Genomic DNA, 57,671 nt, shown 5'->3' on the forward strand with positions numbered 1-57,671 from the left:
CTCCGCCTGGTCTTCGTGCCCGTTCATGTGGTCGGGCGCTGTCTGCGGGACTACTGGCACGCCACGCAGACAGCAGTACGGACAGGGGCGCCGGTGTGTTCACCGCCCGCCTGGATTCGCGGCAGTCCTGGATTCGCGGGAATCGCTGGATTCGCGGGAATCGCTGGATTCGCGGGAGTCCTGGATTCGCGGGAATCGCTGGATTCGCGGGAGTCCTGGATTCGAGGACGGTGGCGGGCGCGGTCCAGCGCCTCAGCCGCCATGCGCCGACGACGTGCCCGCCAGGTGCCCGCTATGTGCCGGCTTCCGCCCGGCTGTGACGGGTGCGTTGGGTGCGTTGGGTGCGGCGGGTGTGGCGGGTACGGGTGCCGGCCCCGTGCCAGTCCAGGCACAGCGCCGCGGCATCGTCCTGGAGCCGTCCGTCGCAGGCGTGGGACACCGCTTCGGTCAGGGCCCGCACGACCTCCCGCGGGTGCTCCGAGGCGGTGTCCAGGACGAGTCCGGGCAGGTCGACGCTCTGCGCCCGGCGTTCCTGCATGCCGTCCGTGTAGAGCAGGAGGCGGTCGCCCGGGCGCAGGTCCAGGTCCTGCGCCCGGTACGGGTCGGGTGTCGGCACCCCGAACGGCAGATGGGCGTCGAGCCGGACTTCGCCGACCCGGCCGTCGCGGAGCCGCAGCGGCCACAGATGGCCCGCGTTGACCACGCGCGCTCCGGATCCGTCCAGGGCGACGCGCAGAAGGAGCCCGGTGGCCAGGGCGTCGCGGCCGTGGTCGAGGACGGCCTGGTGGATCCGGTGCGCCTGCTCGGTCAGGTCGCCCCCGTCCCGGCGGGCGCCCCGTGACGCGTTGACCAGCAGAGTCGCCAGCAGGGCGGAGTTGACGTCATGGCCCATGGCATCGGTGACCGACAGATGCAGTGTGTCGTGGTCGAGGGTGTAGTCGTAGGTGTCGCCGGAGATGGCGTCGGCGGGGACCAGCGCCGCGGCGAACGTGAACTGCGCCGCCTCGCAGCAGGACGCCGAGGGCAGGAGCTGCCGTTGGATCTCGGCGGCCAGGCTGACCGGGGTGGTGCGCTGGCCCCAGTGGTAGAGGTCCGTGAAGCGGCGGTCCGTGACGATCATGTACGCAAGCGCGCGGGCGGTCTCCTCGACCTGCTCCACCACCTCGTCACCGGCATCGGGCAGGGTCAGTTCGAGCAGGCCGATGGTGTCGCCCCGGTTGGTGACGGGCACGATCACCCGCTCGCCCCGCTCGCCCCGCTCGCCCCGCTCGCCCTCGCGCAGCCGCGCCGGCCGCTGGGTGCGCAGGACCTCGTCGTAGCGGCTGCCGGTCAGTTCGATCTGTTCCGCGTGGCGGCCCTTCCGGGTGGCGATGTCCTCGCCGACCCGTACCAGTCTCCGGCCGACGATGTCGACGATCAGGAACGACACATGCCGCGCGCCGAGCCGCTCCCGCAGATCGCGGGCGACGACTTCGACGGACTCCACCGGTGCGGCGTCCTCGGCGGCGGCGAGCGTCTCCGCCAGCCCGTTCCGGTGCTGCATCCCGGTCTCCCCGCTGTCCGTGCCTCGTCCCGTAGAACCTGCATCCGCGGGAAACCTATCCGGCGAAGAGTTCCGTACCAACCGCGACGCGTTCCGCGTTCGCCGGGTCGGGCGCATCGTCGCCGGCACCCGCCGACCGACTTCCGCCGCCTGCCGACTGCCGCATGTCGCCTGTCCGATACGCGCAGGGGCGCAGGTCACGCGGAGGGTCGCGGCACGGTACGCTGCCTCGTATTTTGTCGTACGACAACGATTCCCGGATCGACGGTGCGGCGGAGTACGGGGGTTGGCCCTCCGCCGGAGGGCCGCTGCGCTCCACCCGTCGCACACGGGCGGAGCAGGGTCGGGCTAACGAGGGCGGTCATGGCTGAGACGACGGTGGAGAAGACGCGTCCGGTGCTGCGGACGGGGTCGCACGACGGGGGCGCCGTGGGTGAGCCCGAACTCCGGCAGCTGCTGGCGGGGCTGACGGCCGTGCGCGACGGGGACTTCGGCACCCGGCTGCCGGACGACGCCGACGGTCTGCTCGGTGAGATCGCCGGTGTGTTCAACGGCATGGTCGACCAGCTCTCCCTGTTCACCTCCGAGGTGACCCGGGTCGCCCGGGAGGTCGGCACCGAAGGGACGCTCGGGGGACAGGCCGTGGTCCCCGGCGTCTCGGGCACATGGGCCGACCTGACCGACTCGGTGAACGCGATGGCGGGCAACCTCACCACGCAGGTGCGGGACATCGCCCAGGTGGCGACCGCGGTGGCGCGCGGTGACCTGTCGCAGAAGATCGACGTGGATGCGCGGGGGGAGATCCTGGAGCTGAAGGAGACCATCAACACGATGGTCGACCAGCTGTCCGCCTTCGCCGACGAGGTCACGCGCGTCGCGCGGGAGGTGGGCACCGAGGGGATCCTCGGCGGCCAGGCGGACGTCAAGGGCGTCTCCGGCACCTGGCAGGACCTCACCGACTCCGTGAACTTCATGGCGGGCAACCTCACCGCGCAGGTGCGCTCGATCGCCCAGGTGGCCACCGCGGTGGCGCGCGGTGACCTGTCGCAGAAGATCGACGTGGATGCGCGGGGGGAGATCCTGGAGCTGAAGGAGACCATCAACACGATGGTCGACCAGCTGTCCGCCTTCGCCGACGAGGTCACGCGCGTCGCGCGGGAGGTGGGCACCGAGGGGATCCTCGGCGGCCAGGCGGACGTCAAGGGCGTCTCCGGCACCTGGCAGGACCTCACCGACTCCGTGAACTTCATGGCGGGCAACCTCACCGCGCAGGTGCGCTCGATCGCCCAGGTGGCCACCGCGGTGGCGCGCGGTGACCTGTCGCAGAAGATCGACGTGGATGCGCGGGGGGAGATCCTGGAGCTGAAGGAGACCATCAACACGATGGTCGACCAGCTGTCCGCCTTCGCCGCCGAAGTGACCCGCGTCGCGCGGGAGGTGGGCACCGAGGGCGACCTCGGCGGCCAGGCGACGGTACGCGGCGCCTCCGGCACCTGGAAGGACCTCACCGACAACGTCAACGTGATGGCGTCCAACCTGACCGGGCAGGTCCGCTCGATCGCCCAGGTGGCCACCGCCGTGGCCCGCGGCGACCTCTCCCGGAAGATCACGGTCGAGGCCGAGGGCGAGGTCGCCGCGCTGGCCGAGGTGATCAACACGATGGTGGACACCCTTTCCGCGTTCGCCGACGAGGTCACCCGGGTGGCCCGCGAGGTGGGCACCGAGGGGCGGCTCGGCGGCCAGGCCCGGGTGCCTAACGTGGCCGGCACCTGGAAGGACCTCACCGACCACGTCAACTCCATGGCCACCAACCTGACCAACCAGGTGCGGAACATCGCGCAGGTCACCACCGCGGTCGCCCGGGGCGATCTCACCCGCAAGATAGACGTGGACGCGCGGGGGGAGATCCTGGAGCTGAAGACGACCATCAACACGATGGTCGACCAGCTGTCGTCGTTCGCCGCGGAGGTGACCCGGGTGGCCCGGGAGGTCGGCAGCGAGGGCCGGCTCGGCGGCCAGGCCGAGGTCGAGGGCGTCTCCGGCACCTGGAAGCGGCTCACCGAGAACGTCAACGAGCTGGCCGGGAACCTCACCCGCCAGGTCCGCGCCATCGCCGGGGTCACCAGCGCCGTCGCCGAGGGGGACCTGACCCGCTCCATCACCGTGGAGGCGCCGGGCGAGGTCGGAGACCTCAAGGACAACATCAACGCGATGGTGGAGTCGCTGCGCGCCACCACCCGCGCCAACCAGGAGCAGGACTGGCTCAAGACCAACCTCGCCCGGATCTCCGGGCTGATGCAGGGCCATCGCGATCTGGCGGTGGTGGCCGAGCTGGTGATGGACGAGCTGACCCCGCTCGTCTCCGCCCAGTACGGCGCGTTCTACCTCGCCGAGGAGACCGGGGACGGCACCCGGCTGCGGCTTGTCGGCTCCTACGGCCGGCCGGCCGGCACGCCCGGTCAGGACCGATTCGGACTGGGCGAGTCCCTCGTCGGACAGGCGGCGCGCAGCCGCCGCACGATCGCCGCGGACAACGTGCCCGGGGACTACGTCATCTCCTCCGGCCTCGGCCGTACGACGCCGGGAAGCCTGATCGTGCTGCCCGTCGTGGTGGACGAACAGGTCCTCGGCGTCATCGAACTGGCCTCGTTCACGCCCTTCACCCCCGTCCACCGGGACTTCCTCGGGCAGCTCATGGAGATGATCGGCGTCAACGTCAACACCATCGTCGCCAACGCCCGCACCGACGAACTGCTGGACGAGTCGCAGCGCCTGGCCACCGAACTCCAGTCGCGCTCCGAGGAACTCCAGGTACAGCAGGACGAGTTGCAGCGGTCCAACGCCGAACTGGAGGAGAAGGCCGCCCTGCTGGCGGACCGCAACAGCGCCATCGAGGGCAAGAACCTCGAGATCGAGCAGGCGCGGCAGGAGCTGGAGGACCGCGCACAGCAGCTGGCGCTCGCGTCCCGGTACAAGTCGGAGTTCCTGGCCAACATGAGCCATGAGCTGCGCACCCCGCTCAACAGCCTGCTGATCCTGGCCCAGCTGCTGGCCCAGAACCCGACCCGGAACCTCACCCCGAAGCAGGTGGAGTACGCGGGCATCATCCACTCCGCCGGATCCGACCTGCTCCAGCTCATCAACGACATCCTCGACCTGTCCAAGGTCGAGGCGGGCAAGATGGACATCAACCCGGAGCGCGTCGCGCTGCGTCCGCTCCTCGACTACGTCGAGGCGACGTTCCGGCCGGTCACCACGCAGAAGAGCCTCGACTTCACCATCACCACCGCCCCCGGAGCCCCGGCCGGCCTGGTGACCGACGACTCCCGGCTCCGCCAGGTGCTGCGCAACCTGATCTCCAACGCGGTCAAGTTCACCGAGCGCGGCAGCGTGGAACTGCGCATCGAGCAGGCGGCCGAACACGAACTGCCCGGCCCGGTCCACCGAGGCGGCGCCGTCGTGGCCTTCCGCGTCAAGGACACCGGCATCGGCATCGCCGAGCAGCAACTGGACGTCATCTTCGGCGCCTTCCAGCAGGCGGACGGGACCACCAGCCGCAAGTACGGCGGCACCGGCCTGGGACTCTCCATCAGCCGGGAGATCGCGCATCTGCTCGGCGGCGCGGTGACCGCCGAGAGCACACTCGGCCGCGGCAGCACCTTCACCCTCTACCTCCCGGTCGAACGCGCCGACTTCCAGGGCCGGGCCGACGACCCGGCCCGTCCACCGGCGCGGACCGAGGAGGCCGCGCAGGGGGCCGCCGGCGGTGAGCGGCCCACCGCGGCCTTCGGACCCGGACGGACCCGCCCCCGGCGGCTGCTGGTGATCGAGGAACGCCCCCGGGGACTGCTGTCGCTGGTGGCCGAGAGCGCGGTCGGCGAACTCGCCGGAGGCGATCTGCCCGACCGCGACGACATCGAGGTCGTCGCCTCGGTCGGACCGGAGGAGGCGGCCGCCGCCCTCGCCACCGACCCGTTCCACTGCGTGGTCCTCGAACTAGACATGGCCGACGGGCGGGCGCTGCGCTTCCTCGACGCGATGGACGGGGACGCCGCGCTGCGCACGGTGCCGGTACTCGCCCACAACAACCGCCGGCTGGACGCGGCGGACGAGCGGGCCCTCCAGTCCCGCGTACACGAGCGGCCGCTGGAGCTGCTGTCCAGCCTGGACGAACTCCGCGAGCGCATCGCGCTGTACCTGTCGGCCGAGCAGCCGGGAGACGTCGTGCCGCTGGTCCGGGTGGAGGAGAGCCACCAGCAGCCGCCGAGCGCGGCCGGGGGACTCCAGGGCCGCACGGTCCTGGTCGTCGACGACGACGCCCGCAACCTGTACGCGCTCAGCGGCATCCTCGAACTCCACGGAGTCCGCGTGCTGCACGCCGAGAACGGCCGGCAGGGCATCGAGAAGCTGACCGAGCACCCCGAGACCGACCTGATCCTGATGGACGTGATGATGCCGGAGATGGACGGCTACGCGGCCACCTCCAGGATCCGCCAGATGCCCGAGCACACCGCGCTGCCGATCATCACCGTGACGGCCAAGGCGATGCCCGGCGACCGGGAGAAGAGCCTCGCCGCCGGAGCCAGCGACTACGTCACCAAGCCCGTCAACGCCGACGATCTCCTCGCCTGCCTCCGCAGGTGGCTGAGTGCCCCGTGACGCATGCGCGCGCCGCGGCGAAGACCCACCGCCCGATGACGCACCGCCCTGCTCACCGCCCGCACCCCGAGGAGTCCGCAGCGCCATGAGCCGAACCGAGCCCGCCGGGAACCCGCCCGGTGACGAAGCGCTGCTCACCGCCGGGTGCGAGCCGGCGACCGGCTCCGGCTCGCACCCCGCGCCCCGACCGGGGACGGGCCCGGCATACGCCCCCGCACCCGGGCCGAGCCCGCTGCCCCCGGCGGCGGCCCCCGGCACGCCGCTCCTTCCCACCGCCTCGCCGGACGCCTCGCCGGACGGCGCACCGGACCGCACCTCCAGCGCCGGCCGGCTGGCGGCCACCGTGGAACGGCTCCGCAAGGAGGTCCGCGCCGCACACGCGGCCGCCGACGGACGGGCCCTGATCGAACTCGCCAAGGGCGTCCTGATCGAGCGGCTCAGCTGCGGCCCCGCGCAGGCGGCGGCCCAGCTCGCCGAACTCGCCGGCCAGGCGGGCCTGTCGCAGCTCGAACTCGCGGCCGACATCGTCAACCAGGCCGCCCGCGACGAGGTCGCCGACATCGCGAGCGAGTTCGTCCGGCGCGCCCACGGCGACCCCGACGAGGACGGACCCGACCGCTCCGTCTCCGTGCGGCTGCGCACGGCCGAGAGCGCCGCGCTGGCCTCCGGCGACACCCAGGCGGTCGCCGAGTCGCTGCTCCAGCACGCCCTCGCCCCGCTCGGTGCCACCGCCGTCGCCGTGTGGACCGCTGCCACGGACGGTTCCCTCTCGCTCAGCGGCCACGCCGGCTTCAGCGCGGAGGAGGCCACCCGCTGGCGGTATGTGCCGCCCGGCGTGGCCACCGTCGCCCGTCAGGCGCTCGGCGCCCGGCGCCCGGTGCACATCCCGTCGCTCACGGAGGCGGGCGTTCCGTCCATCGGCCACAGCCGTACGGCGGACGGCGGCCGGGTCGCCCTCCCGGCCGGAACCGGCGGCAGGATCCATGGGGTCCTGGAGATCTGCTGGCCCCGTCTACTCCCGCCCCGGTCGCCCGCCGTCGAGCGCCAGCTCGACGCCCTGGCCGAACTGTGCGCCCACACCCTGGAGAGCGCCCCCGCCGCGGGGCCGCAGGCGCCGCCGGAGCGCACCGACGTGTCCGAACTCGTGGAACTCACCGAAGGACTGCACGACCCGGCGCTCGTCCTCACCCCGCACCTCGACGGCGAGGGCCGTCTCACCGACTTCCGGGTCCGCCACGCCAACAGCCGCTTCCTCGACCCGGCCGGCCGGCCCCGCAGCGCCGTCAGCGGTGCCCTGCTGCTCGAGGCGTACCCCATGGCCGCCGCGGACAGCGACCTCTTCGACAAGGTCGAACGCGTCTACGCGACAGGTGAGCCGTTCCGGGCCAGGCGGATGACCCTCACCGCCCTGGTCGACCAGGTTCCCCTCGACACCCTCGCCGACCTCAGCATCAGCCGCCACGGCCACGCCGTGCTGCTCATCTGGCGCATCGAGGACGAGACCGCGCGCCTGGCCAGTCTGCTTCAGCACGCCCAGCGCCTGGGCCGCATCGGCGGCTTCGAGGAGAACCTGGTCAGCGGCGAGGTGACCTGGAACGGGCAGCTGTTCGCCCTCTACGGCCGCGCGGTCACCGACGGCCCCGTCCACCTGGAGGACCTCTCCTCCCACGCCCACCCCGACGACGCGGTCACCATCGGCCGCTTCCTCCAGGCCGTGCTGCACCACCGGCGGCCGGCGTCCACCGCGTTCCGCCTTCAGCGCCCCGACGGCGTGACCCGCCACATCCGGGTCATCGCCGAGCCCGTCCTGGACGCCGAGCACCGGCTCGTCGCCGTACGAGGGGCCTACCAGGACATCTCCTCGCAGCACTGGACCGAGGTCGCGCTGGCCGCCACCCGCGACCAACTGGCGCACACCGAGAAGGAGTCGGCCGAACGCAACCGGCTCGCACTGCAACTCCAGCACGCCATCATGCCGCCGAGCCGCGCGCCCCTCGACGCCCCCGGGCTCGAGGTCGCCGTCCGCTACCGGCCGGCGGAGTCGGAGTCCCTGGTCGGCGGTGACTGGTACGACGCCGTCGTGCTGCCGTCCAAGCGCATCCTGCTGTGTGTCGGCGACGTCGCGGGCCACGGCATCGAGGCGGCCACCGGCATGGTCGTCCTGCGCAACGCGGTACGCGGCCTCGCGGTCACCGGAGCGGGCCCGGCCCAGCTGCTGTCCTGGCTGAACATAGTGGCGCACCACCTGACGGAGCACGTCACCGCCACCGCCGTCTGCGGACTGTACGACCCGGAGACCCGTATGCTGCGCTGGGCCAGGGCGGGACACCTTCCCCCGGTCCTCGTCCGGGGTGACGACGCCGGCATCCTCCCCATGCCGGGAGGGCTGCTCCTCGGCGCCCTCGGGGACGCCCGGTACCAGGAGTCCGACGTCCAACTGGAGCCGGGCGACACGCTGCTGATGTACACCGACGGCCTCGTCGAGCGCCGGGACACCTCGGTCCACGACTCCCTGACGCAGCTGCTGGGCACGGCCGGGGTCGCGTCGGCGACCCTCGACCGGCGGCTGGACCACATGCTCACCCACAGCAAGTCCGACACCGACGACGACACCTGCCTCATCGGCGTACGGGTCCTCTGAGCCGGTGCGCCGCCGGCGGCGCACCGGCCAACGGGGCGGTCGTGGCCGATGCCGTGAGCGGTGCCGTCGCCGTTGCCGGTGCCGTGAGCGCGACAGGGCCAGACAGGCCGGGGGCGCCGGTCGGTCCCGGCGCCGGTCAGTCCCTGCCGGACCTGTCGCCACTGGGCCAGACGCCCGTCGCCCGGTGCACGGCCTTGGCCCCTGACCGGTCGACGACACTGCGTACGACGGCGAAGATGGCACCCTGGACCGCTGCCGCGAGCAGGATCTCGCCCCACTCGCGGTCGGGGTCCAGGGCGTCGGGAGCGTCGTCCTCGTGGCGCAGCACCTTCCACGCCTTCTGGAACGCCATCCCGGCGAGCGCGCCGCCGGCCCAGCCCAGGGCGAAGCCGACCGGCTTGTAGACGAGCGGAACCCTGCCTTTCCGTTTCAGTTTCATCTTGCTCATGCGTCCCCCTTCACCGTTGCCTTCTCACCGTTGCCTTGAGCACACGTGCCGTCGTTGTGTGTGAGGCCGCACACCGTATCCCGTACCTCACGGGCGTTTCGTGTGGCGCGTGCCCCCTGCGGCAGTGTGTACACCTGACGGCCCCCCCGTGCAGTCGCGGTTTCGCTCGCCCCGGGCCAGGCAACGACCGCGTCGGGTGCGTCGGGTGCGTCGGGTGCGTCGGGTGCGTCGGGTGCGTCGGGTGCGTCGGGTGCGTCCGGTGCGTCCGGTGGATCGGGTGGGGGCGGTGCCCTGCGAACGGCAAGCCACCCGCAGACCGAAGGCCGGGGTGAAGGCCGGGGTGAAGGCCCGGGCCGCCGTCGAGCGGGCGCAGCGGGGGACCGACGGCCGCGCCTCGGGCAACGGCGGCATGTGCGCTCCATGACCCGGGGGCGGTCGGACGGCGCGGGAACGCGCCCGGACGGAGCTTGGCCCGCGCGCGGTCGGCGCGGGAATGCGCCCGGACGGAGCACAGGTTGACACCCGTTCATCTGGAAGTCGGCCGATGAGTTTGCTAGACGTGGGGGATGCATGAACGCGACCGCACCCCATCGGCCCCGGGTACCGCGCTCGGCGTCCTCAGTTGCAGCCGGCGAGGCAACGCCTGGGTCATCACGCTGGGCGGCGACCTCGGTCCGGACGCGCTGGCCGGTGTGTCCCGCCGACTCGACCGCGCACTCGACGAGGGTCGCGCCATCGTGATGGACACCAAGTCGGTCACCTCCGCCGATCCGGCCATGCTCACCCTCCTCATGAAGCTCCAGGAGGAGGCTTCGCTCTATGTGGCCGCACCCTCGCCTCCCGTGCGGGAGCTTCTTGCGAGGCCCGGCCCCCACACCTCGGTCCGTACCGTCACCTCGCTCGGAGAGGCCCTGGACGCGATCGGCGCCGGGGCCGCCTGACGGCCTGACGGTGCGACATGGCCTCACAGCCCTCACAGCCCTCACAGCCCTCACAGCCCTCACAGCCCTCACAGCCCTCATGGCTTGACGGGCTCATGGCCTGGCGGTCCGACCGCCTCCCGGCTTGACCGCCTCCCGGCCCTCCATGAAGGACCGTCGGGTCCTGCCGAGCGTCTGCCCTCCGCCCGGTCATGGAGGCCTTCCCCGGGGTGGGGCCCGGCGAGCGAGCCTCAGGCACAAATGTCCGTGGCATATGACTAGCGCCCGAGTCGAGCCCGTCTCCTCGCGCCTCCTTGAGTCTTCTTGATCCTCTTCGGCTCTCTTCGACCCTCCTTGGCCCTCCTTGGCCCTCCTTGGCCCTCCTTGGCCATCTTGGTTCTCCGTGGCCCTCCTCGGGTTCCCTGCGGGTTTCCCCCGCCTCGCCCCGCGCTGCCTCGCCCCGCCCCGCCTCGTTGCCTCTCGCCCTGGCGGAGGCCTTCCGGGCCGCCGGGGCGGGTCGCCGCCCTCTCCGGCTTTCGCGATGGGGCGGCCCGGGAGTTTCCCGGCCCCGGCCACGGGCAACCCGGCAATATGGTGCAAATCGGATATGTGATGCTGGCCGAGCAGGCCGGCCCACGACAGCTCGTCGATCACGCGATGCACGCGGAGGACGTCGGGTTCGACTTCTCCATGACCTCCGACCAGGCATCTCCCCGGCTGCGCGCCCAGGGGCACTCACCGTATGCCTGGAGCGTGCTGGGCGCGGTGGCGCAGGCCACGACCGAGATTCCGCTGATGACCTTCGCGACTTGCCCGACGATGAGATACCACCCAGCCGTCGTCGCGCAGAAGGCGGCGACGCTCCAGATCCTCTCCGAGGGGAGGTTCCGGCTCGGCCTGGGACCGGGGGAGAACCTCAACGAGCACATCGTCGGGGACTGGCCGTCCGCCGCCGATGTGCGTCTCGAGATGCTCGGTGAGGCGGCCGGCATCATCCGGGAGCTGTTCCGGGGGGAGCACGTCAGCAGGCGGGGAGGGCACTTCACCGTGGACTCCGCCAAGCTGTGGGACCTGCCGGACCAGCCGCCGCCGATCGGCTTCGCCGTCTCGGACGAGCGTTCGTGCGGACTCGCCGGCCGGCTGGCCGATTTCATGATCGCGGTCAGGCCGGAGCGCTCGCTCACGGAGTCCTTCGAGCGGGCCGGGGGATCGGGCAAGCCCCGCGTCGGGCAGCTGGTCGTCTGCTACGACACCGACCGCGAGGCCGCGGTCCGGCGGGCGCACGAGCAGTTCAGGTGGTTCGGCATGGGCGGGAAGGCGAAAGCGGAACTTGTGAACCCCGACTCGTTCGAGGCGGCCACCCGGTTTGTACGGCCCGAGGACGTGGCGGAGGCCATCCCCTGCGGAGACGACCCGGAGGCGGTCGTGGACGCGGTGCGGGGCTTCGTCGGCGCGGGCTTCACCGAGGTGGCCCTCGTGCAGATCGGCGGCCGCGCACAGCACGACTTCCTGACATGGGCCGAGGAGAAGCTCCTGTCCGAGTTGCACACGCTCGGCGGGGGCGGCGCCGTCGCGGCCTGAGGAGGCGTACTCCCGGACGTGCGTGGGCCGGCGGCTGAAGGCCGTGGTGGCGCCCCGGCAGGCGGCGTGCTCCCGGACGTGCGTGGGGCCTGCGCGCGGGGCACCGGCCCGGTCGTCGACGTGGAGGGTGTTCCCGGACGTGCGTGGGGCCTGCCCTCGGGCGGGGGGTGGCACGGTGGCGCGGGAGCGGGTCGGGGGCGAGGCGGACCCCTCGCCCCCCGTCGCCGCCTCTTCGGCACCGGTCGCCGGGGCAGACGAGCGGACACCCGGGGCACCGGCGGGTGCGCCACCGGTGCGGGCGGGCCCGCGTCAGGAGGGGCAGCCGGAATCGGCGATCACGAAGTAGCCGGGGGAGGTCTCCTGGAGGGTGCGGGTGACATGGACGTTGTAGAGACCCATGTTCTGACCGGAGCCGTTGGCGTATACCGTGCCCTGGACCTGGTGGGCACGGCCCGCCGCCACATGGTTGTACGTGTTGTCGGTGTGGCAGGCGTTCGGTGTCCCCGTCGTCGTCGCCTGCACCGCTGCCGAGTGCGCACCGGCGGCACCGGAGCCGTCCACGGCCGAGACCGTGTATGCGTAGGTGGTACCGGGGGAGAGGCCCGAGTCGGTGAACGAGGTCGACGGTGATGTGCCGGCCACGGCCCCGTCGCGGAGGACCCGGTAGGACGCCGCACCCTCGACGGCGCCCCACGTCAGGGAGACCGACGAGTCCCCGACCGAGGTGACCGCCGGAGCGGACGGCGCGGGAAGCGTGCCTCCGCCGTCCGGAGTGCCGAGTCCCCAGGTGCGGCCGATCCAGTAGGAGCCGCAGATGTTCGCGTCCAGCGCATACGGGCCTGCGGTCCCGCACTGGGATTCCCCGCTGCCCGGGTCGACGGGCTGCCCGTGTCCCATGCCGGTCAGGCTGTACGACTCCACCACGGCCCGGCCGCCGCTGTCCCGGTACACCTTGTGCGGATGGCCCGCCACCGTGTCCTCGTCGTCCGCGACCGCGTCGGTCCGGTGCACGTCGGTCCACTGCTCGACGAGCTCGGTCATGTTCACGGGAGCCACGGTGCCGTCGGCGGTGCCGTGCCACACCGCCATCACCGGATAGGGACCGGGATAGGACGGGTACGCCGCCCGGACCCTGTCGCCCCACTGCCGTGCGCCGAGGTCGGATCCCGGGCTCATACAGCCGAACGCAGCGGCGAGGGTGCGGGCGCAGTCGAAGGGGACGCCGGCGACGACCGCCGCCCCGGCGAAGACGTCCGGGTACGAGGCGGCCATGGCCGCGGTCATCGCGCCACCGGCCGACAGCCCCGTCACATACACCCGGGAGCGGTCCGTGCCGTGGTCGGCGGCCATCCGGTCGACCATCTGCCTCACGGACAGGGCTTCGCCCTGTCCGCGTGAGGCGTCGGTCCGCTGGAACCAGTTGAAGCAGGAGCCGGCGTTGTTGGCGGACCGCTGCTGTGGCAGCACGAGTGCGAAGCCCCATGCGTCGGCCCATCGCGTCCAGCCCGTCTCGTCGTCGTACGCGGCGGCCGACTGGGTGCAGCCGTGCAGCGCGACCACGAGCGGTCGGCCGCCGGGCAGCCCGTCGGGTACGTAGCGGAACATCCGCAGACCGCCTGGGTTGGAGCCGAAGCCGGTCACCTCCGTCAGGCTCGCGGCCTGCGCCGGGGCGGGGAGCAGGCCGAAGAGGAGGGCGAGAAGTGGCAGCAGCAGGCCCCGGGCTACCCGGGGGACCGGACGGAGCGGACGGAGCGGACGGGCCGACGGGGCCGGAAGGGCCGGATGCGGCGGACGGGGTGGACGGGGTGGACGGGGTGGACGGATCGGCTGGGCCGGACGGGCCGGACGGGCCGGACGGGGTGAACGGGCGGGAAGGGCGGGAAGGGCGGGAAGGGCGGGAAGGGCGGGACCCCCGCGGGCGGGCCGGAGCCGGACCTTGGGGGAGCCTGCGGGATGCGGATCCATGGCGATGCCTCCGTCGTTCGGCCGGACCGGAGCGGCGGCCGCGTCTCGGCGGCCGGGTACGGGAACCGGGTGCCGTGGTGCGACGCCCGGGCTGCGCGGAACGTACGACCGGGGAAACGGGCGGGTAATGGCGGCGCGCCCCACCCCGCGACGTCCCGCGATGTGAGCCGTCACCGTTGCCGCGGACGCCCTGACCGGCGCCCTGATCCGCGTACCGCAACCGGGCCGCGCCTCCGCTCACCCGTCGACACCGTGTTCGAGTCCAGTGGAGGGGATGGCAGCATGGCACCTCGCCGCGTGTGCCGGGCGACCGGCCGGTGCCGCGGTATGTACATCAGTCCGCAAGACCAGAGGGGATGGGCCGTGCCTGCCTCACGGATGAGCACCACGCCGCTGCCCGGCATCGGTGTCCAGTACGACCTCAGCACACGTGAACACCGCCATCTGTCGGTGATCGCCCACCGGGACGGCACCAGGACGGTGAACGTCTACCGTGCCGACGACCCCGACGCCTGCGCCCAGTCCCTCCATCTCTCACCGACGGAGACGGCGTCGCTCATCGACGCGCTGATGCCGGACCACCACAGCCCCAATGTGCTCCACACCACAGACCTCGGCCTGGTCGCCGAGCGCATCGAGCTGTCCGCGCACTCGCACTGGAACGGCCGGGTACTCGGGGACATGCGGATGCGGACCGACACGGGTGCGTCCGTGGTCGCCGTGCTGCGCAGGGCGGAGGCGATCCCGTCGCCGACGCCCGACTTCCGGCTCGCCGGCGGCGACACGCTCATCGTCATCGGCACCCGTGAGGGCGTCGAGGCGGCGGCGGCGATTCTCGGACGGGAGTGACCCGCGTGCACTCCGCCCTCTTCCTGATCGAGTTCGGTGCGATCATCCTCGGCCTCGGCCTCCTGGGCCGTGTCGCCGGCCGTTTCCGGTTCTCCCCGATCCCGCTGTATCTGCTCGCCGGTCTGGCCTTCGGCGAGGGCGGGCTCCTGCCGCTCGGTGCGAGCGAGGAGTTCGTCGCGATCGGCGCCGAGATCGGCGTCATCCTGCTGCTGCTGATGCTGGGCCTGGAGTACACGGCCAGTGATCTGGTGTCCAACCTCAAGACCCAGTACCCGGCCGGTCTGGTCGACTTCGTCCTCAACGCCGTGCCCGGTGCCGTCGTGGCGCTGCTGCTCGGATGGGGGCCGGTGGCGGCGGTGGTCCTGGCCGGTGTGACCTGGATCTCGTCCTCCGGGGTCATCGCCAAGGTGATGGGCGACCTCGGGCGGATCGGCAACCGCGAGACGCCGGTGATCCTGAGCATCCTCGTCCTCGAGGACCTGGCGATGGCGGTCTATCTGCCGATCGTCACGGCCCTGCTGGCGGGGGTGGGCCTCGCCGCGGGCAGCATCACGCTCGCGATCGCCCTGGGCGTGGCCGGAGCGGTGCTCTTCGTGGCCCTGCGCTACGGCAGGGTCATCTCGCGCTTCGTCTCCAGCGACGACCCGGAGAAGCTGCTGCTGGTCGTTCTGGGGCTGACGCTGCTGGTCGCGGGCATCGCCCAGCAGTTGCAGGTCTCCGCCGCGGTCGGCGCGTTCCTCGTGGGCATCGCCCTTTCCGGCGAGGTGGCCGAGGGCGCCCACACGCTGCTGAGTCCGCTGCGGGATCTGTTCGCGGCCGTCTTCTTCGTCTTCTTCGGACTGCACACCGATCCGGCCAGCATCCCCCCGGTCATCCTGCCGGCGTTCGCCCTGGCCGTCGTCACGGCCTGCACCAAGGTCGCGACGGGCTACTGGGCCGCCAGACGGGCCGGGGTCGGTGTCAAGGGGCGCTGGCGCGCCGGCGGCACACTGGTGGCCCGCGGCGAGTTCTCGATCGTCATCGCCGGCCTGGCCGTCACCGCCGGCATCCAACCGGCGCTGGGCCCGCTCGCCACCGCGTACGTCCTCATCCTCGTCGTCGTCGGCCCCCTCACCGCCCGCTACACCGAACCCCTCGCGACCCGCCTGACCCGCCTGACCCGCCTGACCCGCCGCACCGGGCTCGGCACACCGACGGGGGCCGCACCGGGGGTGCCGCGGACCCCGGAACCTGCCGTGAACGGTCCGTCCGGCGGCCCCGCGACGGCCCGCGACACGGTGCCGGACGGGGCGGCGCTGCGGGACGCGGCGGAGGCACCGGACTCGCTGCCGGACCATGACCCGATGGACCGGGGCGCGGTGGACCGCGCCTGAGAGGCCCGCGGCCCGCGGCCCGCGGAGACCCCGGCGGCCCCCGCCGGACGCAGGGGCCACCGGGGCCGCGGGAACCGCTGCCGCGGGGCCGGCCGGGGGCCCGAGAGCGCTGCCGCGGGGCCGGCGGGGGTGCCGTGCCCGTACCGCTCGGGTTCCGTACGCGTACCGCTCCGGTTCCGTACGCGTACCGCTCGGGTTCCGTACGCGTACCGCTCCGGTTCCGTACGCGTACCGCTCGGGTTCCGTACGCGTACCGCTCGGGTTCCGTACGCGTACCGCTCGGGTTCCGTACGCGTAGCGCTCCGGTTCCGTACGCGTACCGCTCGGGTTCCGTACGCGTAGCGCTCGATCGCGGACCCGGCGCCGGCCGGGGTCACCGTTCCGGCATGGGCCCGGCAGGCGGAAGCGCCGCGCCGGGCCCATGCCGGGCCCCCGGGAGCCGCAGGCCGGGACCGGGACCGACCGGGACCGGGCGCGGGGCGGGGTGGCCGGGCGCCCGGGCGCGCGGGTCACACCGGCGGCGTCGGGTTCACCGGCGTGGTCATCGCGTCAGTGGCGACGCGCGGACCGGGGATCGGGATCTCGGGCTGCGGGATCTCGGGCTGTGTGACCTCGGTCTGGTGTACGGAGACGATGCGCCGGGGCGCGGGCACACTGATGCCCTCGGAGCGGTAGCGCCGGTGCAGCCGCTTGATGAACTCGTGCCTGATCCGGTACTGGTCGCTGAACTCGCCGACGCCGAGGATCACGGTGAACCCGATGCGGGAGTCGCCGAACGTGTGGAAGCGGATGAGGGGTTCATGGTCGGGCAGTCCCCCTTCCACATCGGCCATGACGCTCTTCACGACCTCGGTCGTGACCCGTTCGACATGGTCGAGGTCGCTGTCGTACCCGACCCCCACCTGGACGTTGAGTGACATGTGCTGTTCGGGACGGTGGTAGTTGGTCATGTTGGTGCCGGACAGCTTTATGTTGGGGATGATCACAAGGTTGTCCGAGAGGGTGCGCACGACGGTGTTGCGCCAGTTGATGTCGACGACGTACCCCTCCTCGCCGCTGCTGAGCTTGATGTAGTGGCCGGGCTGCACCGTGCGGGACGCGAGGATGTGGACGCCCGCGAAGAGATTGGCCAGGGTGTCCTGCAGGGCCAGCGCCACCGCCAGACCGCCCACGCCCAGCGCCGTGAGAAGTGGCGCTATGGAGACGCCCAGAGTCTCCAGCATGACCAGGAAGCCCATGGCCAGCACGACGACGCGGGTGATGTTGACGAAGATCGTGGCCGAGCCGGCGACCCCCGACCTGGACTGCGCGAGGGCTCTCACCATTCCGGCCACGACCCGTCCGGCCGTGACCGTCGCCGCCAGGATCAGCACCGCGGTCAGGGTCATGGTGACGTTGCGCCCGACCCGGGCGGTGAGCGGAAGCGCCGAGGTGGCGATCGCCGCTCCCCCGGTCAGCGCGGCCCAGGGGACGATCGTCCGCAGGCCGTCGACGATGATGTCGTCGCCGCTCCACTTCGTCCTCCCGGCCCGTACTCCGAGCCATCTCAGGATCACCCGGAGCAGCAGGGCTGCCGCCGTACCGGCCGCCAGCGCGATACCGGCGACGATCAGGTCGTGCAGTGTGAGGGCCCGGGTCACCGCGTACCTCCCGGGGTGGGAGAGGGGGTGCGGACGGGTGCGCCCGCAGGTCTGAAGCGGATGTGAAGTGTCGTCACGAGCCACCTGTGAGTGTCGGGGAATGCCGCTGTATGCCGCGCCGGGCCGTTCGGATCCGTCGGGCGCGATGCTTCATCCTGCCGTATCTGTCGCACCGTCATATAATCAGGCCCCGGTGTGCCGCCCCAGCCCGCAGAGCAGCCCATGAGCGTGCCGCGGCCCGGCCCGTGGCGTCGATCCCGGCCCGGCCCGCTCGGCCCGGTCTGCTGCTTCGGTCAGTACTTCGGTCAGTACTTCGGTCAGTACTTCGGTCAGGCCTTTGGCCAGGCCTTCGGGTGGTACCCCGGCGGGCCGGGCGGTGCCATGCCGGGCAGCCGTCTCTCCGGTGGCGGGGTGTTCCTGCTGCCCGACCGGCCCACCGGGCCGCGCGCGAGGGCGGTGCGCGGCGGGCGGTGCGCGGCGATCGACGCCGGGTATGTCCGCGAACACCCGAGGTGACGGCGCATGCCGGACGTGCCGCCCCCGGTGTGATGCCGGACATAGGAGGTGGGTCACGTCCTAAGCCCGGTAGTGGCGAAGAGCGCCGGGCGCCCCCTGGACGGCGACCCCCTGCCGAGAAAACGGACATTTCTCCGTAAGGCGGTAGTACGTCACATCTTTGCGTCGTGGTGGGGAGGCCCTCCACGATGACTGGCGTCCCGGGGAGTGAGTGCCGGGCCGAGCGGGCCGCCATCCCGCGCCGACCGCTCGGCTCCGCCGAACCGTCCGTCGGTTCCTCCCCACGCAGTCCATCACCGGAGTCCCCCGCATGACCGTTCGCACGCAGTCCACCGCCGGCCGCATCGCCCGCCTCCGCAAGCTCTCCGTCGCCGGCATCGCCACCGCCGCTGCCGCGGCGGCGGCCCTCACGCTGGCCCCGTCGCCGGCGCACGCCGCCGAACAGGGTTCGGCCGCCGTCGGGGCCGTCGGGGCTGCGGCGGCCGAGGCTCCGGCGAAGAAGGCGAAACAGGACCAGAAGCAGTACAAGAACAATCTCGACGGGTGGATCCGTGAGGCCCTGGACGTCATGAAGTCCGAAGGCATCCCGGGCAGTTACGAGGGCCTGCACCGCAACATCATGCGCGAGTCCGGCGGCAACCCGAACGCGCAGAACAACTGGGACGTCAACGCCAGGAACGGCATCCCGTCCAAGGGCCTGCTCCAGGTCATCCAGCCCACCTTCGACGCCTACCACGTCAACGGCACCGAGCGCGATGTGACGGACCCGGTCGCCAACCTCACCGCCGCCGCCAACTACGCCGCCGACCGCTACGGCTCCATCGACAACGTCGACTCCGCATACTGAGCCGCGTCCCGTCCGCCGCACACCTTCCCTGAGCGCCTCGCGTCCGGGTCCGCGGCCATGAGCCTCGCGTCCGGGTCCGCGGCCCTCGCCCCGGGCCCCGCCGGGCCCGGCGGCCTGCCGCGGGCCCTCCACGGCGAGTCCACGCCTCTGTTCCGCGCCGCCGCTTCGGGTGCCGAACGGCAGCTCGAACCGGTAGGCGTCGATCTGCGCTGTTCCCCGACGCCGCGTCGGGTGTCGGGTGGTTCCTGCGGTTCCGGCTCACCCCGTCCCCGCCGCCGGCCCGTGTCGCTCCGTTCGCTCGTGATATCCCTGCCCGTCCGTGCCGTTTCCGCTCGTTTCCGCTCGTTCCCGCTCGCTCCCGTGCGTTCGTTCGCCGGCCCCCTCGCCGCTCGTCCCCCCGAGGCGCGCCCCGGGGCGGCCGCACCCTTCCCGGTAACCGGCGGGGACCGCGGCCCCCGTCACCATCGACGTCCGGCAGGGCAGGGCACCGGCGGCGCCCGCGAGGTGCCGGCCAGCCTTCCGACGAGTACCGACTGGAGCGGTTCGCCGTACATGTACGTCGGCGATCCGGCCCGCGCGAAACCGTGGCACGTCGCGGCGTACGACCCCTCGACGGGCCGTCTCACCGGACTGCGCTCCGGGACGGCCGTACTCGCGGTGACCGTGACGGTGACGGTGGCGGTGAACGGGACGCGGGCCGAGTCCGGGTCAGCGTGACCGCCTCGTCTGACTCGTCTGCCCTGTTTGCTCCGATTGCCCCGCCTGGCTCCGCTACCTGGTCTGGCTTGCCCGCGTCCTCCGCCTGGTTCGCCCGGTCCGTTCATGGGCGTGCCCGGGTGGCGGCCCGGTGACGAGACCGCAACGGCCCACCGCCTCGCGACACCGGGCGGGTCCGACTTCACCGGCCGGACGGGGCGGCGGGTGGGACGGATCCCGGCAGCGCGGGCGCGACGTGGCGAGGCCCCGCCGTGCGGATGCGGGCGGGGTCTCGCGGCGGTGCGCAAGGGGGGAGGTGCACCGCGGATCCCCGGCGGACGGGTGCCGGGGATCCGCACAGTACGCGCCACTCTGGCGGAAAAGGAACCCTCGTGCACGGCTTCGCGCGCCTGGTGCCCGCACGGCTCGTGTAACGGCCCCCGGCCCCCGGCCCCCGGCGCCCGGCGCCCGGCGCCCGGCTCCCGGCTCCCGGCCTCCGGCTCCCGGCTCCCGCCCGCGTCCGGCGTCCACAGGTCCCCGTGTGCCATGGCCGTCAAGACCGTGCCCCGCGGAAGGGCTCCCGCCCCGGACATGGCCCGGGGCGGTGCACACCACGTGGTGGCGTGGTCGGGGGCCTACGGGAGCCTACGGGGGCCGTGGTCCACCGCCGGTCCCGTGTCCGTGTCCGTGCCCGGGTGCGGGTGCGGGTGCGGGTGTGGGTGCGGTTCGGGAGACCCGCTGCGGCGAGCCCGTCCCACGGCTTCCGCAGCGGAACCGCCCCGTCACCCCGAAGGGGGTGCATGCCCTGACCGGCAGTCAGCCCGGAGGGTGGTCGCCCTGACCGGTCGGCGCCCTGCCGAGCCGACCGGCCGGGCCCTGCGCGGGCGCCGCCGGTGCCATCGGGGATGCCGGTGACGGGAGGGACCCGCGGCGACGGCGGGGCTCCGCCCCCGCCGCCGTCCGCTCCCTTCGGGCGGCGTATGACCGCTCATGTCGTTGAGTAGGCTGCGCACGGTCGGGAACGGGACACGAGACGGAGCGGGAGGCGGAGACATGGCGCTGCGCCATGCGGTGCTCGCGGCCCTGCTGGACGGGGAGTCCAGCGGCTACCAGCTCGCCAAGGCCTTCGACCTCGGGGTGGCGAACTTCTGGCACGCACTGCCGCAGCAGCTCTATCTGGAACTCGCGAAACTGGAGAGGGCCGGACTCGTCGAGGGCCGCCATGTGGTCCAGCGATCCCGTCCGCCGAAGCGGCTGTTCACCATCACCGCAGAAGGGCTGGGGGAGCTGGCGCGTTTCGCCGAGGCCGCGGCGAAACCGTCCTTCATCCGTGACGACCTCATGGTCAAGGTGCAGGCCGCGGACAGCGCGCCCGTCGGGCCGGTGGTCGAGCAACTCGACGAACGGGCCGCGATGGCCGCCGCCAAGACCGACATCTTCGAGCGCTTCCTGCGGCGGCTGCGCGGCGACCTCGACGAAGAGACCTTTCTCGCCACCGCGGACCGTGTCGGGCCCTATCTGACCTGTCTGCGGGGACTGCGCTTCGAGCAGGAGACTGCCGACTGGTGCGCACGGACGGCCGCGGTCCTCCGCGCGCGGCAGGCCAGGCCCGCGGAGGGCGGCCCCCGGCGCCGGGACCTCTGAGGGGCGCCCCGCCGGACCGCCGCCGCCCCGCCGGAATGCCGGCCGCGGGACCGCCTGCCACCGAGTCACCGAGTCACCGAGCAACCGAACCGCCGGAATGCGAGGCCCCCCAACCGTCGGGCCGCCGGACCGCAGGAAGGACGCCGGGGCGTTCGCCGCTCCGGCGCAGGCCCGTCCGCCGCCCTTCCCCGGCCTCGTGCCGAACCGGCGGGCGGAATCGACCTCCGCGCGCCGGGGGCCGCCTCCGCCTCGGAGCCACCGGGTTCCACCAGGTCCAGCGGATCCACCGAAGATCCACGGGATCCACCAGGTCCACCGAAGATCCACCGGATCCACCGGATCCACCAGGTCCGGGGGCCAACCGGCCTCCGCGCGCCGGGTCCTCCCGGGGCGCCCCGACCCCGCTGCCCGCGCCGTCCCGGACCACCCGCACCGCGCTGTGCATCGGCATCTCCAGCCGCGCCCGCTCGTGCTCCGCCCGGCCCATGTCGTACCGCAGCGGCCCCGCCGAACAGCTCCCGCTCGCTGTCGGGGACCGCGGCCCCGGCCGCCCTCACCCGTCCGAACCGAACACCCTCATGGCGCCCGTCCCGTGAGGGCATGGACACCCCCTTTGAACGGCGGCGCGCCGGGCCGCGTATAGACGGTGGGGCCGGGGCCGCTTCCCGGGCCGGGCCCCGCACACCTGGTGACACCGTGTCGGTACGACCTTGGGGCCGCGGATGAGGCACGCACGACGGAACCTTCAGCGGATCGCCCGGCTGGCGGCGGTCGGCGGGCTGGTCTGCGGCTCGCTGATGGTCTCCAGCGCCATGGCGGGGGAGACCCGGGCGCCGGTGGCAGGCACGGCCCCCGCCCAACCGGCCGCCGCGCCCGGAGGTGCGGTGGTCGAACGGCTCGGGACGTCGCGGACCGCGGGGAGCTGGGTCGGCGACGACGGCCGCCCCGTGGTCGCCGTGACCGACCAGGGCGCCGCCGCCGAGGTGCGCAGGGCGGGCGCGAACCCCAAGGTCGTTGACCACAGCACGGACGAACTGCGCTCGGCCACCGAGACCCTGCGCGGCGCGCCGCGGGTGACGGGCACCGCGTGGGCGGTGAACTACCGCACCAACGAGGTCGTGGTGCGCGCCGACCGCACCGTGTCCGCCTCCGACTGGTCGCGGCTCACCGAACTCGCCGAGGGCATCGGCGGCTTCGTCCGCATGGAACGGAGCCAGGGCACCTTCACCACCCGGCTGAACGGCGGCGCACCGATTTTCGGCGGGGCCAGCCGGTGCTCCGCCGGCTTCAACGTCACCGACGGGCAGCGGTCGTTCGTCCTCACGGCGGGCCACTGCGGGCCCGTCGGTACCACCTGGTTCGGCGACCGCGGACGCAACGACCGGGTCGGCAGCACGGTCGCCGGCAGCTTCCCGGGCGGTGACTACTCCCTGGTGCGCTACGACGAGAACGCCGTGCCCGATCCGGCCGCCGCCGGCGTCGTGGCCATCGGGGAGGGCCGCGGGGTACGGATCGTCGGGGCGGCCGATCCCGCCGTCGGCCAGGAGGTCTTCCGCAGCGGAAGCACCACCGGACTCCGTTCCGGGCGGGTGACCGCGCTCAACGCGACCGTCAACTACCCCGAGGGCACCGTCGGCGGGCTGATCGAGACCACCGTCTGCGCCGAGTCCGGGGACAGTGGCGGTCCGCTGTTCGCCCAGGGCATCGCGCTCGGTGTCACCTCGGGTGGCACCGGCGACTGCGACAGCGGCGGCACCACCTACTTCCAGCCGGTCACCAGCGCCATGGCGTCGCTCGGGGTGGCGCTCAGCGGGCCTCCCCCCGCCCCGCCCGGCAGCGTGGACGGACAACCCGCCGCTCCCGCGGACCCGTCGGCGCCCGCCGCCGGCGGCACGGGGCCCGGCGCGGGTACGGGGAGCGGTGCCGTGCCGCCGTGGGGCGGCACGTCCGGCCCCGGGATCGTCACCGACATCGCCGCCGGGCTCGGCCCCCTGGGTGCGGTCGCCCCCGGTGTCGGCGTCATCGGCGCGAGCCTGCTCCTGCTGGTCGTCAGCCGCTGGATCCAGACGGCGCAGGGCCGCCGCAACTACCGGGAGTACTACTCGCAGACCTGGGCCTGAGGGGCGCGGCCCCGGGGGCCCGGGTCCCCAGGGGAACACCCGATGTGACGAGCGTCACGCACCGGGTGCGCTTCTGCGGCCGCGGCGCCGGCGGGTAGCTTCCCCGCCATGACGGACGATCTTGCGTATGCGGGCGTCGCCGGACAGGCCGCGGCCGTCCGCTCCGGCGAGGTGTCGGCCCGGGAACTCACCGGGCTGCTCCTCACCCGCATCGAGCGCCACGACGTCAGCCTCAACGCCTTCACCGCCGTCATGGCCGAGGAGGCGCTGGCCGAGGCCGGACGCAGGGACGCCACCGCCCCCGAGCAGCGCGGCCCGCTGCACGGCGTACCGGTGGCGATCAAGGAGGAGAACGACGTCGCGGGCCGGGTGACGACGTTCGGCACCGCCGCCCGCACCCGCCCCGCGAAGGCGGACTCGGAGGTGGTGCGCCGACTGCGCGCCGCGGGCGCGGTCATCGTCGGCAAGACGAACATGCCCGAGTTCGGCCTGTTCCCGTTCACCGAGTCGTCAGCGCACGGGAGCACCCGCAACCCCTGGGCACCGGACCGCTCACCCGGCGGCTCCAGCGGCGGCTCGGCGAGCGCGGTCGCGGCCGGGCTGGTTCCGGCCGCCATCGGTGGCGACGGCGGCGGCTCCATCCGCATTCCGGCCGCCTGCTGCGGCCTGTTCGGCCTGAAGCCCACCCGGGGCCGGGTCAGCACCGCGCCGCATCCGCATCTGTGGTGGGCGCTCGGGGTGCTCGGACCGCTGACGCGCTCGGTGCTGGACTCCGGCCTCGTCCACGACGCGATCCGCGGCTCCCTGCCCGGTGACATGTTCCGTGCCGGCACACCCGCCGGCTCCTTCGCGGCCGCCGCGACCGCCGAAGGCCCCCGGCTGCGGATCGGCTGGTCCACCCGGCCCGCCGCACGAGGCGTGCGGCCCGCGCCGGAGGTCGTCGAGGCCGTCACCGGGACGGCCGCCCTGCTGGCCGGACTGGGGCACCGGGTGGAGGAGATCGATCCCGGCTACCCCGACTCCACCGCCGCGTTCGTGCCGCAGTTCTTCGCCGGACTGCGCACGGAGGCGTTCGCGGTCGACGACTACGCCCGGCTGGAGCGGCGCACCCGTGAGTCCGTCCGCCTCGGTGCCTGGGCCGGACCCGCCGTCACCCGGTGGGCGATGGACCGGGGGGAGCGGGCGGCCGTCCGGGCGAACCGGGTGTTCGACCGGGTCGACGTGCTGCTCACCCCGACGATCGCCGGCCTTCCGCCCACGGCGGGCCGCCTGGAGGGCACCGGCACGGTGCGAGCTGCCCTGCGGTCCCTGCCGATGATCGCGTACTGCGCGCTGTGGAACGTCACCGGCAACCCCGCGGCATCGGTCCCGGCCGGATTCACTGCCTGCGGACTGCCCCTCGCCGTACAGCTCGTCGGCCGCCGCGACGACGAGACGACGCTGCTGTCCCTGGCCGCAGAGCTGGAGCGGGCCCGCCCCTGGTCCGATCGCAGGCCGCTGCCGGCCTGAGCCGGGGCCCTTGCGGGCCGGGTGCCACCGGTGTGGGTGGCTGTGCGGGGCGGACGGGGCCCCGCGGGCGCTCCGCCGGAAGGCGCGCGGGGGAGCCGGGGCCGTCAGATGATGCCATTTCGGCCCGGATGGTCTTGCCGTTCTCCGTGTGGCGCGGTGCCCCCGCGCCCGGGGCACCGCGCCACCAGCAGCAGGCCCCGGCCGCCCTCGCCCGTAGTAGGGGCATGGCACCGCCGGGGCGGGGTCGCTGTCGCCGTCGGACACTTCGCAGGTCCGGACGTGCGGTGCTGTTGTCGTCGGACGCTTCGCAGGTCCGGACGTGCGGTGCTGTTGTCGTCGGACGCTTCGCAGGTCCGGACGCGGTCGCGGATCAGACGCGGCCGCGCCGGCGAACCCGCGTACCGGATCGTGTTGGTGACCAGCTCGCTCGCGATCGGTTCGGTGGCGAACGCGGCGTCGCCGAGCGCCCGGGGCAGCTGGCGGGTGACGGGGGAGCGGGCGGTCGGGACGGCGGCCGGATCGCTGGTGGCGCGGTCCCGCCGGCCCGGCGCCCGGCGCCCGGGGAGCGCACCGGTGCACTCCCGGCGGCCGGGCCGTGGTAACCGGGTATGTGCACTGGCCCGGGCCGCCGGGGGATGGAAAGCTTGCGGCCCACAGACTGTCGCCGCTCACCGACGGGTGGAGGCCCGACGGGTGGAGGCCCCTTGACGACTCTCCGACGACTGGTCGTCCTCAGGCACGCGAAGTCCGCCCGGCCGCCCGGCGTGGCCGATGCCGAGCGGCCACTGGCCGAGCGCGGGCTGCGCGACGCGCCCGCCGCGGGCCGCTGGCTGCGGGACGCAGGCTGTGTCCCGGACCTCGTGGTGTGCTCGACCGCCGTCCGTGCCCGCCAGACCTGGGACCTCGCCGCCCGGGAGCTACCCGCCGGCCCGGCGGCCCGCCATGACCCGCGGCTCTACGGCGCGGACGCCATGGACCTGCTCGCCGTCGTGCGGGAGACCCCGGACGAGGTGGCGACCCTGCTGCTCGTCGGCCACAATCCGGCGCTCGAGGAGTTCGTGCTGCTGCTGGCGCCGGAAGGCCTCGGCGACACCCTCCAGCGGGTCGAGGAGAAGTTCCCGACCTCGGCCATCGCGGTGCTGACCCAGCAGACGTCATGGCCCGAGGCCGCCCCCGGGGGCTCCCTGCTCACCGATGTCGCCGTCCCCCGCGGCGCCGCGGACTGAACTCGGTACGGCCCCCACCGCCCGGCTCGGCGACCCGGGGCGTGAAGCGGGTGGGCGCGAGAGCACGAGGCGGACTGCCCCGGGGCTGGAGGCGGGCGGTGGGGTCCCGGCTCCCGTCGCAGGCCGGGCCTGTGCCCGGAGAGCGCGGGACGGGTTCCGGCGCGCTGCGGCGGTGCGCCCGAGACGGGCCGGACGCGCTTGGGAGGTACGCCTGCCCTGCGCCTGCCTGGTGTCTGCTCTACGCCCGACATGCGCCCGATATGCCTCTGTCCTGCCTCTGTCCTGCGTCTGCCCTGGGCCTGGCGTGTTCCTGCCCGGTGTCCGACGCGCCTTGGGCGTGCGCGCGAGTGTGCCGGAGACGCGCCCGAGGTGCGCGGGACGTGCTCCGGGGCGTTTCGGATGTGCGCCTGAGATGCGCCTCAGACAGGCCTGAGATGCGGCGGAGATGCGGCCGAGACACGCCTGAGATGCGGCGGAGTAGCGCCGGGTCCGCGCCGAACGGCCGGTACGTCGTGCCGTACGGGCCGGGCGCCGCGGCCCTGCACCGTGCACCACACCCCGCCGTACGGCCGGCACACCCCGCCGTACGGCCGCCGTCCGCCGCCGGGCCGCGCAGGGTACCCCGAGCGGCCCAACCCCCGCGCTGCGCCTCGGCCGGACACGGCACCGGCCCCTACGGTGTGCCATCGGAAAGGGCCGGTGAGACATGGCGGCATCGGGACGGCAGGGCCCGGGGGCGGCGGTCCCGGAGGCGTCGCACGGCGCCCCGAAGGCGGGCGAGACCGCGGCGGCCCGGCTGAAGGAGCGCATCTACGCGACCATCACGATCACCGCCGTCACGGTCGCCCTGTCCGAGACGGCGCACCCCGCGCACCTGGAGTCCGCCCTCACGGTGGCCGTGACCGCACTCGGGGTCTGGCTGGCCACCCTCGTCGCCGACGAGCAGTCGCACCGGGCGCTGACGGGGCGCGGCGCGACCCTCGGGGAGATCCGCGCCGCGCTGTACGTCTCCAGTCCGCTGCTGCTCTCCGCCGTGGGACCGCTCGTTCTGATCGGCGTCTCGGCGCTGGGGGTGCTGGAGCTTGACGCCGCCCTGCTGCTGAGCGCGGTGCTCGCCGCGGCGAGCCTGTTCGTGTGGGGCTGGCGCACCGGGCTGCGGATGGGCAACGGACCGCTGAGTGCCGTGGTCTCCGGGATTGTCGACACCCTCATCGGAATGGCCGTGATCGCCGTGAAACTGCTCGTGGGCCCTTGACGCCGTGTCGCGCACCTTGGCCGGCGGGGCGCCGGAGGCGGTACGGGCGGTGGGCACACCGGACATCCCGCCCTTGTCGGGCAGTCGATGCGGCACCGAGTGCCAAATCAGCGAGCAAGGTCACAGCCGTCTCCTATCCTGCTCATCCGTAACCCTGCCCTAGCATCCGAGCATGACGGTTCTGCCTGATGACGGGCTCACGCTCGCCTCCGAGTTCCCCGACGCCACCCATGAGCAGTGGCAGCGCCTCGTCGAGGGTGTGCTGCGCAAATCGGGCAAGGACGTGTCGGGTGCGGCGGCGGAAGAGGCGCTGGCGACAGCCCTGGACGACGGGCTCGTGGCGAGCCCCCTCTACACCGCGCGGGACACCGCGCCCGACGCCGGCTATCCCGGCTTCGCGCCGTATCTGCGCGGCGGCCGGCCGGTCGGCGGCTGGGACGTGCGCCAGCGCCACGGGCGCCCGGAGGCGGACCGCGCCAACGAGGCGGTCCTCGCGGACCTCGAGAACGGCGTCACCTCCCTCTGGCTCACCGTCGGGGACGCCGGATTGCCGGTGACCGGCCTCGCCCGGGCCCTGGACGGCGTCTACCTCGACCTCGCCCCGGTCGTCCTCGACGCCGGCCCGGACACCGCGGCCGCCGCCGGTGAACTGCTGCGCCTCTACGAGGAGCGCGGCGTCCCCCGCGAGGAGGCGAGGGGCAACCTGGGCGCCGACCCGCTCGGAGCGTCCGCCCGCACCGGGGAGCCCGTGGACACCGAGGCGGCGGTGGAACTCGCCCGCCGCACCGGCGACCGGTACCCGGCGCTCCGCGCACTGACCGTCGACGCGCTGCCCTACCACGAGGCCGGCGCCTCCGCCGGACAGGAGCTGGGCGTGTCGATCGCGACCGGAGTCGCCTACCTCCGGGCCCTCACCGCCGCCGGACTGGCGACCGGGGACGCCCTGCGGCAGCTGGAGTTCCGCTACGCCGCGACCGCCGACCAGTTCCTCACCGTCGCCAAACTGCGCGCCGCCCGCCGGCTGTGGGCGCGCGTCGCGGAGGTGTCCGGTGCCGCCGGGGACGCGGGCGCGGCCCAGCGGCAGCACGCGGTGACCTCGCCGGTGATGATGACCCGCCGCGACCCGTACGTGAACATGCTGCGCACCACCATCGCCTGCCTCGGCGCGGGCGTCGGCGGCGCGGACGCCGTGACCGTGCTGCCCTTCGACCACGAACTGGGCCTGCCGGACGCCTTCGCCCGCCGCATCGCCCGCAACACCTCCTCCATCCTGCTGGAGGAGTCGCACCTCGGCCGGGTCGCCGACCCCGCGGGCGGCTCCTGGTACGTGGAACGGCTCACCGACGAACTCGCCCACGCGGCCTGGGCGTTCTTCCAGGAAGTGGAGCGGGCCGGGGGCCAGGGCGAGGCGCTGCGCTCCGGACTGGTCGGCGAGCGCATCGCCACCACCTGGGCGGAGCGCAAGCGCGGGCTCGCCAAGCGCCGTGAACCCGTCACCGGGGTCAGCGAGTTCCCGTTCCTCGGCGAGAAGCCCGTCGAGCGCGAGCCCGCGCCCGCAGCCGTCCGCCCGGCAGCCGTCAGCCCCGGGGGCGGGCTGCCCCGGGTGCGCCGCGACGAGGACTACGAGGCCCTGCGCGCCCGCTCCGACGCCCATCTGGCCGCGACCGGCGCCCGCCCCCGCGTCTTCCTCGCCGCGCTCGGCCCCGCCTCCGCGCACACCGCGCGGGTGGCGTTCGCCTCGAACCTGTTCCAGGCGGGCGGTGTCGAACCGGTCCACGACCCGGTGACGGTCGACGCCGCCACGGCCGCCGGCGCCTTCGCCCGCAGCGGCGCCTCGGTCGCCTGCCTCTGCTCCGGCGACGCGCTGTACGAGGAGCAGGCCGGGGAGGTCGCCGAGGCCCTCAGGTCGGCCGGCGCCCGCCAGGTGTTCCTGGCCGGCCGCCCCGCCGAGTACCCGGGCGTCGACGCCTACGTCTTCGCGGGCTGCGACGCCGTCGGCGTGCTGTCCTCCGTTCTCGACCGCATGGGAGTGGCCCGGTGAAAGGCCCGGCGAACGGCCCGGTGAGTGGCCCCGTGAAAGGCCCGGTGAAAGGCCCGGTGAGTGGCTCCGTGAACGGCCCGGTGGACGGCTCCGTGACGCGGATCCCCGACTTCTCCGAGGTCGCCCTCGGCCCGGGCACCCCGGCCGCCGGGGTGACCGAGGAGCAGTGGCGCGCCGCCGTCAAGGAGCACACCGGCAGCAGCGCCGACGACCTGGTCTGGGAGACACCGGAGGGCATCGGCGTCAAGCCGCTCTACACCGGCCGCGACCTGGAGGGCCTGGACTTCCTCGGCACCTACCCGGGCGTGGCGCCCTATCTGCGCGGCCCGTACCCCACGATGTACGTCAACCAGCCGTGGACGATCCGCCAGTACGCGGGCTTCTCCACCGCCGAGGAGTCCAACGCCTTCTACCGGCGCAACCTCGCCGCCGGCCAGAAGGGCCTCTCGGTCGCCTTCGACCTGCCCACCCACCGCGGCTACGACAGCGACCACCCGCGCGTCACCGGCGACGTCGGCATGGCGGGCGTCGCCATCGACTCGATCTACGACATGCGGCGGCTCTTCGACGGCATCCCGCTGGACCGGATGACGGTGTCGATGACGATGAACGGCGCCGTACTGCCCGTGCTCGCGCTCTACATCGTCGCCGCGGAGGAACAGGGCGTACCGCCCGAGAAGCTGGCGGGGACCATCCAGAACGACATCCTCAAGGAGTTCATGGTCCGCAACACCTACATCTACCCGCCGCGCCCCTCGATGCGGATCATCTCCGACATCTTCGCGTACACCTCGCAGCGGATGCCGCGCTACAACTCCATCTCCATCTCCGGCTACCACATCCAGGAGGCCGGCGCCACGGCAGACCTGGAGCTGGCCTACACCCTCGCCGACGGGGTGGAGTACCTGCGCGCCGGACGGGACGCGGGTCTCGACGTGGACGCCTTCGCGCCGCGCCTGTCCTTCTTCTGGGCGATCGGCATGAACTTCTTCATGGAGGTCGCCAAGCTGCGCGCGGCGCGGCTGCTGTGGGCCAAGCTGGTCAGGCAGTTCGATCCGCAGAACGCCAAGTCGCTGTCGCTGCGCACCCATTCGCAGACCTCCGGCTGGTCCCTCACCGCGCAGGACGTCTTCAACAACGTCACCCGCACCTGCGTGGAGGCCATGGCCGCGACCCAGGGCCACACCCAGTCCCTGCACACCAACGCCCTCGACGAGGCCCTGGCGCTGCCCACCGACTTCTCCGCCCGCATCGCCCGCAACACCCAGCTGGTGCTCCAGCAGGAGTCCGGCACCTGCCGGGTGATCGACCCCTGGGGCGGCAGCGCGTACGTCGAGAAGCTCACCCACGACCTGGCACGCCGTGCCTGGCAGCACATCAGGGAGGTCGAGGCGGCCGGCGGCATGGCACAGGCCATCGACGAGGGGATCCCCAAGCTGCGGGTGGAGGAGGCGGCGGCGCGCACCCAGGCCCGGATCGACTCCGGGCGGCAGCCCGTCATCGGCGTCAACAAGTACCGCGTCGGGAGCGACGAGGCGATCGACGTCCTCAAGGTCGACAACTCCTCCGTGCGCGCCCGGCAGATCGCCAAGCTGCGCCGGCTGCGCGAGGAACGCGACGAGACCGCCTGCCGGGACGCGCTGCGCGCGCTGACCGAGGCCGCCGGGCGGGACTCCGGTGCCGGACCCGAGAGCAACCTGCTGGCGCTCGCGGTGAACGCGGCCCGGGCGAAGGCGACCGTCGGGGAGATCTCGGACGCCCTGGAGAAGGTGTACGGACGGCACGCGGGCCAGATCCGTACCATCTCCGGCGTGTACCGCAACGAGGCAGGGGAGTCGCCCTCCGTGGAACGCACCAGGAGCCTGGTCGACCGCTTCGAGGAGGCGGAAGGCCGCCGTCCGCGCATTCTCGTCGCCAAGATGGGCCAGGACGGCCACGACCGCGGCCAGAAGGTGATCGCGTCCGCCTTCGCCGACCTGGGCTTCGACGTGGACGTCGGCCCGCTGTTCCAGACCCCGGCCGAGGTGGCCCGGCAGGCGGTGGAGGCGGATGTACACGTCGTGGGCGTCTCCTCGCTCGCGGCGGGCCATCTCACCCTCGTCCCCGCGCTGCGCGAGCAGCTGGCGGAGGAGGGCCGCGAGGACATCATGATCGTCGTGGGCGGGGTGATCCCGCCGCAGGACGTGGCCACCCTGCTGGAGATGGGGGCGACGGCGGTCTTCCCGCCCGGCACGGTCATCCCCGACGCCGCCCACGACCTGGTCGAGCGCCTGGCCGCCGCGCTGGGCCACGACGGGCGGTAGCCGCCGATGGCCAGGGAATTCGACGTCGACGCGTACGCCAAGGGTGTGCTCGACGGGAAGCGGGCGGCCGTCGCCCGCGCCATCACGCTCGTCGAGTCCAGCCGGCCCGACCACCGCGCCGCGGCCCAGCGGCTGCTGACCGAACTGCTGCCGCACAGCGGCGGCGCACGGCGGATCGGGGTCAGCGGAGTGCCGGGGGTGGGCAAGTCCACCTTCATCGACGCCTTCGGCACGATGCTGACCGGGCTGGGGCACCGGGTGGCGGTGCTGGCCGTCGACCCGTCGTCCACCCGCACCGGCGGCTCCATCCTCGGCGACAAGACGAGGATGGAGCGGCTTTCCGTCGACCCCGCGGCCTTCGTGCGGCCGTCGCCCTCGGCCGGCACCCTGGGCGGGGTGGCCAAGGCGACCCGCGAGTCCATGGTGGTGATGGAGGCGGCCGGATACGACGTGGTCCTGGTGGAGACGGTCGGCGTCGGCCAGTCGGAGACGGCGGTCGCCGGGATGGTCGACTCCTTTCTGCTGCTCACCCTCGCCCGGACCGGCGACCAGCTCCAGGGCATCAAGAAGGGCGTGCTGGAACTGGCGGACGTCCTCGCGGTCAACAAGGCCGACGGCCCGCACGAGCGCGACGCCCGGGCCGCGGCGCGGGAACTGGCGGGCGCGCTGCGGCTGATGCGTCCCCACGGTCTCAGCGCCGCCGGACCCGGGGACACCCCGTCGGCCGACGCCGCCTGGACCCCGCCCGTGCTGAGCTGCAGCGCCCGGGAGTCCCGTGGGCTCGACACCGTCTGGGACCGGCTGGAGCAGCACCGCGCGCTGCTCGACGCGGACGGCCGTCTGATCGCCAAGCGCCGTGAGCAGCAGGTCGACTGGGCCTGGACGATGGTGCGGGACGAACTCCTCGGCCGCCTCCACTCCCATCCGGGGGTCCGGGCCCTCGGCCCCGCACTGGAACAGCGGGTACGCGACGGCGAACTGACGGCGACCCTCGCGGCGGAGCGCATCCTGGAGGCGTTCGCGGGGGAGGGGTGAACGGGGTGAACGGGGTGACGCGCCGGGGCCTGGGCGCCGTGGTGCCGTGGCGAGGGCGTGAAGGCGCGGGGGCGACCGGTGCACGCGGGCCGGGGCTTGCGGGGCGTGCGGTGTGACCGGAGCGCGCGGGGCGTGCGGGTGTGCGGGTGTGCGGGTGTGCGGGGCGTGCTCGCCCGGGCCACCGGGTACGGCATCGTGCCGGTGCGGGGCTTGCGGGGCTTGCGGGGCTTGCGGGGCTTGCGGGGCGACCGGAGCGCGCGGGGTGTGCGGGGCCTGTGGTGCGACCGGAGCGCGCCGGGTGTGCGGGGCCTGTGGTGCGACCGGCAGGCGTCGGGCGATCGGGACGCGTGTGACGACCGGCGCGTGCAGGGTCACCGGTGTGCACGGGGCCCACAGGGTGGTCGGTGCACATGGGGTGTGCGGGGCCTGTGGTGCGACTGGAGCGCGCGGGGTGATCGTGTACGCGGAACCTGCGGCGCGTCAGTGGATGCCCTGCCGCCGGTCCGGCCGCGAGCACGCCCCGCCCCTGGGTGGCTGAACTCCGTCAGCGTGCCAGCGCGAGCATCACCAGCCGGCGCCACTTCAGCCGGGGCCGGGCGTGCGGGACTCCGGGCCGGTGGCGGGGCACTCGCACGCGCAGGGCGCCGGGCCTGACGGTGCAGCGGACCGGGACGGGCATCGTCACGGCCTCCCCGTCCACGCCGACCCGTACCTCCGGTGCGTCGGCGTCGACGACGACCTCGCGGGCGGTGAGCGCCGTGAAACCGGGCGAGCGTTCGCCGCGCAGCAGCCCGGCGGCCTGGGCGGCGCTGTCCACGGTGACGCCGAGGACGCCCAGGACGCCGCGGTCCAGGCGGTCCCGGCGGGCGACCGAGGCCCGGTCCCCGGCGCGGTAGGGGTTGTTGCTCACCAGGACCGCCTGAGGGGAGGACAGCGTCGTCCCCGCAGCCCGCACCGTGAGCCGCGGTCCCGCGCGGTGCGTCAGCACGTCGGGGAACAGGTCCAGCGTGGTGCCGACCTTGTCCTCGCGGTATGCGTCGCTCTGTACGACCAGCGCATAGGCCCCGAAGGACGCGTTGTTGACGAAGACCCGGCCCCCGACGGTACCGAGGTCGACGGTGAGTTCGACCCCGTCGGTCAGGGCGTGCAGCGCCTTCGACGGGTCGTCGCGGTCGAGTCCCAGATCCAGGGCGAAATGGTTCCGCGTGCCCGCGGGTACCACCATGAACGGCACGCCCGCCTCCGCCGCGACCCCCGCTACCAGGGCCTGGGTACCGTCACCGCCGGCCACCCCCAGCAGGTCGGCGCCGCCCGCGACGGCCTCCCGTGCCACCGCCGCGACATCGCTCGGGTGGTCCGGGTCCAGCAGGAACACCTCGGCTCCCGCGCGTTCGGCCCGCTCCCTCAGCCCAAAACCCGCCACCTTCCCGCCGCCCGAGCGCGGGTTCATGATCAGGAACGGCCGGGTGGGACGCCGTGTCGCCACCGCGGGCCGGGCCTGGTGCCGGGCGTCCAGGGCGAGCGCCTCCCACCCGGCCGAGGCGGCCACCGCCCCGAGGACGAGGCACAGCACCATGACCCACAGCACCCCCGAACGGACCTGGAGCCAGATGACGGTCAGCGGGGCGGCCGACGCCAGCAGAACCGCCAGCACCCGTACGGCTCCCCGCCGGGTCAGCGCCCACCACAGAGCGGCCGCCGTCACCGCCGTCCCGGCGAGTACCAGCAGCACCATCGCGATACCGCCGAGCCCGGAGGCCACCAGCAGCACCACGACGGCGGCCGCCGCGAGGACCGCCAGCCGCGCGCTCCACCGCTGGGCCCGCACCGCCCGCGTCCTGCCGTCGTCGTCCATGCCACCTCCGGTCGGTGTCCCTTCCCGGCCCACCGGGCCCCTCCTCTTCCCCCGGTCGCTCCTCGTCCGGCGAGGTTCTCTCGTTCAGCCGTCCTCTCCGTGTCTCATCCGGTAGCGCATGCTCCGGCCGGCACCTCCGCCTCCTTCCCGTTCTCTCCGCCTCTCTCCGGTTTCTTCAGGGTCCCCCGGTTCGTCGGGTCCCCGGTCCCCCACGGCCCCTCAGGGATGTCCCCTGCCGTCCACTCCTACCGTCATTGCACAACCGCACGGAGGGTGCCGCCTCTCCTGCCGCCCCCGCGCAGTGCCTTCCGCGGCCGCCTTTCCCCGCGCAGTGCCTTCCCCCGCGCAGTGCCTTCCGCGGCACGGGGATGCGGGGCGCGGGGGCGTGGGGGTGCCCGGCGGGGCCCCGGGGCCGTGGCCGTCTGCCGCGGCCGTTGGCGATCATGAATGGGCGCTGGGATCATGAAGGCCGACGAACGGACGGCACGGCGGTGGAACCCATGGCCGAGGACGCCCAGCTGCACCCCAGCGGCGACCCGCTGCTGGCCGCGAAGTTCGCGGTACCCGCCGTACCGCCTGCCTTCGTGGCCCGGCAGCGCCTGCTGGACCGGCTCACCGAGGGAGCCCGTGGCCCCCTCACGGTGATCACGGGGCCCGCGGGCGCGGGCAAGACCACCCTCGCCGCGTCCTGGCATGCGGCGGACCTGGCGCCCGGTCCGGTGGTCTGGCTCACGGTGGAGAGCGACGACAACGCGCCGGGTGTGTTCTGGGCCTATGTGCTCGGCGCCTTCCGCTACCACCGGGTGCCCCTCCCCGACGGGGTCGGCAGCCCGGCGAGCGCCGACAACGTCGACCACTCGCTGATCGTGCGGCTGGCCGGCGCCCTCGCACAGCTGCCCGAGCCGGTGGTGCTGGTCCTCGACGGGCTGGAACACGCCGGCGTCCACGGCATCGCCGCCGAGCTGGACTTCGTCCTCGCTCACGCCGGGCCGTCCCTGCGGCTGGTCCTCCTCGGGCGGGTCGACCCCGCGCTGCCCCTGCACCGCTACCGGGCCGAGGCCCGGGTCTGCGAGATCCGCGGGTCGGAACTGGCGTTCACGCCGCGCGAGACGGCGCAGCTGCTGCGCTGCCACGGGCTCACGCCCTCCCAGGAGAGCGTCGGTGTCCTCACCGAACGAACCCAGGGCTGGGCCGCCGGTCTCCGGCTGTGCGCCCTCGCGATGCAGCGGGCCGAGGACGCCGAGCACTTCGCCCAGTCCTTCGCAGCCTCGCAGAACGCCGTATCCGACTACCTCACGGCCGAGGTCCTGGCGGCCCAGCCGACGGCGACACAGGACCTGCTCGTCCGCACCAGCATCCTCACCCACGTCCACCCGGGGCTCGCCGACGCCCTCACCGGACGCGACGACGGCGAGCGCATCCTCGGCAGGCTCGTCCGCGACAACGCCTTCGTCGAGCCGATCGGCGACACCTCCTGGTACCGCTGCCACCCGCTGTTCGCCGAGGTGCTCCGCGCCCATCTGCGCAGCCGGGGCCCGGCGCTCGCCGGGCCGCTGCACCGCGAGGCCGCGCGCTGGCTCGAATCGCACGACAGGCTGACCGAAGCGATAGAGCACGCGGCCGCGGCGGACGACTGGCCGTACGCCGCCGGTCTGCTCGTCGACCGGCTCGCCGCGGGACGCCTCCTCACCGGTCCGGAAAGCCATCGTCTCGAACGGTTGTTCAGTTCGATGCCGGACGGACTGCCCGGTACCGCGCCCGCCCTCGCCGCGGCCGCCTGCGCCCTGGCCCGCGGGGACGAGGCCGCCGGCCGCAAGCACCTCGCGGGCGCTCGTCCGAGCGGCGGCGCAGCCCCCGAGATCCTGCTCACCCGGGCGCTGCTGGCGCTCCTCACCGGGGCTGACACCGGGACGGGCACCACCGTCCCCCCGAAGTCCGTCCCCCAGAAGACCGCCCCCCCGAAGACCGTCCCCGCGGAGACCGTCCCCGCGGAGGACGGCGACGGCGGGGAGCCCACCGTGGCGGACCGTGCCCCGGACCGCGGGGAACCCGACGCGGACCGCGCGGAACCCGACCCGGACCGCGAGGTACGGATACTGATGGGACGGGTCGACCGAGCGCTGCTCGCCCGGCATCCCGAGATCGAGGCGCTCCGCCGCTACGGCCGGGGCCGGGCCCTCCTCGCCGCGGGACACGGCTCCGAGGCACGGGAGGCGTTCGCCGCAGCCCTGGCCTCTGCGACGGACGAGCAGACCTGGACGGTCCGCTACCACTGCCTCGGTGCGCTGGCTCTGGCCGAGGCCGCCGGCGGACTGCTGCGGGAAGCCGAAGCACACGCCCGGGACGGGCTGACGGCCGCCGAGGAGCACGGCATACCCCTCGACCGCCGCACGGCACGCTGCCACCTCGCCCTCGCCGCGGTCGCCGCCGACCGCGGCGACCCCACGGCCGCCGGCCGGTACCTCGACGCGGCCCGCGCCCACGCTCCGGCCCACGACGTACCGGCAGCGGCCGAGGCCGCGGTGCTCCGCTGCCGTCTCGAACTCGCCCACGGACGAACTGCGGCGGCCCTGTCGGCGCTCGACGACGCCCCCGTCTCGGCCGACGGCCCGGCCCGCGCAGGGGGAGAGGCGGCCGCCCGTATCGCCGTGGCCCGCAGCTCGGTCCATCTGGCCCGCGGCGACCCGGCAGCCGCGCTCGCCGCACTCGGCGAGGCGCCCGTGGGCAGCCCGGCGCTCACCGTCGCCGCGGCCGCCGCCCGTCTCGCCGACGGAGACGGCGGACAGGCGGGCCGGCTGCTCGCCGGGCTACCCGACGGCGAGCGGGTCCCTCCTGCCGTCCGGGTACGCGCGCAGCTTCTCGAAGCGGAGTCGGCGGTGGCCGGCGGGGACACCGCGAGGGCGGTGCCGCTCGTCGCCGCCGCGGTGCGCACCGCGCGGCCGCACGGACTGCGCGCCCCGTTCACCGAGGCCGGCCCGTGGCTGCGGCATCTGCTCGCCCGCGCGCCCGGACTCGCCGACGCCGGGGCCTGGTTGACGGGACGGTCGGCGGGCGCGGGGAAGCGGCCCGGTCGAGGTGCCGGAACCCGCTCCGGCCCGGACGGCCCGGCACACGGGGTCCCCCTGCTCGTCGAGCAGCTCAGCCCCCGCGAGCGCGACGTCCTGCGGTGCGCCGCGCAGACGATGTCGACGGACGAGATCGCCGCCGAGCTGTTCCTGTCCGTCAACACCGTCAAGACGCACCTGAAGAGCGTCTACCGCAAGCTGGCGGTCTCCCGCCGCAGCGAGGCGGTACGCCGCGCCCGGGACATCGGTCTCCTCTGATCGGCGGCGGACCCCGCTCGGCCCGGTGGTTCCGGATGGGCTCGGCCCGGTGGTTCCGGACCTGCTCTGGCCGGTGGTCCTGGACCTGCTCTGGCCGGTGGTTCCGGACCGGTTCGGCTCGGTGGTCCCGGATGGGCTCGGCCCGTCCGACCGCTGCCGTCGCCGTGGCTGCCCGGCACATGCCCGTCTCCGGGGGCGGGGGGCCGCACCGGGCCGGTCCGCGACGGCCGCGGTGCGCTTGCCCGCCGGGATCGGCGCCGCCCGCCGGGCGCCGGGTCACCTCGTGCGGGTGATGCGGGGCCGCCGCGCGCGACGCCACCATGCAGCAAGAGCCCTCAGCGCACGGGGAAGTGCTCGCATGCGATACGAGTTCCGCGTCTCCGGTCATCTGTCACCGCCCGTCGCCGGTGCCTTTCCCGAACTCGACGAAGTGACGGTGCCGGAGGAGACCGTCCTGTACGGGCCCGTCACGGACGAGGCACATCTGTACGGACTGCTCGTACGCTTCCAGGACCTCGGCCTCCGCGTGGTGGAGCTGCGCCGGCTGCCCGACTGAGCGGGTTGCCCGACCGCGCCGCCGGCGCCGATGCGCCGCCGGCACCGCCGCCCCACCGGCACCGCCGCCCCACCGGCACCGATGCGCCGCCGCACGGCCTCGGGGCCCGCAGATGAGCTGGAGCCCGCGCCGTACGGCGGAGCCGGTGTCCGCCGTACGGACGGCGAGCGCCCGCTGCCGGGGACGGGCCGCTCGGGGACGTGGGCTCGTTCCGGGACCGGGCCGAGCCGTGCGGGGAACCGCTGTCCGACCGTGCGAGGCTCCTGCCGGGAGCGTCTGCCGCTCTCTCCTCACCGCTCACCCGCTCGGCGGCGTACGGGCAAGTCGGCGGCGTACGGGCGGGCCCGCGGCGTACGGGCCGGCCGGGTGTGTACGGGCCGGCGGGAAAGGCCGGCAGTCGGCTTCCCTACCGTGGCGGGCCGCCCGGGTGAGTGCGGGCCGGCGGCCAGGGGGAGGACACGGCGGGCCCGCGCCGGGGTCCGGCGGGGTCGCCACGGCGATGAACCCGGCCGCCCCCGGCTGCTCCGACCGCCGCTTGATTCACCCGTGCGGGGTGAGGGAACCGCCCGCCCGCCGTCCCACACTGACGGCGAGCGGACATCCGAGGTCCGACGGGAACGGCAGGAGGACGGAGATGGACGACGCGGTCGACCTCGCTTACGACTATCCGGTTCTGGGCGCGTTCTGGACCGTGATGTGGATCTTCCTGTGGGTCGTGTGGCTGGTGCTGCTCTTCCGTGTCTTCGTGGACATCTTCCGCGACCACGAGATGAACGGCTGGGCCAAGGCGGCCTGGATCGTCTTCATGCTGCTGATTCCCTTCCTCGGCGTGCTGATCTACGTGATCGTCCGCGGCAAGGACATGGGCAGGCGCGAGATCCAGCATGCGCAGGAGCAGCAGGAAGCCTTCAACGCGTACATCCGGCAGACCGCCAAGGGCGCCGGTACGGGGGACGAGCTTGCCCGGCTCTCCGAACTGAGGTCCAAGGGGGACCTGAGCGAGGAGGAGTTCCAGCGAGCCAAGGACAAGCTCCTGAGTTGAGGACGAGGGGACATCATGACCGAACCGACCACCGCACACTCCAAGCGCTACTTCGCCTGGGCCGGAGGCCTGACGATGTTCGCCGGAGTGGTCCTGATCATCGCCGGATTCCTGGACTTCTTCCGCGGAATCATGGGCATCGCCAACGACGACGTGTTCGTCGCGACGCCCGGCTACGTCTTCCGGTTCGACCTCACCGCATGGGGCTGGCTGCATCTGATCTTCGGGATCGTCGCAGTCGCGGCCGGTTTCGCCCTCTTCAAGGGCGCCCTGTGGGCGCGGATCCTCGGCATCGCCCTGGCCGGGGTGCTGCTGGTCGTCAACTTCCTCTCCCTGCCGTACTACCCGCTGTGGTCCCTGGTCGCGATCGCCCTCTACATCGCGATCATCTGGGCCCTGTGCGTCGGACGGTCGGAGGAGGAGAAGATCTGACGCTCCGCCGGTCCGCCGGTCCGCCGGTCCGCTGGTCCGCCGGTCCGCTGGTCCGCCGGTCCGGCGGACCGCCCGCGGTTGCCTCCGGCGCCCGCGGCAGCACGGCGGCTGTGCAGCGAGGACCGCCAGGACCGGCAGGACCGGCAGGACCGCCAGGGCCGTCCGGGCCGTCCGGGCCACCGGGCCACCGGTCCACCGGGCGGTCCTCACGGTTCTCACGGTTCTCGCGGACACCGACAGCGGCCGGGGCAGCGCTTCCACCGGCCGAGCGGGGGCCGGTCCCCGTGCCAGTCGGCCCGGTCGGTGAGCGCCACCGAGGGACGGGGCGTGGGCGCCGCCCGCCCCAGGACTCCCGCGGGCGGTACGCCGGTTCCCGGTACGCCGGTGTCCGGTGCCCGGTATGCCGGCGCCTGGCCCGGTATGCCGGTGCCGCCGGCGACCGGCGACCGTCCGGGTCGTGCCCACGCGCACTCGGACAGGCGCGCACAGCGCGCGCGAGCAGGGGGCCCGGGCTGCAATGGACGGGTGACGCCGACTCCCGACGACTGCCTCACACGCAACGAGTGGATCTGCGGCGCCTACCTCTCCAGCCGCCGCGAGATCCTCTGGGACGCCACTCTCCAGCACCTCCAGCTGACGTTCGTCTCCGTGGCCCTGGGACTGCTCGTCGCCGTGCCCCTCGCCGTGGCTGCCTGCGGCCGGCGCTGGGCCGCCGGCCCCGTGCTCGGGCTGACGACGATCCTCTACACGATCCCGTCCCTGGCGATGTTCTCGATACTGCTTCCGGTGTACGGGCTGTCCGCCTCGCTCGTCATCGCCGGACTCGTGCTGTACTCCCTCACCCTGCTGGTCCGCAACATCCTCGCGGGACTCCGTGCCGTCCCCGCCGAGACCCGGCAGGCCGCGCGCGGCATGGGTTACGGGCCGGCGCGGCAGCTCCTGGCCGTCGAGCTGCCGCTGGCCCTGCCGGCCGCGATGGCCGGGCTGAGGATCGCCACCGTGTCCGCCGTATCACTGGTCACCATCGGCGCGATCGTCGGCTTCGGCGGGCTGGGCAACCTCATCTACTCGGGAATGAACACCTACTTCAGGGCGCAGGTGCTGACGGCCTCGGTGCTCTGCGTGCTCATCGCCGTGGCCGCCGACATCGCCCTGCTGGGCGTCCAGCGGGCGCTCACCCCGTGGACGCGGCCGTCACGGCGGGCCGCCGCGTGAACACGCTCGCCCAGACCTGGGACTGGCTGACCAGCTCCGCCAACTGGTCGGGCCAGGACGGTGTGTGGCGCCGCCTCGGCCAGCACCTCTACCTCACATCGGTCTGTCTGGCGATCAGTTGCGCGATCGCCCTCCCCGTGGCCCTCGTACTCGGCCACCTCGGCAGGGGCGGGGCCCTCGCCGTCAACATCTCCAACGCGGGCCGGGCCGTACCGACCTTCGCGGTCCTCGTCCTGCTGCTGCTCAGCCCGATCGGTACGTGGGGCGACTGGCCCACCATCGTCGCGCTGGTGCTGTTCGCCGTGCCGCCGCTGCTGACCAACGCCTACGTCGGCATGCGCGGTGTGGACCGGGACGTGGTGCGCGCCGCGCGGGGGATGGGCATGACCGGCCCCCAGACACTGCTCGGCGTCGAACTCCCGCTGGCGGCGCCGCTCGTCCTGACGGGACTGCGGACCGCGGCCGTCCAGCTCGTGGCCACCGCGACCGTCGCGGCGCTGGCGGGTGGCGGCGGGCTGGGCCGCGTCATCACGGCGGGCTTCCAGCTCGCCTCCACCCCGCAGGTGGTCGCCGGCGCGGTGCTCGTCGCCGCCCTCGCGCTGCTGGTGGAGGGGGTCTTCGTGGCCGCTGAACGGTACGCGCCCAGGTGGGCCGGGAGGCCGGCGGCATGAGGCCCCTCCCCGCCCTCCGCATCCTCCCCGCCCTCCGCGCCCTCCGCGCCCTCCGCGCCCTCCGCGCCCTGTGCGCCCTCCGCGCCCTGTGCACCGTCCCCGCCCTTCGCGCACTCCTCCGCGTACTCCTCTGCGCCACCCTGCCGGTCCTGGTGGCCGCCTGTGCCACCGGGCCCTCCCTGGAGGACCGGGGACGGGTGACCGCTCCGCCCGGGGACAGCAGGCACCTGACGATCGGATCCGCCGGCTTCACCGAGAGCGATCTGCTCGCCCGGATGTACTCCCTGCTGCTCGAACATGCCGGGTACCGCACGAAGGTCATCTCCGTCTCCAACCGGGAGATCTACGAACCCGCCCTGGAGAGCGGGCAGATCGACGTGGTCCCCGAGTACGCGGCCACCTTCGCCGACTGGCTGAACGCCAGGACCCACGGCCCCGGCGCGCCGCCCGTCGGCTCGCCAGATCTCCGCGCCACCGTGCGCGCACTGCGCTCGCTCGCCGAACCGCGCGGACTGACGGTCCTCGACCCGGGCCGGGCCGTCGACCAGAACGCCTTCGCCGTCACCGGGGAGTTCGCCCGTGCCCACCATCTGCGGACCCTCAGCGACCTGGGTAGGTCCGGGATCCCCGTGCGGCTGGCGGCCGGTGACGAATGCGTCCGGCGGCCGTACTGCGCGCCCGGGCTGGAGAAGACCTACGGCATCCGTATCAGCGGGATCGACCCCAAGGGCGTCGGTACCACACAGGCCAAACAGGCCGTTCGGTCCGGCCGTGACCAACTGGTCCTCACCACCACCACCGACGCCACCCTCGACGAGTTCGGTCTGGTGATCCTGGAGGACGACAAGCACCTCCAGAACGCCGACTACATCGTCCCCGTCGTCAACCGGTCGCGGGCCGGCGGCCCTGCGGTCACAAAGGCCCTCGGCAGGCTGAACACGGTCCTCACCACGCAGGACCTCTCCCGGCTCAACGAGCGGGTCGACAGCTGGCGCAGGCTGCCCGAGGACGTCGCGCGGCAGTACCTGCGCTCCAAGGGCCTGCTCCCGGAGTGAGACCCGGACGGGAGTCACCCAGGACCGGTACTTACCGGCACTTACCCGTACGGACCAGTGCGGAGAGGTACGGGCCGGTACGGAGAGGCCTGGACCGGTATGGAGCGGTACGGAGATGCCCGGAGCGGTACGGAGAGGTGGGGAGCGGTACGGAGAGGTGGGGCGGTGCGGAGAGGCGGGGAGGGTCCCGGGTGCGGCGCGGGTGCGGCCCGGGCGGACGGTCCACGGGCGGCTCACACGTCCGCCACGGACTCGAACTCCACCTGGTCCCTGCCCACCCCCAGGGCCTCGGCACCCACTGAACGGCGCAGTGCCTCGTGGAGCTTCGCCGGGGTCAGCACCCCCGCGAACCGCTCCCCGTCCACCACCGCCACCCATCCGGCGTCGTGCTGGAGCATCTCGCCGAAGGCACGCTTCAGCGGAGCCCCCAGCGGTACCCACGCCTCCATCCGACAGGTCAGGTCGCCGACCGTGCCCCGGTCACCGGCCAGGGCCAGGGACTCGGCGGACACCCAGCCGTGCAGGTCCCCAGCGGCGTTGAGCACGACCGCCCAGCGGGCGTCCGCGGCACGCAGCCGGGCCGCCGCGACGCCGGCCGGTTCGTCCGGGCGCGCCACCGGGGGCTGCTCCAGGGAGTCCTCGTCGATCTCGGTCACCGAGAGCCGCTTCAGCCCCCGGTCCGCCCCCACGAAGCGTGCCACGTAGTCGGTCGCGGGGGCGCCGAGCACCGCGCCTGGAGTGCCGAACTGCTCGATACGGCCGTGTCCGTACACGGCGATGCGATCGCCCATCCGCACCGCCTCCTCCAGGTCGTGGGTGACGAGCAGCACGGTCTTGCGGACGGTCGCCTGAAGGTTCAGGAACTCGTTCTGAAGGCGTTCCCGGACGACGGGGTCGACGGCGCCGAACGGCTCGTCCATCAGAAGGACGGGAGGATCGGCCGCCAGCGCCCGGGCCACCCCGACCCGCTGGCGCTGGCCGCCCGAGAGCTGCTCGGGATAGCGGTCCCCGTAGGTCTTCGGATCCAGGCCCACCAGGTCGAGGAGTTCCGCGGCCCGGGCCCGGGCCCTGCGCCGCTTCCAGCCCAGCAGGGACGGCACGGTCGCGGTGTTGTCGAGGACCGTCCGGTGCGGGAAGAGGCCGACCTGCTGGATGACGTAGCCGATGCGGCGGCGCAGCCGCACCGGGTCGACCCGGGAGACGTCCTCGCCGCCCACCAGGATCCTCCCGGACGTGGGTTCGATCAGCCGGTTGACCATCATCATCGTGGTCGTCTTACCGCAGCCCGACGGGCCGACGAGCGTGACCAGTTCCCCCTCGGCGACCTCGAAGGACAGCCCGTCCACGGCGGTCGTCCCGTCCGGGTAGACCTTGCAGACCTCCTCGAACCGGATCATGCGTCCACGCTAGGCGCGCGGCGCGCGGGACGCACATGGGACCGGCCCCCGGAATCCGGCACCTCTCGTGTTTCCGGCACCTCTCGTGTTTCCGGCACCTCTCGCGTTTCGGGCCCCACCGGCGCTTCCGGAACTTCTGGCACCTCCGGCGCTTCTGGCGTTTCCGGCGCTTCCGGCACCCGAATCCGGCGGCCCGGTCCGGCACCGTACCGGGCGGCCCGGTGCACCTGAGGGGCGGCCCCGGCCGGCTGATGCCCGGAGCGACCCCCGCCCGGCCGTGTGATGCGCTGCCCGCCGTGTGATGCGCTGCCCGCCGTGTGATGCGCTGCCCGGCTTTGTGGTGCACTGGGCGGGCGGGCAACGCACCATCGGCGACCACACAGCAGGAGCGCGCAGTGACCAGCTACCGGCAGCCGGGCCTCGTCCTCACGGACCGCCACTTGACCGTTCCCCTGGACCACGCCGACCCCTCCGGGGAGCGGATAGCGCTCTACGGCCGCGAGATCGTCTCCAGCAGCCGCGCCGGGGCCGATCTGCCCTGGCTGGTGTACCTGGAGGGCGGGCCCGGCTTCGGTGCGCGGCGCTTCCCCGGCAAGCAGGCGTGGCTCGGACGCGCGGTGCAGGAGTTCCGCGTCCTCCTGCTCGACCAGCGCGGCACCGGACTGTCCTCGCCCGCCAACCGCCAGACCCTGCCCCTGCGCGGCGGCCCCGAGGAGCAGGCCCGCTACCTTTCGCACTTCCGTGCGGACAGCATCGTCCGGGACTGCGAGGCGGTGCGCGCACAGCTGACCGGCGGCGCGCGCTGGACGGTACTCGGCCAGAGCTTCGGCGGATTCTGCGCGACCCACTACCTCTCGACCGCGCCGGAGGGGCTGAAGGCGGTGCTGATCACCGGCGGACTGCCCTCGCTGGACGCGCGGGCCGAGGACGTCTACCGGGCGGCCTACCCCCGCGTCCAGCGAAGGAACGAAGCCCACTACGCCCGCTACCCGCAGGACGTGGAGCGTGCCCGGCGCATCGCCGAGCACCTCGCGACCGGGCGGACCGTCCTGCCCGGCGGGTACGTCCTCACCCCTGCGGCGTTCCAGTCGCTGGGGAGCCGGCTCGGCACCGGCGACGGCAGCCACCAGCTCCACTACCTGCTGGAGAACGCCTTCGTCCGTACCGCCGACGGCGACGAGCTCTCCGACGCCTTCCGGCACGGTGTGCTCTCCGCCCTCTCCTACGCTGCCCATCCGCTGTACGCCGTGCTCCACGAGGCCATCTACGCCCAGGGCGCGGCCCCCACGGCCTGGGCGGCCGAACGGGTGCGCGCCGAGTTCCCGCAGTTCGACGCGGAGAAGGCGCTGGCGGGCGACGGGCCCCTGCTCTTCACCGGGGAGTCCGTCCACCCGTGGCACTTCGAGACCGACCCCGCCCTGCGGCCCCTGCGCGAGGCCGCGGAGATCCTCGCCGCGCGTACCGACTGGCCCGCGCTCTACGACGCCGAACGCCTCGCGGCCAACGAGGTCCCGGTCGCCGCCGCCGTGTACCACGACGACATGTACGTCGACACCGCACACTCCCTCGCGACGGCCCGCGCCGTCCGGGGGCTGCGCACCTGGGTGACCGACGAGTACGAGCACGACGGTGTGCGGACGTCCGGTTCCCGTGTGCTGGACCGGCTGCTCGCGCTGGTCCGGGACGAGGTGTGAAGCGGCGCCGCAAGCCGCCCCCGGCGAGGTGTACGGGGGCGGCCGGGGATCCGGCGGCACGACAGCGGACCGGCTCGGAGGGATGACGCCGGGGCGCGCGGGCACCGCGGCTACGCTCCCCGCATGACCGATCCGACCGATCCGACCGATCCGACCGATCCGACCGGTCCTCGACTCGAACCACTACCGGCCGACTGGCAGCGGGCGCTTGCCGTCGTCGCCCACCCCGACGACCTGGAGTACGGCTGCGCGGCCGCAGTCGCCGACTGGACGGACGCGGGCAAGGAGGTCGTGTACCTCCTGGCCACCCGCGGTGAGGCCGGCATCGACACCGTCGCCCCCGCCGAGTGCGGGCCGCTGCGGGAGCGCGAGCAGCGGGCCGGCGCCGCGGTGGTCGGGGTGAGCACGGTGGAGTTCCTCGGACATCGGGACGGCGTCGTCGAGTACGGCACTGAGCTGCGCCGTGACATCGCGGCCGCGATCCGGCGCCACCGCCCCGAACTGGTCGTCACCCTCAACCACCGGGACACCTGGGGCCCTGCCGTCGGCGGCGCCTGGAACTCGCCGGACCATCGGGCGGTCGGCCGGGCCACGCTGGACGCCGTCGGTGACGCGGGCAACCGGTGGATCTTCCCCGAACTCCTCGCCGGGCACGGCCTGGAGCCCTGGGACGGTGTCCGCTGGGTGGCGGTCGCCGGCTCGCCGACCCCGACCCACGCCGTGGACGCGACGGCCGGACTGGAGCGCTCCGTGCTGTCGCTGCTTCAGCATCGCGGCTACCTCCAGGTCCTGACGGACCGAAATCCCGAGGTGTACTGCCGGGAGTTCCTGGTGGGTGCCGCCCGGGCGGTGGCACCCCGGTTCGGCGGGGTGCCCGCGGTCGCCTTCGAACTCTTCCCCCGGTGAGGGCCTGTCGCTCCACCGGCCCGTGACCCGCGTTCCCCCGTTCCGCCGGCCCGTGACCCGCGTTCCACCGTTCCACCGGCCCGTGACCCGCGTTCCACCGTTCCGCCGACCCGTGACCCGCGTTCCCCCGATCCGCCGACCCGTGACCCGCGTTCCACCGGGCCGGGTGCCGTTCACGCCATGCCTCCGGGCGTGGTGTCCCGCCGCCGTGTCACCGCTGCCGTCACCGCCCCGCAAGTCCGCTCACCCGGCGTCCCTGCGGGGCCCACTCGGTCCGTGCGCCGTCCGCGTCCAGCCTGAACGCCGTACGAGCACCGCGCCGAGGACGATCAGCGCGAGGCCCAGCCGGATCGGCGTGGAGCCGAGGGCGAGCACGACGACGCCGACGGGCACCAGACGGGCGGAGGAGGGCGCCCGTGCCGCGACCGCGAGTGCCGCGACCTCCCGCGATGCGACCTCCCGCGATGCGTCGCACACCGCGCGACCTCCCGTGCGGGACCACCCGTGCCGGCCACCCCTGCGGTGCTGCCCGTGCCGGCCACCCCTGCGGGGAGAGGGAGCGGGAGCGGGCGCGTGGTAGCGCGGGGTGGTCGTGGCCCGGGCGCGCGGTGCGATCGGGTCCGGCCGGACAACGTCCGGGAGAGACTGTTCCCAGGGAATCAAGCGACCGCTTAGTATGCAGCAGCAGTGCCACGACGTCCCACACACCGCGGAGGCCCCTGATGCAGGCATGGCGAGTGCACCGGAACGGCGAGCCGGGCGAGGTGATGCGCCTCGAGGAGACCGGCCGCCCAGAGCCCGGAGAGGGGCAGGTCCTGCTCAGAGTGCGCGCCGCCAACGTCAACTTCCCCGACGCTCTGCTCTGCCGCGGCCACTACCAGGTGACCCCGCCGCTGCCCTTCACACCGGGCGTGGAACTGTGCGGCGAGACCGAGGACGGCCGCCGCGTCATCGCCACCCCCGCCCTGCCGTACGGCGGGTTCGCCGAGTACGCCGTCGCCGACGAGGCCGCCGTGCTGCCCGCACCGGACTCGCTCGACGACGCCGAGGCGGCGGCCCTGCACATCGGATACCAGACCGGCTGGTTCGGCCTGCACCGCCGGGCGGACCTCCAGGAGGGTGAGACGCTGCTCGTGCACGCGGCCTCCGGCGGCGTCGGCAGTGCGGCCGTCCAGCTGGGCAAGGCCGCGGGCGCCCGTGTCATCGGCGTCGTCGGCGGCCCGGAGAAGGCCGCCGTGGCCCGCGAAATCGGCTGCGACCTGGTGATCGACCGGCATGCGGACGACATCGTCGCCGCCGTGAAGGACGCCACCGGCGGCCGCGGCGCCGACGTCGTCTACGACCCCGTCGGCGGCGACGCCTACGGCAAGTCCGCCAAGTGCGTCGCCTTCGAGGGCCGCATCGTCGTCGTGGGATTCGCGAGCGGGACCATCCCCAGCCCTGCGCTCAACCACGCGCTGGTGAAGAACTACTCGATCGTCGGACTGCACTGGGGCCTCTACAACCAGAGGGATCCCCGGGCCGTGCTCCGCTGCCATGAGACCCTCACCGGCCTGGCCGCCAAGGGACTGATCAGGCCGCTGGTCAGCGACCGGGTCCCGTTCGAGAACGCCGCCGGGGCCGTCCAGCGCGTCGCCGACGGCACCACCACCGGGCGCCTCGTCGTCCTCCCGGGAGGAGTGGGGGCATGACCGACGCCGCCGAACTGCGCCTGCGCGTCCGTGAGTTCCTCGCCGCGCACCCGCCCGCCACCACTGAGCGGAGCGACTTCCTGAGCGCCCGCTTCGACGCCGGCCTCGCCTGGGTGCACTACCCGGCCGGACTCGGCGGACTCGGCGCGGCCCGCTCCCTGCAGGCCGTCGTCGACGCGGAACTGGAGGCCGCCGGCGCCCCGGACAACGACCCCCGCCGCATCGGCATCGGCCTCGGGATGGCCGCGCCCACGATCCTCGCGTACGGCACCGAGGAGCAGAAGAGGCGGTTCCTGCGGCCGCTCTGGGCCGGTGAGGAGGTCTGGTGCCAGCTGTTCAGCGAACCCGGCGCGGGCTCCGACCTCGCCGCGCTCGGCACCCGCGCCGTCCGGGACGGCGCCGGCGGCGACTGGATCGTCAACGGCCAGAAGGTGTGGACCTCCAGCGCGCACATCGCCCGCTGGGCCATCCTCATCGCCCGCACCGACCCGGACGCCCCCAAGCACCGCGGCATCACCTACTTCCTGTGCGACATGACCGACCCAGGGGTCGAGGTCCGTCCACTGCGCCAGATCACCGGCGAGGCCGAGTTCAACGAGGTCTTCCTCACCGATGTGCGGATCCCCGACGAACGGCGGCTCGGCCCCGTCGGCGAGGGCTGGAAGGTCGCCCAGACCACCCTCATGAACGAACGCGTCTCCATCGGCGGCATGCGGCTGCCGCGCGAAGGCGGAATGATCGGCCCCGTCGCCCGCACCTGGCGCGACCGCCCTGAGCTGCGCACCCACGAACTCCACCAGCGCCTGCTCACCCTCTGGGTGGAGGCCGAGGTCGCCCGGCTCACCGGCGAACGGCTGCGCCAGCAGCTCGCCGCGGGCCAGCCCGGCCCCGAGGGATCGGGCATGAAGCTGGGCTTCGCCCGGCTCAACCAGGAGATCAGCGGCCTCGAGGTGGAACTCCGCGGCGGCGAGGGCCTGCTGTACGACGACTGGACCATGCGGCGCCCCGAACTGGTCGACTTCACCGGCCGCGACGCCGGATACCGCTATCTGCGCTCGAAGGGCAACTCCATCGAGGGCGGCACCAGCGAGGTGCTGCTCAACATCGTCGCCGAACGGGTGCTCGGACTGCCCCCCGAGCCCCGCAACGACAAGGACGTCCCCTGGAAGGACCTCGCGCGATGAGCACTCAGCCCGACCTTCTCTACTCCGAGGCCGAGGACGACCTGCGGGCCGCCGTGCGCTCCCTGGTCACCGGCCGGTCCGACCACACGGCCGTCCTCTCACGCGCCGAGTCGGGAACGCCCTACGACGACGGGCTGTGGCAGTCCCTCGCCGCCGGGATCGGGGCCGCGGGACTGCTCGTCCCCGAGGAACTCGGCGGCCAGGGCGCCGGTCACCGCGAGGCCGCCGTGGTCCTCGAGGAACTCGGCCGGGCGGTCACCCCCGCGCCCTACCTGACCGGTTCGGTGATCGCCACCGAGACACTGCTCGCCCTCGGTGCACAGGACGGCGAGGCCGCGGGGCTGCTCAAGGAACTGGCCGCCGGCCGAACGGTCGCGGTCCTCGCCCTGCCGCTCTCCGCCTCCGCGGACTCCCGCCTGCCCACCGGGGCGACCGTGACGGGCGTCGCCGACGCCGCTGCCGCCGACGTCCTGCTGGCACTCCGGGCGGACGGCCTGTACGCGGTGCGGCGAGGCGAAGCGACGGTCGAACCGCTCACTCCGCTCGACCTCACCCGCCCTCTCGCCGCCGTCACCACCGCGGGGGACTCCGGCACCCGGCTCGCGGACGCGGAACAGGCCCGCGCCGCGGTGCGCCGCGGGCTGCTCGCCGGCGCCGGGCTGCTCGCCTCGGAGCAGCTGGGGATCGCCGAGTGGTGCCTTGAGGAGACGGTCCGCTACACGCGCGACCGCCACCAGTTCAACCGCCCCGTGGGCTCGTTCCAGGCGCTGAAGCACCGGATGGCGCAGCTCTGGCTCGATGTGGCGGGAGCGCGCGCGGCGGCGCGCAACGCCGCGGACGCCCTCGCGACCGGAAGCGCCGAGGTGCCGCTCGCGGTCTCCGTCGCCCAGGCGCACTGCTCACGGGTGGCGGTGCGCGCAGCGGAGGAGTGCGTCCAGCTCCATGCCGGCATCGGCATGACCTGGGAGCACCCGGCACACCTGTACCTCAAGCGGGCCAAGGCGGACGAGATCGCCCTCGGCACCCCGGGCCGCCACAAGGAGTCGCTGGCGGAACTGGTCTCGCTGCCCGGTCCGCTGTGACGGGTCGGGTCGGGACGGTACGGGACGAGACGAGACGGGACACCGGGACGGGGTAGGGCCGGCCCCGTACCGGACCGCGGTCCGGTACGGGCCCCCGGTCCGCTCACCCCCGCGCTGCCGCTGCGGCGCGCATCGACCTCGCCGACCTCGCCGACCGCGTCGACACCGGCGACCCCGTCGGGGCCTACCGAGCCTCCTCGCCGCCCACGACCGCTGATCCACGACGACATCGCGGGTCGGCAACGGATTCGACGAGCACCCGATCGGCGGACACGCCGGTCGGCCGCCCCGCGCGCCCACTGGTCCACACTGGCGCCCGAATGCCGCACAACCCCGGTGTGGCGGAGGGAGGCCGGCCATGGCCGTTTCGGTTTCGGTGGTGCTGCTGCTGCTCGTCCTTGCGGTGATCTTCCTCCGCAACGGCGGGCTGAAGCTCTCACACGCACTCGTGTGCGCCCTGCTCGGGTTCTTCCTCGCGGGTACGAGCATGGCGCCGACCATCCACGACGGCGTCTCCGCGACCGCCGAGGTCGTCGGCAAGCTCAGCCCCTGACGGCGAGGCCGGCCACCGGGGCCCGACTCCGGACCGCCAGGCGGCCGGCGTCCCCGGTCCGCGACCGCCGAGGCCGCCGCGACCGCCGCGACCGCCGCGACCGCCGAGGCCGCACCGGCCGGGCCGGCCGGGCCGTCCGCCGTGGGGCGGGCGGGCAACCGGCCTGCGGGCGACACGGCCCCGATTCGGGCGTTCAATGGGTGCATGCACCCCGGGAAGTGCCTGCGGCCGGGCCGTGGCCGCCCACTCGCCGTATCGGGCCTGGCCGCACTGCTCCTCGCGACGACGGCCCTGGCGTCGGGTGCCGTCGGTCCGGGCGCCGCCTCCGGCGCCGCGCCGTCGCCGTCCCAGCCCTCGCCCCCGCCGTCGCCGTCCGAGCCTCCGCCGTCGCCGTCCGAGCCTCCGCCCAAGCCACCGTCGGACCAGCCGCCGCCGCTTCTCACACGCGCCGACGTGGACCGGGCCGTCGCCCGCCTCGACGGCGTCGTGCAGGACATGATGAAGGAGACCGGCGTCCCCGGCGTCGCGGTGGGTGTCGTGCACGAGGACCGCGTGCTGTACCTGAAGGGCTTCGGCAGGCGGCACGTCGGCGAGCCCGCCGCCGTCGACCCCGGCACCGTCTTCCAGCTCGCCTCTCTCTCGAAGCCGATCAGCTCGACCGTCGTCGCGGGGGCGGTCGCCGGCGAAGGCACCGACGGCGCGGACGCGGAGGGTGAGGGCACGGATGGTGCGGGGACGGAGGATGCGGGCGGGGACGGCGGGGAGGCCGGATGGGACGAACCGGTCGCCCGGCACCTGCCCGGCTTCGCCCTCAAGGACCCCTGGGTGAGCGGCCATGCCACGGTCACCGACCTGATGTCCCACCGCAGCGGACTGCCCGACCACGCGGGAGATCTGCTGGAGGACCTGGGCTACGACCAGGCGTACATCCTGAGCCGTCTGCGCGACGAGCCGCTCGCCCCGTTCCGCGCCACCTACGCGTACACGAACTTCGGCTTCACCGCCGGTGCGGAGGCCGTCGCCCGCGCGAAGGGGGTGAGCTGGCAGAAGCTCTCCGAGGACACCCTGTTCCGGCCCGCCGGGATGGACTCCACGAGCACCACCTTCGCCGACTACGAGAAGGCCGCGAACCGGGCGGTGGCCCATGTCCCCGGCCCCGACGGCAGTTGGCAGGCGAAGTACGTCCGTGACGCGGACGCCCAGGCGCCCGCCGGAGGCACCAGCTCCACCGCCGAAGACATGATGCGGTGGCTGCGGCTCCAACTGGCAGGAGGGAAGCTCGACGGCAGGCAGATCATCGACGCCGAGAGCCTGCGGCACACCCGTCTGCCCGAGATCGTCTCCCAGCCGCCGACGTCTCCCGCGGGACGGACCGGCTTCTACGGGCTGGGCTGGAACGTCAACTACGACGACCAGGGCCGGCTGCGGCTCAGCCACTCCGGCGCCTTCGAACTCGGCGCCAACACCAATGTGACGATGCTGCCCGGTGAACAGCTCGGCATCGTCGTGCTCACCAACGGCAAACCCGTCGGACTGGCCGACGCCGTCGCCGAGGACTTCTTCGACATCGCCCGGTACGGCAAGCCCGCCCGTGACTGGCTCCCGCTGTTCGCCGCGCTCTACGCGCAGCTGGACGAAGCCGGTGTGTCCCCCACGGACTACGCCGATCCGCCCGAGTCCGCGAAGGCCGCCCGGCCCGGCGGCGCCTACACGGGAACCTACGACAGCGCCTACTACGGGAGGGCCACCGTCACCACGGGCCCGGACGGCCTGGTGCTCGAACTCGGCCCGGAGCCGAAGCGGTTCCCGCTGCGCCACTACGACGGCGACACCTTCAGCTTCGAGACGACCGGCGAGAACGCCGTCGGGCCGACCGGCGTCACCTTCACGTTCGACCAGGGCGACACGGCACGGAAACTGCGTGTCGAGTACCTCGACGAGACGGGCCTCGGCACCTTCACCCGCCGCTGAACGGCCGAACGGCCGAACGGCTGAACAGTCGAACAACTGAACGCCGCGGCCGAGCCAACGCCGAACACCGCGCCCGGGCAACCCCGCCGAGCACGGCGGTGCGGCGCCGCCGGACGTCCCCGCCTCATCGCGACCGCCGTACGCGACGGCACCGCCCCGCCCGCGGCCGGCCGCCGGTGACCGGGCACTCCGGTCGGGCACGGCGGGCCCTGCCGTGCCCGACACGGTGGAGAGCGGTGGAGAGCGGTGGAGGCGCCGGGGCTGCTCCCGGGCGCGGGCGGGCGCATGCCCGGGTCCGCCGGAGGCGGCGGCCCGGGTATCCCCGCGTCCCCGTCAGGTGAGGGCCGGCGCCAGGTGAGGGGGCCGGCGTCAGGTGAAGACCGGCATCTCACCCTCGGTCGTGGTGGTGTCGATGACGGCGAACGGCGCGCCCTGCGGGTCGACCACGGCCGCGAAGCGACCGAAGGGGGTCGTCATCGGCCCGAACACCAGCCTGCCGCCCAGCTTCCGGACCGCTGCGACCGCGGCGTCGCAGTCCGCGACCGTCCAGTAGACCTGGACATAGGACGGCACCTCGGGCGGGAACTCGTCCGTCGTCTCCATCCGGCCGAGGACGGGATCCCGTCCCAGGTCGAACACCTTGAAGTCGCCCTCCGGGTCGACCAGGGTCTTCACGCCGTAGCCGAAGACCGCGGGGAAGAACGCGTCCGACTTCCCGGGCTCACGTGTGACGACCTCCGCCCAGCAGAAGGAGCCGGGGACGTTCGTCGCCTCGAAGCCCTTGTACGTACCCCCTTGCCAGACGCCGAAGAAGACACCGCCCGGGTCCTGCGCGAGGCACATCGTCCCGAACTCGCCCACCTGCATCGGCTCCATGAGCACGGTGCCGCCGTTCCCACGGATCCGCCCGGCGGTGGCGGCGGCGTCCGGGGACGCCAGATAGAGGCACCACCGGGAGGGCCCCTCCTGTCCGGGCGCGGGCGGGACCACCGCGGCGACGGCCTTGCCGTCCGCGAACGCCCGCGTGTAGCCGCCGTACTCGGGCGACGACTCGCCGAACGTCCAGCCCAGGACCTCGCCGTAGAAGGCCTTGGCCCCCTCCAGGTCCGAGAACATCGCGTCGGCCCAGATCGGTGTGCCTTCGGGTGCGTCTGCCATGACGGTGACTCTCTTCCGTGCGGAATACGTGGTTCGGAGGTTTGCCTCCCAGCCACGCTAGCCATCGCCGCGCGGTCGCGCGCGGCGACGCGGATTTCGGCCCCTGGACCGGGATCCGATGCCGCAGGCACGGTGCGGCCCCGGTCCCGGAGTCCGCGCACCGTCGCGCCGACCGTCCCCGTCACCGTATCCGTCCCCTCATCGGGCCCCGGTCCCGGAGTCCGCGCACCGTCGCGCCGGCCCGTCCCCGTCACCGTCTCCGTCGCCGTATCCGTCCCCTCACCCGTATCCGTCACCGTTCCCGCACCGGGGCGTTGCGGGCACGGACTCAAGGACCGAGCACCCGGGAGCGGATCAGGAACCGCACGCCCTCGGGAGCCTCCAGCGAGAACCCGCTGCCGCGCCCCTCGACCACGTCGACGATCAGACGTGTATGGCGCCACGCCTCGTACTGGCTCACCGACATCCAGAACGGCACCGGCGCGTCGACGCCCTCGACGGCGAGTTCCGCCAGCAGCACGTCCGAGCCGCCGGTGCGGAACTCGCCCGCCGGATAGCACATGGGGGCGCTGCCGTCGCAGCAGCCTCCCGACTGGTGGAACATCAGGGGCCCGTGGGCCCCGGTCAGCCGCCGCACCAGGTCGGCCGCCGCCGGGGTGAGTTCCACGGGTGCGCCGGCACCCGCCCCGGCGCTCATGACGCGTCGTCCGGGCGCCGCGCCGCCCGCCCGCGCACCCGGCACTCCGTATGGCGCAGATACATGCCCCGCCCCTTTCCCGCCGCTGGTCCCGCGCGCGGCGCCGCCGATGCCCGTCCAGTCAACCTGCCCCGACGTTGCGACCGCGTTGCACCGCGACCGGTGCGCGGAGCCGGACGGAGCCCCGTGATCCGGTCCCCTGAGCGGTCAAGCGGCGCCGTCCGCACCTCGTCCGCCCAGCTCGTCCGCCCACCGCGGTCGCTCGGCGCGTCCGCCCGCCGCGTCCGCCCGCTGCGGTCGCTCGGTGCCGTCCGCACCGTACCCGCCCGGCGACGGTCACGCCCGGCGGCGGTCACGCGCGGCCGCGCCCGGAACGCGGACCCCTGGGCGCCCGGTCCTCGGGCAGGGCGTCGAGCAGCTCCCGCTCGTCGGCGGTGTCGAGGCCGGCGCGGCGCTCCCGGTCGAGACCCTGCTCCCGCTCCCACACCAGCAGGTCGGCCAGCAGCTCCCGCCGCGGCCGGTGGCGCAGCCCCGCGGCCCGGGCCGCGGCCCCGCTGCGCGCCGAGAAACCCTCCCAGCCCGGGTCGTCCAGCCACATCGGCAGGGATCGGGGGCCCATGAACCCGGCCACGTCGTGGGCGCGCAGCCATGCCGCCCCGGCGGTGACCACCGGCCCGGTGTGCCCGCCGGCGGCCCGGGACAGCTCGATCCACTCCTCGAACGGGACCACCGGCCCCACCGCGTCGTATGTGCCGGTCGTGCCCCGCTCGGCGGTGTCGAGAAGCCAGCCGGCGAGGTCGCGGACGTCGACCGTCTGGGTGGGAACGCCCGTGCCGTCGGGTACCAGCATCGGCTCCCGGGGTGCGCGTGCCGCCCGGGCCACCCAGTAACCCGAGCGTCCGGTGTGGTCGCCGGGGCCGCCGACGAGGCCGGCGCGCGCGATCAGCAGGCGGTCCCCCACGGCGGCAGACGAAGCCTGCTCGCAGGCGACTTTCGACTCGCCGTAGCGCGCCCGGTCCACCTCGTCGGACTCCGTCGGTGGGAGCAGCGCCGCCGATTCGTCCGCGTCGGCGTCGCCGTGTGAGGCGTAGGCGCTGACGGAGGACACATACGTCCAGTGCCGGGCCCCGGCGGCCAGCGCGTCCAGGGCTCCGCGGACGAAGCCCGGCTGCCACGACACCTCGTAGACCGCGTCCCACTCGCGGTCCCGCAGCGGCTCGTACGAGGAAGGGTCACGACGGTCGGCCGCGACCAGTCGCGCCCCGTCCGCGACAGGCCCGCTCTCGCCCCGGGCGAGGCAGGTCACCCGATGGCCGCGTGCGAGCGCCTGCATCGACAACTCGCGCCCCAACCAGGCCGTTCCACCGAGTACCAGAATCTCCATGCGGCCACCCAAGCATCCGCGCCCCCGTGCGACCTGCGGGTTCGCGCAGAGCGGAGCAGGGGCCCGGGCGCTCGCGCCGGCGGGCTCGCCCGGGTCGAGCGCCTCACCGGGTTCTGCCCGGCCGTCCGCGTCGTCACCCGGAGTTCCTCCGCGGGGACGCCCCGGGACGGTCAGTCGGCCTCCTGGCCCCTCCGTGTTTCCGGTTTCTCTGGTGTCTCAGGTTTCTCTGGTTCCTCCGGTGGTTCCGGTGGTTCTGGTGGTTCCGGTTTCTCCGGTGGTTCCGGCAGCTCCGGTCGCTCCAGTCGCTCCAGCCGTTCCAGCAGCGCCGGCAGATCGGCGAAGGAGTCCAGGACGTGGTCCGGGGTCCCCGGCGCGTCCCGGTGCGCCCCGGGCCGGTACTTGCCCGTCCGGACCAGGACCCCGGTGAGCCCCCGGCGCTGGGCCGCGAGGACGTCGGACTCGATGTCGTCGCCCACCATGAGGGTCCCGCCGGGATCGGCGCCCAGACGCTCCAGGGCCGCGGCGAAGAAGGCGGGCGACGGTTTGCCGAGCACCACCGCCTCGGTGCCGGTCGCCGCCTCGAGGCCCGCCAGGAACGCGCCCGAGTCGAGTCGGAGCCCCGCCTCGGTCCGCCAGTACAGGTTGCGGTGCATCGCGACCAGCCGTGCACCGCGCCGGAGATGGGCGAAGGCCCGGTTGAGCGCGGCGTAGCCGAACTCGGGGCCCGCGCCGCCGACGACGACCACGTCCGCGGGTTCGCCGTCCTCGGGACCCATGACGGTGACGCCTTCGAGATCGCCCGCGATGTCACCGCTGTTGAGCAGCAGGCAGCGCGCTCCCGGGAAGTGCGCGGCGAGATACGCGGCGGTCGCCGCGGGCGCCGTGAGGACGTCCCGCGCGGTCACCGGGAAGCCGGCCCCGGACAGCGCGTCCGCGACGGACGCGCGGGTGCGCGAGGTGGTGTTGGTGACCAGGGCCAGCGGCACGCCCCGCT

At 73.8% G+C, this 57,671-nt stretch carries 41 protein-coding genes (1 of these 41 running past the window's edge); 30 read left to right on the forward strand and 11 right to left on the reverse strand.

The window, feature by feature from the left end:
- Positions 1-292: 292 nt before the first annotated feature.
- On the reverse strand, positions 293-1,543 hold the full coding sequence (locus DDQ41_RS29730; RefSeq protein ID WP_109297237.1) for a PP2C family protein-serine/threonine phosphatase: 1,251 nt from the start codon (positions 1,541-1,543) through the stop codon (positions 293-295).
- A gap of 363 nt (positions 1,544-1,906) precedes the next feature.
- Between DDQ41_RS29730 and DDQ41_RS29735 the strand changes: the two genes are divergently transcribed.
- Both DDQ41_RS29735 and DDQ41_RS29740 read left to right on the forward strand, forming a co-directional pair.
- The gene (locus DDQ41_RS29735) at positions 1,907-6,202 is read left to right on the forward strand and encodes a HAMP domain-containing protein (protein ID WP_109297238.1); all 4,296 of its coding nucleotides are present in this window, start codon (positions 1,907-1,909) and stop codon (positions 6,200-6,202) included.
- An 85-nt stretch (positions 6,203-6,287) separates the two neighbouring features.
- Entirely contained in the window at positions 6,288-8,843 is a 2,556-nt protein-coding gene (locus DDQ41_RS29740; protein ID WP_174720336.1) for a PP2C family protein-serine/threonine phosphatase, read from the forward strand.
- Positions 8,844-8,979: 136 nt separating this feature from the next.
- Here DDQ41_RS29740 and DDQ41_RS29745 read toward each other — a convergent pair whose 3' ends face one another.
- Complete coding sequence (locus DDQ41_RS29745) at positions 8,980-9,291, reverse strand: DUF4235 domain-containing protein (protein WP_109297239.1); 312 nt, start codon at positions 9,289-9,291, stop codon at positions 8,980-8,982.
- 566 nt (positions 9,292-9,857) lie between these two features.
- Here DDQ41_RS29745 and DDQ41_RS29755 point away from each other — a divergent pair.
- Positions 9,858-10,232, forward strand: a complete 375-nt coding sequence (locus DDQ41_RS29755) for an STAS domain-containing protein (protein ID WP_109297241.1) — start codon at positions 9,858-9,860, stop codon at positions 10,230-10,232.
- A 570-nt stretch (positions 10,233-10,802) separates the two neighbouring features.
- Positions 10,803-11,792, forward strand: coding sequence for a TIGR03557 family F420-dependent LLM class oxidoreductase (locus DDQ41_RS29760; protein ID WP_109297242.1), 990 nt, complete (start codon positions 10,803-10,805; stop codon positions 11,790-11,792).
- Between the two features lie 309 nt (positions 11,793-12,101).
- Here the strand turns inward: DDQ41_RS29760 and DDQ41_RS29765 are convergent, their stop codons facing one another.
- Entirely contained in the window at positions 12,102-13,505 is a 1,404-nt protein-coding gene (locus DDQ41_RS29765; protein ID WP_109298010.1) for an extracellular catalytic domain type 1 short-chain-length polyhydroxyalkanoate depolymerase, read from the reverse strand.
- Positions 13,506-14,135: 630 nt separating this feature from the next.
- Between DDQ41_RS29765 and DDQ41_RS29770 the strand changes: the two genes are divergently transcribed.
- Positions 14,136-14,606 carry a cation:proton antiporter regulatory subunit gene (locus tag DDQ41_RS29770; RefSeq protein ID WP_109297243.1) on the forward strand — a complete coding sequence of 157 codons (471 nt, stop codon included), beginning with the start codon at positions 14,136-14,138 and terminating at the stop codon, positions 14,604-14,606.
- A gap of 5 nt (positions 14,607-14,611) precedes the next feature.
- The gene (locus DDQ41_RS29775; RefSeq protein ID WP_262508619.1) at positions 14,612-15,979 is read left to right on the forward strand and encodes a cation:proton antiporter; all 1,368 of its coding nucleotides are present in this window, start codon (positions 14,612-14,614) and stop codon (positions 15,977-15,979) included.
- A gap of 509 nt (positions 15,980-16,488) precedes the next feature.
- Here DDQ41_RS29775 and DDQ41_RS29785 read toward each other — a convergent pair.
- Positions 16,489-17,619: a mechanosensitive ion channel family protein gene (locus DDQ41_RS29785; protein WP_109297245.1), complete on the reverse strand. Its 1,131-nt coding sequence runs from the start codon at positions 17,617-17,619 to the stop codon at positions 16,489-16,491.
- A gap of 826 nt (positions 17,620-18,445) precedes the next feature.
- Between DDQ41_RS29785 and DDQ41_RS29795 the strand changes: the two genes are divergently transcribed.
- From DDQ41_RS29795 to meaB, 10 genes are all read left to right on the forward strand, one after another.
- Positions 18,446-18,982 carry a transglycosylase SLT domain-containing protein gene (locus DDQ41_RS29795; protein ID WP_109297247.1) on the forward strand — a complete coding sequence of 179 codons (537 nt, stop codon included), beginning with the start codon at positions 18,446-18,448 and terminating at the stop codon, positions 18,980-18,982.
- Between the two features lie 504 nt (positions 18,983-19,486).
- Positions 19,487-19,699: a hypothetical protein gene (locus DDQ41_RS29800; RefSeq protein WP_174720337.1), complete on the forward strand. Its 213-nt coding sequence runs from the start codon at positions 19,487-19,489 to the stop codon at positions 19,697-19,699.
- 1,032 nt (positions 19,700-20,731) lie between these two features.
- Positions 20,732-21,322, forward strand: a complete 591-nt coding sequence (locus DDQ41_RS29810; protein ID WP_109297249.1) for a PadR family transcriptional regulator — start codon at positions 20,732-20,734, stop codon at positions 21,320-21,322.
- A 722-nt stretch (positions 21,323-22,044) separates the two neighbouring features.
- Complete coding sequence (locus DDQ41_RS29820) at positions 22,045-23,442, forward strand: S1 family peptidase (protein WP_109297250.1); 1,398 nt, start codon at positions 22,045-22,047, stop codon at positions 23,440-23,442.
- Between the two features lie 108 nt (positions 23,443-23,550).
- Complete coding sequence (locus DDQ41_RS29825) at positions 23,551-24,951, forward strand: amidase (protein WP_109297251.1); 1,401 nt, start codon at positions 23,551-23,553, stop codon at positions 24,949-24,951.
- Between the two features lie 635 nt (positions 24,952-25,586).
- Positions 25,587-26,177: a SixA phosphatase family protein gene (locus tag DDQ41_RS29835; RefSeq protein ID WP_174720338.1), complete on the forward strand. Its 591-nt coding sequence runs from the start codon at positions 25,587-25,589 to the stop codon at positions 26,175-26,177.
- 706 nt (positions 26,178-26,883) lie between these two features.
- A complete protein-coding gene (locus DDQ41_RS29840) occupies positions 26,884-27,432 on the forward strand; it encodes a hypothetical protein (protein WP_245991435.1) in 549 nt (182 codons plus the stop codon).
- A 172-nt stretch (positions 27,433-27,604) separates the two neighbouring features.
- Complete coding sequence (locus DDQ41_RS29845) at positions 27,605-29,473, forward strand: methylmalonyl-CoA mutase family protein (RefSeq protein WP_109297252.1); 1,869 nt, start codon at positions 27,605-27,607, stop codon at positions 29,471-29,473.
- An 80-nt stretch (positions 29,474-29,553) separates the two neighbouring features.
- A complete protein-coding gene (scpA, locus tag DDQ41_RS29850; protein WP_109297253.1) occupies positions 29,554-31,776 on the forward strand; it encodes a methylmalonyl-CoA mutase in 2,223 nt (740 codons plus the stop codon).
- 6 nt (positions 31,777-31,782) lie between these two features.
- Entirely contained in the window at positions 31,783-32,811 is a 1,029-nt protein-coding gene (meaB, locus tag DDQ41_RS29855) for a methylmalonyl Co-A mutase-associated GTPase MeaB (RefSeq protein WP_109297254.1), read from the forward strand.
- A gap of 544 nt (positions 32,812-33,355) precedes the next feature.
- On the opposite strand, the gene DDQ41_RS29860 is transcribed toward meaB, so the two are convergent.
- Positions 33,356-34,666 carry a diacylglycerol/lipid kinase family protein gene (locus tag DDQ41_RS29860; RefSeq protein WP_109297255.1) on the reverse strand — a complete coding sequence of 437 codons (1,311 nt, stop codon included), beginning with the start codon at positions 34,664-34,666 and terminating at the stop codon, positions 33,356-33,358.
- A gap of 500 nt (positions 34,667-35,166) precedes the next feature.
- On the opposite strand from DDQ41_RS29860, the gene DDQ41_RS29865 reads away from it, so the two are divergent.
- The 7 genes from DDQ41_RS29865 (at position 35,167) to DDQ41_RS29895 (ending at position 42,960) form a co-directional block, all read left to right on the forward strand.
- Positions 35,167-37,989: a helix-turn-helix transcriptional regulator gene (locus tag DDQ41_RS29865; protein ID WP_109297256.1), complete on the forward strand. Its 2,823-nt coding sequence runs from the start codon at positions 35,167-35,169 to the stop codon at positions 37,987-37,989.
- 358 nt (positions 37,990-38,347) lie between these two features.
- Positions 38,348-38,545 (forward strand): hypothetical protein, encoded by a 198-nt coding sequence (locus DDQ41_RS29870; RefSeq protein WP_109297257.1) that lies wholly within the window; start codon positions 38,348-38,350, stop codon positions 38,543-38,545.
- A gap of 634 nt (positions 38,546-39,179) precedes the next feature.
- Complete coding sequence (locus tag DDQ41_RS29875; RefSeq protein ID WP_027732726.1) at positions 39,180-39,587, forward strand: SHOCT domain-containing protein; 408 nt, start codon at positions 39,180-39,182, stop codon at positions 39,585-39,587.
- A gap of 15 nt (positions 39,588-39,602) precedes the next feature.
- Positions 39,603-40,019 (forward strand): DUF7144 family membrane protein, encoded by a 417-nt coding sequence (locus DDQ41_RS29880; RefSeq protein WP_109297258.1) that lies wholly within the window; start codon positions 39,603-39,605, stop codon positions 40,017-40,019.
- Positions 40,020-40,544: 525 nt separating this feature from the next.
- Positions 40,545-41,234, forward strand: coding sequence for an ABC transporter permease (locus DDQ41_RS29885; RefSeq protein ID WP_109297259.1), 690 nt, complete (start codon positions 40,545-40,547; stop codon positions 41,232-41,234).
- On the forward strand, positions 41,231-41,905 hold the full coding sequence (locus tag DDQ41_RS29890; RefSeq protein WP_172607799.1) for an ABC transporter permease: 675 nt from the start codon (positions 41,231-41,233) through the stop codon (positions 41,903-41,905). Before DDQ41_RS29885 ends, DDQ41_RS29890 begins: the two co-directional genes overlap by 4 nt.
- Positions 41,902-42,960: an ABC transporter substrate-binding protein gene (locus DDQ41_RS29895; RefSeq protein ID WP_109298013.1), complete on the forward strand. Its 1,059-nt coding sequence runs from the start codon at positions 41,902-41,904 to the stop codon at positions 42,958-42,960. Before DDQ41_RS29890 ends, DDQ41_RS29895 begins: the two co-directional genes overlap by 4 nt.
- 233 nt (positions 42,961-43,193) lie before the next feature.
- On the opposite strand, the gene DDQ41_RS29900 is transcribed toward DDQ41_RS29895, so the two are convergent.
- Entirely contained in the window at positions 43,194-44,357 is a 1,164-nt protein-coding gene (locus tag DDQ41_RS29900) for an ABC transporter ATP-binding protein (protein ID WP_109297261.1), read from the reverse strand.
- Positions 44,358-44,752: 395 nt separating this feature from the next.
- On the opposite strand from DDQ41_RS29900, the gene DDQ41_RS29910 reads away from it, so the two are divergent.
- Positions 44,753-46,051, forward strand: a complete 1,299-nt coding sequence (locus tag DDQ41_RS29910) for an alpha/beta fold hydrolase (RefSeq protein ID WP_109297262.1) — start codon at positions 44,753-44,755, stop codon at positions 46,049-46,051.
- A gap of 123 nt (positions 46,052-46,174) precedes the next feature.
- Complete coding sequence (locus tag DDQ41_RS29915; RefSeq protein WP_109297263.1) at positions 46,175-46,957, forward strand: PIG-L deacetylase family protein; 783 nt, start codon at positions 46,175-46,177, stop codon at positions 46,955-46,957.
- Positions 46,958-47,200: 243 nt separating this feature from the next.
- On the opposite strand, the gene DDQ41_RS29920 is transcribed toward DDQ41_RS29915, so the two are convergent.
- The gene (locus DDQ41_RS29920; protein WP_262508620.1) at positions 47,201-47,434 is read right to left on the reverse strand and encodes a hypothetical protein; all 234 of its coding nucleotides are present in this window, start codon (positions 47,432-47,434) and stop codon (positions 47,201-47,203) included.
- Positions 47,435-47,679: 245 nt separating this feature from the next.
- Here DDQ41_RS29920 and DDQ41_RS29925 point away from each other — a divergent pair, with 245 nt between their 5' ends.
- The 5 genes from DDQ41_RS29925 (at position 47,680) to DDQ41_RS29945 (ending at position 53,438) form a co-directional block, all read left to right on the forward strand.
- The gene (locus DDQ41_RS29925; protein WP_109297264.1) at positions 47,680-48,648 is read left to right on the forward strand and encodes an NADPH:quinone oxidoreductase family protein; all 969 of its coding nucleotides are present in this window, start codon (positions 47,680-47,682) and stop codon (positions 48,646-48,648) included.
- The gene (locus DDQ41_RS29930) at positions 48,645-49,832 is read left to right on the forward strand and encodes an acyl-CoA dehydrogenase family protein (protein ID WP_109297265.1); all 1,188 of its coding nucleotides are present in this window, start codon (positions 48,645-48,647) and stop codon (positions 49,830-49,832) included. Before DDQ41_RS29925 ends, DDQ41_RS29930 begins: the two co-directional genes overlap by 4 nt.
- Entirely contained in the window at positions 49,829-50,914 is a 1,086-nt protein-coding gene (locus tag DDQ41_RS29935; RefSeq protein ID WP_109297266.1) for an acyl-CoA dehydrogenase family protein, read from the forward strand. The genes DDQ41_RS29930 and DDQ41_RS29935 overlap by 4 nt, the downstream gene beginning before the upstream one ends.
- 358 nt (positions 50,915-51,272) lie before the next feature.
- Positions 51,273-51,467, forward strand: coding sequence for a hypothetical protein (locus DDQ41_RS29940; RefSeq protein ID WP_017948612.1), 195 nt, complete (start codon positions 51,273-51,275; stop codon positions 51,465-51,467).
- 204 nt (positions 51,468-51,671) lie between these two features.
- Positions 51,672-53,438 carry a serine hydrolase gene (locus tag DDQ41_RS29945; protein WP_109297267.1) on the forward strand — a complete coding sequence of 589 codons (1,767 nt, stop codon included), beginning with the start codon at positions 51,672-51,674 and terminating at the stop codon, positions 53,436-53,438.
- A 369-nt stretch (positions 53,439-53,807) separates the two neighbouring features.
- Here the strand turns inward: DDQ41_RS29945 and DDQ41_RS29950 are convergent, their stop codons facing one another.
- The 4 genes from DDQ41_RS29950 to DDQ41_RS29965 all read right to left on the reverse strand — a co-directional run.
- Positions 53,808-54,596, reverse strand: a complete 789-nt coding sequence (locus DDQ41_RS29950) for a VOC family protein (protein WP_109297268.1) — start codon at positions 54,594-54,596, stop codon at positions 53,808-53,810.
- Positions 54,597-54,924: 328 nt separating this feature from the next.
- Complete coding sequence (locus tag DDQ41_RS29955; RefSeq protein WP_109297269.1) at positions 54,925-55,293, reverse strand: DUF779 domain-containing protein; 369 nt, start codon at positions 55,291-55,293, stop codon at positions 54,925-54,927.
- A 352-nt stretch (positions 55,294-55,645) separates the two neighbouring features.
- Complete coding sequence (locus DDQ41_RS29960) at positions 55,646-56,677, reverse strand: NAD-dependent epimerase/dehydratase family protein (RefSeq protein WP_109297270.1); 1,032 nt, start codon at positions 56,675-56,677, stop codon at positions 55,646-55,648.
- Positions 56,678-56,847: 170 nt separating this feature from the next.
- Positions 56,848-57,671, reverse strand: the 3' portion of a protein-coding gene (locus tag DDQ41_RS29965; protein WP_109297271.1) for an HAD-IIA family hydrolase. The gene runs 100 nt beyond the window's last position; the window shows 824 of its 924 coding nt (coding positions 101-924); the start codon falls outside the window, past its right edge — the gene reads right to left on this strand; the stop codon is at positions 56,848-56,850.

This window comes from Streptomyces spongiicola, assembly GCF_003122365.1.
GTDB classification, from domain to species: domain Bacteria; phylum Actinomycetota; class Actinomycetes; order Streptomycetales; family Streptomycetaceae; genus Streptomyces; species Streptomyces spongiicola.

Coding starts and splice junctions, on each gene's coding strand:
- DDQ41_RS29880 (WP_109297258.1), top strand. CDS start 39,603: ATGACCGAACCGACCACCGCACACTCCAAGCGCTACTTCGCCTGGGCC.
- DDQ41_RS29740 (WP_174720336.1), top strand. CDS start 6,288: ATGAGCCGAACCGAGCCCGCCGGGAACCCGCCCGGTGACGAAGCGCTG.
- DDQ41_RS29860 (WP_109297255.1), bottom strand. CDS start 34,666: ATGGACGACGACGGCAGGACGCGGGCGGTGCGGGCCCAGCGGTGGAGC.
- DDQ41_RS29840 (WP_245991435.1), top strand. CDS start 26,884: ATGGCGGCATCGGGACGGCAGGGCCCGGGGGCGGCGGTCCCGGAGGCG.
- meaB (WP_109297254.1), top strand. CDS start 31,783: ATGGCCAGGGAATTCGACGTCGACGCGTACGCCAAGGGTGTGCTCGAC.
- DDQ41_RS29760 (WP_109297242.1), top strand. CDS start 10,803: ATGGTGCAAATCGGATATGTGATGCTGGCCGAGCAGGCCGGCCCACGA.
- DDQ41_RS29820 (WP_109297250.1), top strand. CDS start 22,045: ATGAGGCACGCACGACGGAACCTTCAGCGGATCGCCCGGCTGGCGGCG.
- DDQ41_RS29935 (WP_109297266.1), top strand. CDS start 49,829: ATGAGCACTCAGCCCGACCTTCTCTACTCCGAGGCCGAGGACGACCTG.
- DDQ41_RS29960 (WP_109297270.1), bottom strand. CDS start 56,677: ATGGAGATTCTGGTACTCGGTGGAACGGCCTGGTTGGGGCGCGAGTTG.
- DDQ41_RS29895 (WP_109298013.1), top strand. CDS start 41,902: ATGAGGCCCCTCCCCGCCCTCCGCATCCTCCCCGCCCTCCGCGCCCTC.
- DDQ41_RS29865 (WP_109297256.1), top strand. CDS start 35,167: ATGGCCGAGGACGCCCAGCTGCACCCCAGCGGCGACCCGCTGCTGGCC.
- DDQ41_RS29755 (WP_109297241.1), top strand. CDS start 9,858: ATGCATGAACGCGACCGCACCCCATCGGCCCCGGGTACCGCGCTCGGC.
- DDQ41_RS29945 (WP_109297267.1), top strand. CDS start 51,672: ATGCACCCCGGGAAGTGCCTGCGGCCGGGCCGTGGCCGCCCACTCGCC.
- DDQ41_RS29900 (WP_109297261.1), bottom strand. CDS start 44,357: ATGATCCGGTTCGAGGAGGTCTGCAAGGTCTACCCGGACGGGACGACC.
- DDQ41_RS29845 (WP_109297252.1), top strand. CDS start 27,605: ATGACGGTTCTGCCTGATGACGGGCTCACGCTCGCCTCCGAGTTCCCC.
- DDQ41_RS29915 (WP_109297263.1), top strand. CDS start 46,175: ATGACCGATCCGACCGATCCGACCGATCCGACCGATCCGACCGGTCCT.
- DDQ41_RS29925 (WP_109297264.1), top strand. CDS start 47,680: ATGCAGGCATGGCGAGTGCACCGGAACGGCGAGCCGGGCGAGGTGATG.
- DDQ41_RS29810 (WP_109297249.1), top strand. CDS start 20,732: ATGGCGCTGCGCCATGCGGTGCTCGCGGCCCTGCTGGACGGGGAGTCC.
- DDQ41_RS29950 (WP_109297268.1), bottom strand. CDS start 54,596: ATGGCAGACGCACCCGAAGGCACACCGATCTGGGCCGACGCGATGTTC.
- DDQ41_RS29875 (WP_027732726.1), top strand. CDS start 39,180: ATGGACGACGCGGTCGACCTCGCTTACGACTATCCGGTTCTGGGCGCG.
- DDQ41_RS29745 (WP_109297239.1), bottom strand. CDS start 9,291: ATGAGCAAGATGAAACTGAAACGGAAAGGCAGGGTTCCGCTCGTCTAC.
- DDQ41_RS29870 (WP_109297257.1), top strand. CDS start 38,348: ATGCGATACGAGTTCCGCGTCTCCGGTCATCTGTCACCGCCCGTCGCC.
- DDQ41_RS29795 (WP_109297247.1), top strand. CDS start 18,446: ATGACCGTTCGCACGCAGTCCACCGCCGGCCGCATCGCCCGCCTCCGC.
- DDQ41_RS29835 (WP_174720338.1), top strand. CDS start 25,587: ATGGAAAGCTTGCGGCCCACAGACTGTCGCCGCTCACCGACGGGTGGA.
- DDQ41_RS29735 (WP_109297238.1), top strand. CDS start 1,907: ATGGCTGAGACGACGGTGGAGAAGACGCGTCCGGTGCTGCGGACGGGG.
- DDQ41_RS29930 (WP_109297265.1), top strand. CDS start 48,645: ATGACCGACGCCGCCGAACTGCGCCTGCGCGTCCGTGAGTTCCTCGCC.
- DDQ41_RS29770 (WP_109297243.1), top strand. CDS start 14,136: ATGAGCACCACGCCGCTGCCCGGCATCGGTGTCCAGTACGACCTCAGC.
- DDQ41_RS29940 (WP_017948612.1), top strand. CDS start 51,273: ATGGCCGTTTCGGTTTCGGTGGTGCTGCTGCTGCTCGTCCTTGCGGTG.
- DDQ41_RS29955 (WP_109297269.1), bottom strand. CDS start 55,293: ATGAGCGCCGGGGCGGGTGCCGGCGCACCCGTGGAACTCACCCCGGCG.
- DDQ41_RS29730 (WP_109297237.1), bottom strand. CDS start 1,543: ATGCAGCACCGGAACGGGCTGGCGGAGACGCTCGCCGCCGCCGAGGAC.
- DDQ41_RS29825 (WP_109297251.1), top strand. CDS start 23,551: ATGACGGACGATCTTGCGTATGCGGGCGTCGCCGGACAGGCCGCGGCC.